We start from the raw sequence: 55314 nt of genomic DNA, 5'->3' as shown, positions 1-55314 counted from the left end.
GAAGAGTTCCCAGGACTGGTCCCAGGCGGCGGCCGGATCCAGGGCACTCGGGGCACTCGTGGTGCCCACCACGATCGGACCGGCGCTGTCCCGACTCTCGCCGGAGAGGACACCGCATCCGGCCAGCAGGGATATGGACGCGACCGCCGCCAGTTTCCGTAGGCATCGGTTCCGGTTGAACACGCGAACGCTCCTCGAAGCCGCCTTAGCTCTTGGGACGGCAGACCATACCGCAGTGACACCCCGGTGAGCCTGGTTCGTCCACAGGTCGTGATCAGGCTGTTCCTGACGACGTTGTCATGCGTCCGAGCTCGGCCTCCACAACGACATGGGCACCGTTTCCGTCAAGGAAACGGCGCCCATGTGCGCCCGATCGTTACGCTCCGGACGAGCCGTCAGACCCCGGCCTTCAGGAACAGACCGCCGTCCACGACGAGAGTCTGACCGGTGATCCAGTCCGACTGCGCCGAAGTGAGGAAAGCGGCGGCGCCGCCGATGTCGGAGGGCACGCCGAGCCGGGCGAGCGGGTAGCCCGCGGCGGCCTCTTCCTCCCGGCCCTCGTACAGTGCCTGCGCGAACTTGGTCTTCACGACGGCAGGGGCGATCGCGTTGACCCGTACCTTCGGCGCGAACTCGTGCGCCAACTGCTGGGTCAGGTTGATCATCGCGGCTTTGCTGACGCCGTACGCGCCGATGAACGGCGAGGGCGCCAGGCCCGCGATCGAGGCGATGTTGACGATGGCTCCGCCGTTGTCCTTCTGCCAGGCGTGCCAGGTCTTCTGGGCGAGACCGAGGGCCGAGATCACATTGGTCTCGAACACCTTGCGGGCGACGTTCAGGTCGAGGTCGGCGATCGGGCCGAACACCGGGTTGGTACCGGCGTTGTTGACCAGGAAGTCGACGCGCCCGAAGGCCTCCATCGTGCGCTCGACTGCCTCGGCCTGGTGGTCGAGGTCGTGCGCCTTGCCCGCGACGCCGATGACCCGGTCCGAACCGAGCGCCTCGACGGCCTCCTTGAGGGTCTCCTCGTTGCGGCCGGTGATGCACACGCGGTCGCCGCGCGCGACGAGCGCCTCGGCGATGCCGTAGCCGATGCCCCGGCTGGCGCCCGTGACGAGGGCGACCTTCCCGGACGGTGCGGGGATTTCAGTCATGTCCGTGTCTCCAGTGATCCCTAGTCGAGCGGTCCGCCGGCGACGTACAGCACCTGGCCGGAGACGAAGCCGGCCTCCTCGCCGGTGAAGAAGGCGATGGCGTTGGCGATGTCCGCGGGCTCACCGACACGCTGGACGGGGATCTGGGTGGCGGCAGCGGCCTTGAAGTCCTCGAAGCCCATCTTCATGCGCTCCGCGGTGGCCTTGGTCATCTCGGTGGCGATGAAGCCGGGGGCGACGGCGTTGGCGGTGATGCCGAACTTGCCCAGCTCGAGGGCGAGGGTCTTGGTGAAGCCCTGCAGACCGGCCTTGGCCGCCGAGTAGTTGACCTGGCCCCGGTTGCCGAGCGCGGAGGACGAGGACAGGTTGACGACACGGCCGAAGCCCGCGTCCACCATGTGCTTCTGGACGGCACGGGTCATCAGGAACGAGCCGCGCAGGTGGACGCTCATGACGGTGTCCCAGTCGGACACGCTCATCTTGAACAGCAGGTTGTCCCGGAGCACGCCGGCGTTGTTGACGAGGATCGTCGGAGCGCCGAGCTCCTCGACGACGCGCGTGACGGCCGCCTCGACCTGGGCCTCGTCGGAGACGTCGGCGCCGACCGCGATCGCCCGGCCGCCGGCCGCGGTGATCTGCTCCACGGTGTCCTTGCAGGCGGCCTCGTCGAGGTCGACGACCGCGACGGCACGCCCCTCGGCGGCCAGCCGTACGGCGGTGGCGGCGCCGATACCTCGTGCGGCACCGGTGACGATCGCGACCCGCTGGTCATTGGTGGACATTGCTGCTTCTCCTCGCCCTTGAGAAATCCCGAGCCGCGGTGAGCGACCGCTTAGTACCTTCAGCAGAGGTGACGCTAGAAGCCCTGGCACCCGGTGTCAACGGCACACCGGCCACGTGTGATCCATTACCTCACCAGGAGGGCCAGCAACCGCTCCACCTCGGCCGCCGGATCCGTGGTGAGCCCCGTGTGGACGGCACCCGGCTGCACGACGGCCGAGCGCGGCGCGATCAGCCAGCGAAAGCGCCGTCCGGCGTCGTCCTGGGCGGCGGGGCCCGCCGCGGCACCGCCGGCGCACATGCCCTCGACCGCCCCGAGCGCGGCCCGCACACCGGCCACGTCGGCGTCCGGGTCCAGGGCCAGCAGCCGAGCCTCGTCGAGATGGGTGCGCGCTCCGAGGTAGGCCTGGGCCCGGCAGTACACGATCACCCCGGCGTTGATGCACTCACCGCGCTCCACCCGGGGTACGACCCGTAGCAGCGCGTACTCGAAGACGTCCCGTCCGCCGCCCTGGCCCGCCCGGGTGATGTGCCGCTCGGTCACCTGACCGGCCATGTGGATGTGGCGCCCGCTCACTGGTCCCCCTCGATTCCGGTGACACGCTCGTGGATCACCGCGGCCCGCGCGAGCAGTGGCCGGGCGTACGCCCCGCGCAGGTCGTCCGGGTCGTCGAAGCCGGGCTCACCGGCCAGCCAGGCGTCCGGGATCTCGGCGGTCACCTCGGCTAGCAGGTCCTCGGTGACCAGCGGGGCCAGTTCGGCGGCGGCGCCCGCGACATCGGGGGCGAAACGGGCGAGGGCGTGGTCGGAGGCGTCGTACGGACGCGCGGCGGAGGCCTCGGCGCCCGGCCAGTTGTGGTGCCAGATCATGGTGGCACCGTGGTCGATGAGCCACAGCTCGCCCCGGCGCAGGAGCAGGTTGGGGTTGCGCCAGGAGCGGTCGACGTTGTTGACGAGCGCGTCGAACCAGACGATCCGCCCGGCCTCCGCACGGCTCACCGGGAACGCGAGCGGATCGAAGCCGAGGGCGCCGGAGAGGAAGTCCATGCCGAGATTGGTACCGCCGCTGGACCTCAGCAGTTCCTGCACCTGCTGGTCCGGCTCGCCGAGCCCGAGCACCGCTTCCAGCTCGAGCGTCACCAGCCGGGGCATGCGAAAGCCCAGACGGCGGGCCAGTTCCCCGCAGACCACCTCGGCGACCAGCGTCTTGCGGCCCTGCCCGGCGCCGGTGAACTTCATGACGTAGAGGCCGAGGTCGTCGCCCTCGACCAGCCCCGGCAGCGAGCCGCCCTCACGCAACGGCGTGATGTAGCGAGTCGCGGTGACCTCCCTCAACACTGTCAAGCCCCCACGACTCATGTCATCCAGCACGAAGGGAGCATGTTATCCCGGGCGTGACGGAGCGCGACGGTCCGGCCCGCCGCGCGGCTGCGCCGGACACGCCACGCTCCGCTGTACGTTGAGCCGGAGATTCACCGACAGCTCACCGACCTGCGCACCGAGAGGACACGGCCCTGGTGATCGCCCGGACGTTCCGCCCCGGCAGGCGCCGGGAGTGGGCGGTGGCCGGAGCGAGGGCGTCGGCGGTGGTGGTGCCCTACGTGGTGGGCGCCCGGGTGGGGTGGGCGGAGGCCGGGGCAGCCGGTTCGTTCGGGGCGTATCTGATGGTGGCCTCGTTCTCCTCGCTGAGCGGCAGGCCTCGCGCGGCACTCCTCGGCGCCGCTGCCGTGGGGCTCGCCCTCGCCTCGGTGTCGGGCGCCCTGGCCGTCCAGGTCCTGCCGGCGCTGGTGGCGGGTACCGCTGTCGTGGCCGCGCTACAGGGGCTGTGGGAGGTCGCGGGCGGCCCGCTGCGGATGGCCGCGGCGATGTCGGCGCTGGCCTTCCTGCTTGCGGGGGTCAATCTCGGTGCGGGGCTGCGGTGGTGGGAGTACGCGGCGGGTTTCGCCGCGGGCGCGCTCTGGCAGGGTGCCGTCATCGCCGTGACGGCGCCGACGCCGGATCCGGCGGTTCCCTGGGCCCTGACGCGCGACGGCGGCCCGTACGCGGCCACGCTGGCGGTGACGGGCGTCCTGGGGGTCGCCACGGCCTGGTTCCTGCCCGTCTCGCACGCCGTGTGGCTGGCGACGACCGCGCTGCGCGTCGCCAAACCCGACACCGCGACGCGGCACGGCCGGGCGCGGGCGCGGGTGCTGGGAACGATCGCTGGTGGCGCACTCGCCGCACTGCTGCTTACCCCGCCGCTCACCCCGGCGGCACGCGCGGCGGTGATCGCGGTGATGCTGTTCGCCATGCAACTGGCCGGTGCCGCCCACTACGGCTGGTGGACGCTGTGCCTCACCGTGGTCGCGCTGTCCTTCGGCATGGAGTACGGGGCCGGTGACTGGCGGTTGGCCGGGGTGCGGATGGGGCTTACGGTGGCCGGGGCGGTGCTCGCCCTGGTCGTCTGCGCGATCGCGGACCGGCGCCGGGATCGCCGCACCCGCTGAACGGGCCGTGCCCCCGGGCCGTACCCCTGGACGCATCAGTTGAACGGTTCACGCAACGGCTCCGCAGGAACAGGAAGGGGATCCCCCTCATGACCAGCGCATCGCCCAGGTCCTCGGCGGGACCGGCCCGTCGCACCGTCGTGGCCGCGGCCGGAGCGGCGGGGCTCGCCGCCGCGCTGACGGCCTGCGGGTCGGGCGACGACTCCGCGGGTGCGGAGTCCGGCACGGCGCTCGGGAAGACCTCGGACATCCCGGAGGGCGGCGGCAAGATCTTCAAGGACCAGGGCGTGGTGGTCACGCAACCCTCGGCGGGCACCTACAAGGCGTTCTCGGCCAAGTGCCCGCACGCCGGGTGCGCGGTGGGCAGCGTCGCCAACGGGGTGATCACCTGTCCCTGCCACAACAGCCAGTTCTCCGCGGCGGACGGCAGCGTGCGGCAGGGGCCGGCCACCAAGGGGCTGACGAGTACCGGCATCACCGTGTCCGGGGACGAGATCAAGCTGGCGTGAGCGTTGACGACCGGGCGTCAGTTCCGTCGCCGCGGGCGCTTCAGGCAGCCGAGCACCTCTTCCGTGGTCGCGATGGTGGCGACCAGGGCGAGGGTGTTGCGGACTACCGCCGCGGTGTAGTCGGAGGGCAGTCCCGCGATGGCGTCCCGGGGAACCACCGCGGAGTAGCCGAGGTTGACGGCGTCGAACACCGCGTTGGGTATCGCGACGTTGGCCGAGACGCCGGTGACGATCAGTGTGCGGCAGCCGAGGTTGCGCAGCAGCGCGTCCACGTCGGTGCCCTGGACCGGCGACAGCCCGTGCAGCCGCCGTACGACGAAGTCCTCCTCGGCGACCTCGATCGGCGGCGCGACGCGCACCGCGGTGGTGCCGGACAACTGCTGGACGGGGAGCCGTTCGGCGGCGCGGAACAGACGGGCGTTGCGGCTGGCACCCCGCCCGTCCGGACGGCGTTCGGCGACGGCGTGCACCACCTGGAGGCCGGTCTCGTGTGCGGCGGCGACCAGCCGGGCCACGTTGCCGAGGGCTCCGGATTCCCGCGCCTCGCGGGCGAGTTCGGGCAGCGCGCTGTCGGGGCCGACGACTCCCTGCTGGCACTCCACGGTCAGCAGGACCGTGGTCGCGGAGTCGAGGAGTTCTCCGAGTTCTTCTCGTCTTTCGCGCGCGACCATGACGCCCACTTTCGCCGGGATGCGGGGCGGGCGAGACTAGCCAGCATTGCGCCCGAACGGAAGTGCACGGAATCACTGGAAGACGAGGGGGCCGCATGACCGTCACTCAGCGCCGGGGCCGGAAGATCATGATGACGCCGGGCGAGTTGGACGAGTTCCTGACCACCCAGCGCACCTGTCGGGTCGCCACCGTGTCCGCGGACGGTGCCCCGCACGTGAGCGCGCTGTGGTTCGCCTGGGACGGCACGTCGATCTGGCTCTACTCGGTGGTGCGCAGCAAGCGCTGGGCCGACCTGAGCCGCGACCGGCGGGTGGCGATCGTGGTGGACTCGGGTGAGGAGTACGACCAGTTGCGTGGCGTCGAGCTGTCGGGAACGGCGCAGTTCGTGGGCGAGGTGCCGCGCACCGGCGAGCTCTGCGCCGAACTCGACACCGCGGAGACGCTGTTCGCCCGCAAGAACTTCGGCCTGGACGAGATGCCGCACGACGGCCGGCACGCCTGGGCACGGCTGACCCCGGAGAAGATCGTCTCCTGGGACTTCCGCAAGCTGGGTTCCGCTTAGGGCTGTTCAGCCGTTCAGCCGATCGTCGCCGCCGCCGCGCGCAGGGACTCCACCGCCGCGCGGATCGAGGGGCGGCGGTCGGCGTCGGAGCGCCAGACGACGTAGACATGGCGGCACACCCGCTGTCTGAGCGGGACCATGACGACGCCCGCGGGCACCGGGTGCCGGCCCAGCAGTGGCGCGACGCATACCCCCAACCCGGCTGCAACCAGGGCGAGTTGGGTGTGGTTCTCGGCGGCGCGATGGCCGATGATCGGCTCGATGCCGCGCGAGCGCAGCGTGAACATCAGCCATTCGTGGCAGAACTCGCCCTCGCCCCAGGTGATCCACTCGTCCTCGGCGAATTCTCCGAGGTCCACCTCGTCCCGGCCGGCGAGCCGATGGCCGACCGGCATGGCGACGTCGGCCGGGTCGTCGAGGAGCGGGGCCTTCACCAGGCCGTCCGGGACCGGCATCGGCTTGTTGTACCAGTCCAGGACGATCGCGAGATCGAGGTCGCCGCGGACGACTCCGGCGACGCCGTGCTCGGGTTCCAGTTCGCTGGAGCGCAGCCGCAGTGCCGGGTGCCGGGCGCGCAGCGCGGCGAGAGCGGCGGGGAACAGCCCGCGGGCGGCGGTCGGGAACGCCGACAGCCGCAGTTCGCCGACGACCTGCCCGCGGTGTGCCTCCAGGTCGGACTGGGCCAGTTCGACCTGGGAGAGGATCCGCGCCGCGTGCTCCGACAGGAGCCGTCCCGCGTCCGTGAGGCGAACGCCCCGCCCGTTCTTGGCGAGCAGCCGCTGCCCGACCTCCCGCTCCAGCTTGCCCAGTTGCTGGGACACGGCGGACGTGGTGACGTGCAGCGCTTCGGCCGCACCGCCGACCGAGCCGGACCGGGCCAGGGCGTCGAGGGTACGCAGGCGCTCGAGGTTCATGTGAGCGATGCTACGAGGTCGCCGACTGCTATTCTCCTAGCACAAAGCATTTTATGCACTAGTGCAATCTAGTCCAAATGAGGATGTGGCAATGGAGGACGTCATGCAGGGGACCGAGCAGACGGCGTCGCGGCCGGCCGCCTACGCGCAGACGGACCGCACCGTGCCCACCCGTGCCGCGGAGCGGGCGTCGTACGACCGGGAACTGGTGCACTCGATACTCGACGAGGGCTACGTCTGCCATCTCGGCTTCGTCCGCGACGGCGCCCCCGTGGTACTGCCCACCCTGTACGGCCGGGTCGGCGAGCGGCTCTACGTGCACGGTTCCACGGGCTCGCGCCCGCTGCGGATGACCGGCCGGGCCGATCCGGGACTCCCGGTCTGCCTGACGGTCACCCATGTCGACGCCCTGGTCCTGGCCCGCTCCGCCTTCCACCACTCGATCAACTACCGCTCCGTGGTGGTGCACGGCATCGCCCACCAGGTCACCGACCCCGAGGAGCGGCGGCTGGCCCTCGACGCCCTGGTCGACCACGTCGTACCGGGCCGCTCGGCCGACTCCCGGCCCGCCGACAAGAAGGAACTGGCCGCCACCGCGGTGATCCGCCTCGACCTGGACGAGGTCTCCGCCAAGGTCCGCACCGGCGACGCCGGCGACGATCCCGAGGACCTGTCCCTCCCGCACTGGGCCGGTGTCGTCCCGCTGCGCAAGGGGTACGACACCCCGGTCGCGAACGCGGACCTGGCCCCCGGCATCGGGCTGCCGACCTATCTCGCGAGCCTGTGATGCTGATCCATCCGTGGGACGCGGCCCGTGACGACTCCGAGTGGCAGACCTGGCTGGCCGCCCACGACTTCGGCCAGTTGGCGGTCAACGGCCTGCCCGGGCAGGCCCCCTTCGTGCAGCCGCTGCACTTCGCCTACGACGCCGGCCGCGACGAGGCGGTCACCCACCTCGCCCGCCCCAACCCGATGTGGGCCGCCCTGGAGGCGAACCCCCGGGTACTGCTGAGCGTGGTGGACGACTACGTCTTCGTGCCCGGCCCCTGGCAGGCCGCGCCGGAGGAGCCGCCCGAGCACGGCGTACCCACCAGCTTCTACACCGCCCTCCAACTGCACTGCACGGCCCACGTCGTGGACGACCCGGCGGAGAAGGCGGACATCCTCAACCGCCAGCTGGGCCACTTCCAGCCGGACGGCGGCTCGGTCCGGGTGGCCCCGGGCGAGATCCCGTACGGCCGACAGCTCTCCGGTATCCGCGGCCTGCGGCTGGAAGTGACGGAGGTGCGCGCGAAGTTCAAGTACGCGGGCAAGCGTTCACCGGAGGTCCGCGACCGGATCGCGGGCGCGCTCGCCCAGCGTGGGGGCCCGGGAGACGGCGCAGCGCTCGAACATCTGGAGCGACGGCGGACGCTGGCGGAGGATCCGCCCCGGACGCCTCCCGAGCGCCTCACATGAGCACCGGTTCCGCTTCCTCCCGGGCCGCGCGCGACTCCGCGATCGCGGGTCCCGCGACCGAGCCGAGCATCAGCAGGGTGCCCAGCGCGATCGGTACCGTCAGGGGCTCGCCGAGCAGGGCCACACCGAGAACCGCGGCGCTCACCGGCTCCAGCAGCATGATCATGGAGACGGTGGCCGAGCGCACCACGGCCGCGCCCGCGAAGTAGAGGGCGTAGGCGAGGGCTGTGGGAATCGCCGCGATGTAGAGCAGCAGCGCGAGCACCCGCAGCGGCTGGGTGGTGTGCGGCACCAGGCCGTCGGCCAGCGCGAACGGCAGCAGGCACAGACTGGTGACCGCGAACGCCCATACGGTCGTACCGGCGGCGTCACCACCACCCTGGCGCCCCGACCAGCGGGTGAGCAGCGTCATCACGGAGTAGCCGGCCGCGGACAGGAGCGCGAGCAGTACGCCCGCCGGTCGCACGGTGGTGTCAGTGCCCCCCAGCGACAGCACGGCCAGGCCGGTGAGCGCACCGACGGCTGCGACGGCTCCGCCGCGTCCGAGCCGCTCCCCCAGCGCGATCCGGGCGCCGAGCGCGATCAGCACGGGTCCGGCGCCGAGCGTGACCACGGTCGCCACGGCGAGCCCGGTCGCCGAAACCGCGGCGAAGTACGCGGTCTGGAACACGGCGAGACAGAGCCCGATGGCCACGGCCTTCGGCACTCGGCGTCCGAGCGGTTCGGCCACCGACGGGCCGACGGGCGCGCCCGGCCCGACGGGACGGTTGGTACGGCGCAGCAGCCGTCCGGCGGTCAGCAGCAGGAGTCCGGCCGCGCACCGCCAGAAGGAGAGCACGACGGCGTCCATGTCACTGGCCCGGTAGACCAGCGAGGCGGCGGCGCCCGCGGTGCCCCACGCGGCACCGGCGATGATCAGATGACGGAGGCCACGCCCGACGGGCAGGCCGGAGGAACCGTTCGACACGGCATTCGATACGGCATTCGACACGAGTTGTCTCCGCAGACAGAGAAGTACGGAAGGCGACCCGCTTCAGCGGGGCGCGCGGACTTCATCTGCGGGCAGCACCGTCCCGCCCGGTGAGATGCCGGGCGTGATGTTCCGGAGGCCCGCCTCAGGCGGCCGGAGGCGGAAGGACGAGTGCGGTCGAAGACATGCCGGAAGCCTATGCCGCGGCTTCGCTCACGGACAACTCGCTTTCCGGGGCGCCGGACGCCACCGGCTCCACGGAGCCCCTGACCGGGGCCGAGGACTGCGCGATGAACGCGCCAAGCAGCACCAGCGCACCGCCGACGGCCTGCGGCGCCGAGAGGTGTTCGCCGAGGAGCACCCAGGCCAGCACCGTGGCGACGACCGCCTCCAGGCAGGCCACGACCCCGGCGACCTGCGGGGACAGCCGCCGTACCGACACCACGCCGGTCACGTAGGCGATGACCGTGGCGACCAGGATGATCCAGGCCAGCAGCAAGGGGGCCGGTACCGGGGTGCCGTTCATGGAGGCGGTCCCGGTGAGGGCGGACCAGTCCATGGACCAGGGGCGGGCGACGGCGGTGAGCACGAGGGCGCCGAAGAGCAGTCCGTACGCGATCACGCCGAGGGGGTCCGGTGCCCGTTCGCCGGACGGGCCGTCGTGGTCGGACATCACGAAGTAGCCGACCTGGCAGCAGGCCGCGCCGAGCGCGAGCAGCAACCCGAGCGCGTCGAACCGCAGTCCCGACCAGACCTCCACGACACAGGCGAGGCCGCCGACCGCGAGGGCCACGCCGAGCGCGGCGGCCCGGGTCACCGGGCGTCGCTGCACGAACCGTACCCAGCCGAGCACCAGGGCGGGGCCGAGGTACTCGACGAGCAGCGCGACCCCGACCGGGATGCGCGAAATGGCGGCGAAGTAGCAGGCCTGCACACCGGCCACGGCGAGCAGCCCGAAGCCGGCGAGGAGCAGAGGACGGCGGCGCAGCAGATCGCGGTGGCGCACGGCGAGCGGCAGCATCACCAGCGCCGCGCCGGTCACTCGCAGCCAGACCACATGGAGCGGGTCGAGCCCCGCCTCGATCAGTGGTTTGGCGGCGACGCCCGACCCTCCGAAGGCGAGTGCCGAGGCGACGGCGAGGCCGAGCCCGACACCCCTTCCGCGGCCGCCCTGACTGCTCTCAGAATTCTGCACCGGCACATGATGACAGGCGACGACAGGAGCGTCACACCCGATGGCGCCTGTCTTGCCTGCCGGACACGGCCGAACACGCCGCCGGGCCCCGTCGGCCGGCCCTCAGTGGGCGGTCTCGCCGCTCCCGGCGCACTCCCCCGGGCGGCCGTCGATCCGCGCGAGGAGATCACTCCGTTCGACCCCGGCATGATCGAGCACCTCGACCGCACGGGCTCCCGGATCCCGGACCAGGCCCGCGAGCAGGTCGGCGCCCCTGGTCCGCCCGTCACCACGCCGTCCGGCGCGGTCGCGGGCGTGCGCCAGGGCGGACGCGGCCAGCGGTGACCAGCCGTCGGCGTCCTCGGTCCCGCCGTCGGGCGCACCGGCCCGCGCCACCACGGGCAGCGCCCCCGAGTCCTCCACGGCGCCCTGCCAGCGCAGGCCGTAGCCGATGCTGCGCTGCACGAGATAGCCGAGCAGGCGGGCGATCTGCGGGGCGTCGCCGATCACGGGATGCAGCTCGTGGTCGGTCTCCAGCAGCGAGTGCAGCAGATGGGCGGTGTCGATCTGCCGGTCCCCGTCCCGGACGGCCCTGCGCCGGGCAGCTGCGGTCACCGCCGCCAGCTCGGCGCAGGACGCGGCGTCGCCTTCGGGACGGGAAACGCTCGGGTCGTACGCGGACTGGCGGGGAACAAGGGGTCGCACACCGTCTACCCCATCAGCCGCCACGGCCCGCGGTCATCCTCGGTGGGGAGCATTTCGACGTCCCACAGAAAGTGGACTCCGGGCATCGGAATCTCCTCCTCACGGAGGAGATCCGGCCACCGCGACCCCGAGCCGCACATTTCCTGATGGTTCATCAGTATTGAATGTTCCAGGTCCTGCGGCTACTTTCCGCGACACCAGAGCCCGACTCGAAGGGGTGGTCGCATGGCCGAAGTCAGCGCGGAGGCACGCATCGGGGCACCGGCCGAGAAGGTGTGGGCACAGCTCACCGACTGGTCGGCCTACGGCGAGTGGAACGCGACCCACACCAGTTTCCCCAAGGGCGGCCCCGAGACCTTCGCGGTGGGCGGCACCTTCCAGGAGAACATGAAGCTGATGGGCTTCCCGGCCGAGGTCGAGTGGACCATCGAGGAACTGGAACCGGCCCGCACGCTCGCGATCCGCGGCAAGGGCCCGATGGCCGTCACCGTCGCCACCCGCTACACGCTCACGCCCGAGGGCGACGCGACGAAGGTGCGCATCGACGGCGAGTTCACGGGCGCGGCCGTGTCCCTGATGGCAGGCAAGCTGAAGGACTCGGCGGGAGCGGCCCTGAACGAGTCACTGCGCAAGCTGGGCGCACTGGTGGCCTGAACCGCGAGGGCGCCCCGCGGAGTGATCCACGGGGCGCCCGGCCGTCAATCCGGCTGTCGGTCCGCTGCCGGTCCGCCGTCAGTCCTCGTCGGCAAGGATCAGATACAGCTTCTTGCGGGCGTCGTTGATGACGGTCAGCGCCTTCTCCCGCTGCTCCTTGGTGCCGGTCTTCCAGACCTGCCCGAAGGCCTCCATCAGGCCGAAGCCCGCCTGTCGGATCTCACCGAGGACCTCCCAGTCGACGCCGCGCGCGGCTTCCTCCCAGGGCGCCTCGGGGCCGTCGGCGGCGAGGGCGCGGCCCTCTTCGGTGAGCGAGAACAGCTTCTTGCCGCCCTCGGACTCACTGGTGATCAGGCCCTCGTCCTCCAGCAACTGAAGGGTGGGGTACACCGAGCCGGGGCTGGGCTTCCAGGCACCTCCGCTGCGCTCGGCGATCTCCTGGATCATCTCGTAGCCGTGCATGGGACGGTCCTTGAGCAGGGCCATGATCGAGGCCCGCACATCACCGCGCCGCGCCCTCCCCCTGGGCCCACCCCGCCCTCGCGGCCCCCAGGGCCCCGGCCCGAACCCGGGCCCACCGGGCCCGAACCCGGGACCGCCGTGCCCGAACCCGGGCCCACCCGGCCCGAACGGCCCGAACGCAGCCCGCAGCCCCTCGAAGCCACCCCTGCCACGCCGGGGTCCGCCACGCCGGTGCTCATGCTCGAATCCATGGGAACGCATTGCAACCACTCCACTCCATCGTTGATCTGTCGCGATGCGTCAACGATATATCGGAACCGATCGCCTGACAAGGCCCGGGTGACGGTGACGCGGGTGACTTGTCTCATCGAAGGTGAGCCGAACTGTCCGGCCTCAGACGGCCTGGACAGCATCTGCCCGTACGCCCGCCCCTGGCCGCTGAACAGTCGCTGGTGCACCTGCCGTAGCAGGCAACGTTTGCCCTGTTGTGAAGTGACGCGCCGTCCCGGTGCCGTGCCGGGCGGCGTGTGGTCGTCAGCCTGTCCAGGTGGCAGAGCGAGTACGTGTACGCGAGATCGAGGATGACGAAGGCAGACGGCCGCTTCGGATCATCCGCCGGGGAACCGGTTCGGTAGTGACCTGGCGGCGGGCCCAGATGGTCCTGCTGTCCGCCCAGGGCATGCCGGTGGCGAAGATTGCCGAGGTGACGTTCACCAGCGCGGACCGGATCCGGGATGTGATCCACAACTTCAACGCCGACGGCTTCGACTCCCTGTATCCGAAGTACAAGGGCGGCCGGCCCAGGACGTTCACCCTGCCCGAGCGGCGCGAGATCAAGAAGATCGCGAAGTCCAAGCCGACCGAACATGACCTGCCCTTTTCGACCTGGAGCCTGACCAAGCTGGCGGACTTCCTGGTCGCCGAGGGGGTGGTCGACGACATCAGCCACGAGGGCCTGCGCATCCTGCTCCGCGAGGAGGGCGTCCCGTTTCAACGTGTGAAGACCTGGAAGACCTCCCGCGACTCCGACTACGCGGCCAAGAAGGCCCGCGTCGAACACCTCTGCGCGATCGCCGACGGCGAGGTCATACCCGAGGAGGGCGAGCCCGAAGTCGTCTTATGTATGGACGAGTTCGGGCCGCTCAACCTGATACCCCACCCGGGCCGGCAGTGGGCCGAACACTCCGGCAAACACAAGGACCCCGACCGCGAACCCCGCCGCAGGCGGCGGGCGACCTACAACCGCTACGGCGGAGCACGGCACCTGTTCGCCGCCCTGGACCTGGCCAAGGACAAGCTCTACGGCCACATCAAGCCGATCAAGAACGCACCCAGTTCCTGGAGTTCTGCCGCTACCTGCGAACCCTCTACCCGCCCGGGGTCCGTATCGCGATCGTCTGTGACAACTTCTCCCCGCACCTGACCACGAAGAGGTGCCAGCGGGTCGGCACCTGGCCGCGACGAACAACGTCGAGATCGCCTACACCCCTACAAACAGCTCCTGACTCAACCGCATAGAAGCCCAGTTCACCGCCCTGCGCTACTTCACCCTCGACGGCACCGACCACGAGGAACAGGGCAGGATGATCCGCCGCTACATCATCTGGCGAAATCGCCACGCCGACGACCGGCGCCTGCACTCCGTCGTCGACAGGGCCAACATCGCCCAATGGCAAGGCATTAGCTACACCTTGGACGGGATATGGACAGCCGCCGTTACGGCACGTTCCACCCCAGCACGACTGGCAGCTTGTGCTCGTACCCCAGCGTGTTGATCGTCCCCGGATGCGGGTGCCCGAACTGCCGTGCGGCCGACGCGTCGAGCCCGAGCCAGCGCGCGGTGAGTATGCGTGACAGGTGGCCGTGCGCAACGACGGCCACGTCACCCTTGTCCAGCAGCGGCCGGACCCGGCCGAGGAAGGCGTCGACCCGCACCGTCACGTGCCCGAGGTCCTCGCCGGAGTCGACGCCGTCGCGCCACAGCTCCCAGCCGGGCTTGAGCTCCTGGATTTGCTCGGCGGTCAGCCCCTCGTAGCGGCCGTAGTCCCACTCGATCAGGTCGGTGTCGGGCTCCGCGCCGCTCAACCCCGCCAGTTCGGCGGTCCGCACGGCGCGAGTCAGCGGGCTGCTGTAGACGGCGGCGAACTCCCGTTCGGCCAACCGAGGTGCGAGCGCACGCGCCGCGTCCTCCCCCGCCCCGGTCAGCGGCAGGTCAGTGCGGCCAGCATGCTGGCCGGTCCGGCTCCATGCGGTCTCGCCGTGCCTGATCAACACCAATTCGCCCATGGCTGAGGACCATATCTCACGTCGAACACAGGGCGAACGTTGCCTGATACGGCACTAGCTGGTTGAGGACCGGCGGATGCTCGGCGTGATCGGGGAGGCGAGATCGGCGCCGCATCAGCTCCGGGGTGACGGGGCGGGCCAGGAGCACGCTGGCATCCACCGATTTGGTGGAGGGACGCAGCACGGCCGCCGACAGCGTCCTGGTCGCGACGTCGATCATGGCGGTCAGCTCGACCCGCCCCGCTATCCAGCCGGACCATCACGTCCAGCGGCGTGGAGTCGATCTGGACCACCTCGCCCGGCGCGGACACCGTCAGTTCCCGAACGGGGCTGCCGCTCCGTGGGCCTTCGAGCGGCGGCTGACCGCCGATCCCGTCGCGTGAGTGCCGGTCGTGAGTTTCACCAGCAGACGGTAGAGGGTGGGCCTGGACGGCCACGCAGGCTCACTCGGCGTCCGACATGTCGGTGGGATACCGACGCTCGCGCGCCCGTGGTCTCTGGCGTTCCCGAACCTGTGAGCCAGACAGTCACACGCGAGAGTGGCTGAAGTGGACCCCACCCCCGCGTTGCCGTAGAGATGCGACAACAGGGCTTCCTGGAAGGCACGTTGGATTCGACAGCCTTCGAGCTGCCAAGAAGCCCAGCTCTCATGCACGGCAGCCGCCGCAGTCACCCGATCGACGACTTCTCAGCGAGATCGGGACGACGGCAGTCGCGCCGCTTCTCGCGATCGCTGGGACGAACAAATTCGCGCTCTTGAGCCCGGTGCCGCGACTGACGAACCCGGCGAAGAGTCGTGTCCTGCCGGCTCGAGGCGCGGCCAACCGCCCCCGCCACGTCCTACTTCTCCTCCGGCTCCCAGGCGCGGAGCAGGTCGAGCAGCCCTGGGTCTCCGTCAACGTGCAAGGAGTCGGCCTGGATCCGGTCGTACAGGTAGAGGACCAGCTCACTGGCCGTGCCGTGGACGGAGGCGCCGGCTGCGTCCGAGTCCTCGCCGGTCGCGGCGGTGGGCGCGGGGATGCGGGCGGTGCGTGCGCCGTCGCCGTCAACGGTGAGGCGCCAGGAGCGGCCCTCGGCGGCGTGGAAGTCGAAGGCCGTGGGCTTGTGCGGCCAGGCACTCGGCGTTGCGCAGACGGTGAACAGGAACTCCTCCACGCCGTCGAGTGCCAGCTCGACCGGCAGCGGCTGCGGGGCGCCCCCGGCGAGCTGCGCGTCGTAGGTGTGCACCGCGGTCTCCTGGACCCGGTGCCGGGCGGTGCCGCCGGCGGTCTGCGGTGACTGCGACGCGGGCCACCACGTCCAGCAACCGCTCTCCGGTCCCGCCGCGCGCAGGGCGCCCAGCAGAAGCTGCGTCGACGCGTCCAGCCAGGCCAGCAGGGCCTCACGCTCCTGCGGCACTTCCAGCGCGGCGCGCGCGGCGACGGCCTCGGCCGGGGGAGCCTCGGCAGACCCCGCGCCGACTATGGCGGCCCAGAAACGGTCTCCCCCACCCAGGTGCTTCACCAGATCGAACAGCGTCCACCCGGGGCAGGTCGGCACCTGCGCGTCGAGACCGGGCGCGGCGGCGACCACGGCGCGGAAGGCGGTCGACCGTTCATCGATCAGTCGCAACAGGTCAGGGAACTCAAGATTCTTTTCCACGCCGGATGTCTATCACCGTGCTCCGGTGAGCGGACAGCGATTTTCACAGTCGCCGCCGGTTGGCCATTGCGGACGTCCTCGCCTCCCACCGCTCGGGTGACAAGCTGCGCACTGCTGCGAGGATGCCGGTGGTGGCGGTACGCCAGGCGTCGTGCCTGTGGGTGCTCCGGCCTCGCCGTCCGGCCGGGCACCTCGACGACGTGACCCCGAATGATCGGCAAACGGATCACCCATCGCACGGCGGACGGCGTCCGCATAGCCGGAACCTGGCGGCACGCCTTCCTCCGCAACGGCGGCCGCTACTTCCTCACCGACCTCTTCATCTACGCCGATACGCGACGGACTCATCGACTGCTGGGGCCTGGTCACCGTCGAGGAGTTCGAGGAGAAGCCACGCAACGGCTGGGTGGCCACCAGTTCTCCGGAGGGCGGCGCGGCCTCCGCCCACGGGCTGGCGGCCTGGAAGTTCAGCGAGCCGGAGAGCCGGCTCACGCCCGAGCTGCTGGTCGCCGAAGTCCGCGACACCATCGACCAGCTGAACGGGCGGCCCGACTCGACCGGCCGCTGTCTGGCCGCCGTCGACGTCTTCCTCGCCGACCGGACCGAGGAGAACCGGGCCGCGGCCCGCGCCGCGTTCCTGGCCGTCCCGGAATCGCAGCGCCGCTACTCGCTGGGCGACATGGACAGCAAGGACTGGCCTCTTCGGGCCCTGGTGGCAGGGCCCGGTGGTGGCAGGACCTACCTGTCGTTCGACGGAACGGTCACGCAGGAGGACTGCGACAGAGCCCTCGCGTACTTCGAGGAGCGGGCACGCTGGAGGGCCGAGAGGGCCACCCCCGTGCCCGCGAACGGACCGGCGACACCGCACGCCCCAGCCGTCCAGCTCCACCACTCGTTCCCGACCCAGCTGGTGGACGATCCCGGCAAGCTCGGCCTGCGCCACGACTACCCCGCCCCGATCACGGTCGCAGACACCGACTACCCCTCCGTCACCCACGCCTACTGGGCCCTGTCGGTCGCCGACCCGGAGACCCGACACGCGATCGCGGCAGCGAAAACCGCCGCCGCAGCGCGCACGCTCGCGGCCGAGGCCCCTCGTCGCGAGGGCTGGGAACACGCCCGAACGGCCGTCATGACAAGCCTGCTGCGTGCCAAGTACGACCAGCACCCCGAACTGGCCGAGGTCCTGCTGGCGACGGCCGGCGCCACCGTGATCTACGACGACATGAACTCGGCCTTCTGGGGCGACGACGGTCGACGCCGGCCGAGGCCGTAACTGGTCGGGGCATCTCCTCGAACTCGTCCGCTCCGAACTGCGGGCACGACGAGCAGGGATTCTCGGGGTGTGAGCGTGCCGGGCCGGTCAAACTCCGGTGAGACTGGTCAGACTTCGTTGAGACGGGTCAACTGTCCTGCCTCAACGGAGATGGACTGACCTGTCTCAGCGAAGTCAGTCGACCGAGTCACGCTGACCTGCGTGGCCTGGTTTTTGGTGAGACAGAATTCCTGGGTTGATCGCCCAGCTCAGACCCGGCGCGAGGCACTGCCGACGGTCGGCGCATGATGGCCGACGTGGAGAACGCAGCCGAGAAGATCAAGGTCTGGTTCCGGTTCGTCCCCCGCGGCAGCACCCGATGACGAGGGACCGGTGTCCAGGAGTGCTGGTGAGCAGGCTGTCCGCGCCTCCTATGGTGGGCCAATGACGTCGATCAAGAAGTTCCAAGTCACCTTCGACTGCGCAGAGCCTGAGCGCCTCGCCCGTTTCTGGTGCGAGGTGTTGGGGTACGTCGTACCGCCGCCGCCGGAAGGGTTCGCCACATGGGATGACTTCAAGGGCTCTCAGCCGCCTGAGCAGCGGGACTCATGGTTCGCCTGCGTCGATCCCTCTGGTGTGGGTCCGCGACTGTACTTCCAGCGCGTCCCCGAGGGGAAGTCCGCCAAGAACCGGGTGCATCTCGATGTGCGGGTCGGCACCGGACTCGTGGGTGAGGAGCGCCTCGCCGCACTCGAGGCCGAATGCGCACGGTTGGTCCCGCTCGGCGCGATACACGTGCAAACGCTCTACGACGGCAACGACGCGTGCATCCCGATGCTGGACATCGAGGGCAACGAGTTCTGTATCGACTGAGGACCGCGAACGCGTCCCCAACCGCAACCGTCAGCCTTCAGGCAGTGCGCCTGTCTCTCACGGAGGTGAGCTTGACCGACTGCCACTGAACACGGACCGGTGCGTGGCTTGTGAACCGAAGATGGGCCGCCACAGGCCGAGCTCGATACGCCGCCGCCCGCGCGATGTCGGACGGCTGTCGGTGGGGACAGCGGCCTGTCGGCGGGATGTGGGTGGCGTCAGGGACCGTGGGAACTGGGCCTGGTCGGCTGTGAACGCGCGGCCTCGCCCGCCTTCAGACCACTCCGAGCTCCGGGAGCCCGCCATGTCCTCCGTACCCCAGGTCCCGCAGTGGGACGTCCACCGGCTGCCTCGAGCCGAGGGGAAGAGCTTCCTGGTCACCGGCGGCAACGCGGGCATCGGGTATTTCGTTGCCGAGCAACTCGCCGGCACCGGGGCCGTGGTCGTTCTCGGTAGCCGCGACAGGGGGAAGGCCGAAGAGGCGATCGCTTCCATCAGCTCGCGCGTCCCCGGTGCCAGGTTGAAGCACCTGTCCCTGGACCTGGCCGATCTCGCCTCGCTCAAGGCATCGGTGGATGCGCTCGGACTGGATCGCCTCGACGCCGTCGTCCACAACGCCGGCGTGGCGCTCGACCATCCACCGCGCCGCGAGACCGCGGCCGGCCACGAGCTGATGCTCGCAACCAACCACCTGGGGCACTTCGCCCTGACCCACCATCTGGCCCCTCTGCTCACGGCGACCCCGGGGAGCCGGATCGTCACCACTGGCAGCTACGCCGCCAAGTCCGAACGCCTGGACCTCGACGATCTGCAGAGCACGCACGACTATCAGCCCAAGCGGGCGTACGCGCGGTCGAAGTTGGCCCAGATGCTCTTTGCCGTTGAACTGCACCGCCGCCTGCGTGCTGCCGGGAGCACGACACTCAGCGTGGTCGTTCATCCCGGCGGCGCGCTCGACTCCCTCACACCTTCGCGCCCGCCATTCCATGTCCGGACCACCGGCGAACGGCTGCGCCATCTGCCGCTCGGTCTCTTTGTCCAGGGCAAGGACGCTGCCGCATGGCCCGCTGTTCGGGCCGTGCTCGACCCGAGCGTCCGCGGCGGCCAGATGTGGACCCCCGAACGGTTCGGGCTGCGCGGTACGCCCAGGATCGAATCTCTCTGGAATCACCTCGCCGACACCACGGCCGCGGCACGTCTGTGGGCAGCCAGCTGCGACCTGACCGGTACCGACCTGACGTTCACCGCACCGACAAGGTCCGGTGGGAGTGAAGGCCCAGCGACTGAGCGCGGCGAAGTGGACGCCTGACCGGATGAGACTTGCGACCGCTGCACCGGTGCCGCAGGCTCCCATCTCACCGACCACCGCCAGTGGCTCGAAGCCCTGCAAGCCTGGTGCGTTGGAGCGGTGCGTGTGAGCTGGGCGAACATCGGTGGGTCGGCGACCATCTGCCGCCGGGTGCCGAGGGGCAGGAACCACTGCGCGGCACTGCGGGACCTCCTCGCTCAAGAAGCCGACCGGCTCCAACGGCTTGCCGGGCTCAGTGAGACGGGCTTTGCCGGGCGTAGTTCGCGAGTCGTTCCGCGAAGGCTTCCACGAGGCCGCGGAGTTCGTCGGGGCGCTCGACGACGAAGGGGCGGTCCAGCGAGGCGAGTACGGCAGGCAGCCAGTCGAGCCGGTCCGCGCGGAGTTCGACACGGCACCAGCGTTCCGTCGCCGGGTCCGTGTCGTCCTGGGAAGGCAGTTCCGTCACGAGCGCGATGCCGGCGGGCAGTCGGGTGTGGATCTGCTCGGCCGTCCCCCGGATGCGCAGGGTCACCTCGTGTCGGTACGGAACCGTGGCGAGCCCCGTCAGGACGCGCTTCGCCGGATCGATGCCGAGGGGTGGTTCGAAGGCTCCGGGCAGGGTCCTCACGTCGGTGATGCGATCCAGCCTGAAGGTCCGGTCCTCGCCTGCCGAGGGATCGGCGGCCGTCACGTACCACCTGCCCGAGTGGGCGACGACCCCGTACGGGTGCAGGGTGCGCTCACTGCGTCGGCCGTCGCCGGCGGTGTACCGGATCGAGACCGGCCGGTGATGGTGCACCGCGTCGGCGATGGGGAGAAGGACGGCGGGTTCCGGGGCGGCTGCCGCCCTGCCGGGCGGATCCGTGAAGGCCAGCGAGCCGAGCACGGCGTCGAGCCTGCGGCGCAGCCGCTCGGGCAGCACTCGCCGGATCTTTGCCGCCGCCGTCTCACTCGCCGTGTCCGTGCTCGCCGTCGGGCCCGATCGCCGGCCGGCGACCAGGCCGAGCAGCACGGCGAGCGCCTCGTCGTCGCTCAGCATGAGCGGAGGCATGCGGTAACCGGGGGCGAGCCGGTAGCCGCCGTAGCGGCCGCGCACAGACTCGACGGGCACGTCGAGGTCGACGAGCTGCTGTGCGTAGCGCCTCACGGTGCGCTCGTCGACGTTCAGCCGGTCGGCGAGTTCGGACACGGTCCGGATGCCGCCGGACTGCAGGAGTTCCAGCAGGGTGAGGACGCGGGCGAGGGGGCGGGGCATGCCAGAAATTCTCCCACGTCTCCCGTACATACCGGGCGGGTTCCGCCCGGTATTGGTCGTAGCGTGCGGTCACCAGCACCGAACGGCCACAGGAGAAAACCCATGCACTTCGTCTCCGTCCGCGTCATCACCGGCGACGTCGCCCGCCTTGTCGACTTCTACGAGCGCGCCACCAAGGTGTCCGCCACCTGGGCCAACGAGGACTTCGCCGAGCTCAGGACCGCCTCCGCCACCCTCGCGATCGGCAGCACCCGCACCGTCCCCCTGTTCGCGCCCGGATCCGCCCACCCGGCCGACAACCGCAGTGTCATCCTCGAATTCCTCGTCGACGACGTGGACAGCGTGTACGAGAACCTGAGCGGCTTCGTGGAGGACTTCGTCAACGAGCCGACCACGATGCCCTGGGGGAACCGCGCGCTCCTGTTCCGCGACCCCGACGGCAACCTCGTGAACTTCTTCACCCCGGTCACGCCGGCCGCCATCGAGAAGTTCGCTCGCTGAGGCGGACTCCCGCAGGCGGTTCTTCCTCACGCCTCCTTGTGCAGCATGCGGTTGACCAGGTTCCTGGTCGCCGTCTGGATGTGCTTGTTCCGGTGCGGCGCACTGTCCAGCGCCAGCGCCCAGTGGAAGGTGCCCGCGACGAAGACCATGGCCCCGTTGGGCATTTCGGTGAGAGCGGTGTGCTGGACGCGGGGCTGACTGGCCGTGAGGCGCTTGGCCTCGTAGGGGGACTCCGCCAGGAGGGTACGGCGGGAACCGGCCGGGCTCGGGGCCTTGGGGTCGTAGCCGTCCGCCTCCACTCCGACCATCTTGGGCAGCCGGGCACCCTCACGCAGACCGGTGCCCGCCCAGAGCCAGTGCCCGCTCCCCTTGACCACCAGCGGTGCGGGCTTCTGCACGATCCCGTTGAACTGGATTCCCAGCAGACCCTGTTCGGCATGCTGCTGGTCCGGTGAGATGTCCCGCCAGCGAGTGGTGACCCCGGCCCGGCCGGGGGCCGGGTCCGGCGTCGACTTGTAGCAGGCCATGACCCGGTTCGCCCGACCGCCGGCGGACGGTTCCATCCGGACGTGGAAGTAGATGTTGTTCGCGCCGAGGAACGCGAGGTGCGATCTGGCCGAGACGGCCTTCCTGGCCGAGTCCAGCATCGGCTTGGACCAGTACTCGTCGTGCCCGGCGAAGAACAACGCCCGGTACTTGGACGTGTCGATGGTGCCGTCGTGCAGGTCGAGACTGCTCGCGTAGGTCACGTCCAGCCCGGACCGCTCCGCCCAGCGGACGAAACTGGTGTCCATCTCGAACCGGTTGGGTATGCCCGCGTCCGAATACGGCCGGTCGAAGGAGACCTTGTGGGCGCGTTCCTCGGGGCCGCCGACCTCGCCCGCCTTGTTGTATCCCCGGTAGAGGTTCTTGCCGGTACGGCCGTCCTGCGGCCACATGTTGTAGGCCTGGTAGGTCGTGAAGGGCACCACCATCAGGATGTCGGACGCACGGGCGGGTTCCCGCACCACGAACGGGGTGCTGCTGACCTTTCCGCCCTCGGTGGTGAACACGGCCTGGTACAGGCCCGACCGCCAGCCGGACGGAATGCGCAGGCTCCAGGAGACGGGCCAGTCGCACGCGATGACCCCGGTCTCCGGATCGGCCCCGGGCACGGTACGGCGCTTGCCCTGGAGCTTGGCACTGGTCGTCCGCAACCGGGCGCCCTTGTCGCCGTAGTGGCCCAGGCGGAACACCGTGATCCGGTAACTCTGCTCTTCGTGCACCGACACATGGAAGTCGATCACCTGGCCCGGGCTCACCGAAGTAGCCGATGCGTACCCCTGGATCTGCCCCTCCCGGTCGCCGGACGCCTGGGAGTGCTGGCTGTCGGAGAGCCAGTCGCCGGACCCCGTCAGGTGGTTCTCCTCCCCTGTGAGCTCTCTGACTCTCGGTATGTGTTCGTCGCGGGCGGCATAGGCTGCCACGCCCACTCCGACCGTTCCGGCTCCGAGCAGCCCCAGCACAGCACGGCGCGACCGTTCCGGCATTTTCCTCCCCTTTGCGTTCTGTCTATAGGGATATGAGGGCTGCCGATTACACGAGGTTCACCGCGGGGGCGATCTTTCTTCTGATTTTCGTCACATCGCGCATGGAGGCCGGAGCGGACCTGGGTCGTTGCGACCTGACGCGTCCTTCGGGGCGAAGGAGCAGGACGTCACGTACGGTGGCGGCATGGTCGGCGACAGGGCGGCGCAGTTGCCGCGCAAGGTGTACGAAAAGGAACTGCTGCGCCTTCAGACCGAGTTGGTGAAGTTGCAGGAGTGGGTCAGGGGCGCGGGCGCCCGGCTCGTCGTGGTCTTCGAGGGACGGGACGCGGCGGGCAAGGGCGGCACGATCAAGCGGGTGGCCGAGCATCTCAACCCGCGTGTGGCACGGATCGCGGCACTGCCGAAGCCGACCGAGCGGGAGCGCACGCAGTGGTACTTCCAGCGGTACGTGGAACATCTGCCTGCTGCCGGGGAGATCGTGCTGTTCGACCGGTCCTGGTACAACCGGGCCGGTGTCGAGCACGTGATGGGCTTCTGCACCCGGGACGAGTACCAGCGCTTCCTGCGGCAGTGCCCGATCTTCGAGCGGATGCTCGTGGAGGACGGGATCCTGCTGCGCAAGTACTGGTTCTCGGTGAGCGACACCGAGCAGCAGGAGCGGTTCCGGCGCCGGCTCGACGATCCGCTGCGGCGCTGGAAGCTGTCGCCGATGGACCTGGAGTCGATCACCCACTGGGAGGCCTACTCCCGGGCCAAGGACGAGATGCTGGTGCACACCGACGTCTCCGACGCCCCCTGGTACGTCGTGGAGAGCGACGACAAGCGCCGTGCCCGGCTGAACATGATCGCCCACCTGCTCGGCTCCGTCCCCTACCAGGAGGTGCCGCCGCCGTTCCTGGAGCTGCCCGAGCGGCCGCCGTCGACGGGGTACGAGCGCCCGTCGCGGGACCTCCAGCGGTACGTCCCGGACCACGCCGCGAGCCTCTCGAACCGTCCCTGAACCCGGCCCCGAACCCGACCGACTGACGAAGGCGCGCAGGGTCCGCCGGGCGATCCTCGAGCGATCCTTCAGCGGACCGTACGAGCATGGCCGAGGGCCGGCAGGCCGGACGGCACGTACCGGCCCCGGTGGTTCGTGCTTCGCTACCCCCGCCGGGAGACACGTCATGATCACTGCCCGTCGACCCAGCATGCTCCAGGCTCTGCCCGCCGAGCACCGGCCACAGCTGATGGGCATCGGCCGGGAAGTGTCCGTCCCCCAGGGCACACGGCTGTTCGAGGAGGGGACGCGCGCGGACCTGTTCTGGATCGTCCGGACCGGCACGGTCGAGCTGGACATGCGGGTGCCCGGCCGCCGCCCGGCCGTCATCGACACGCTCCGGCCGGGCGAACTCGTGGGCTGGTCCTGGCTGTTCGCCCCGCACATCTGGCAGCTGGGGGCCGAAGCGGCGACACCGGTGCGGCTGCACGAGTTCGACGCCGCGACCGTCCGCGCCCTGTGCCGCGAGGAACCGGCCTTCGGCGGCGCCGTAGCCCAGTGGGTCGGCGATGTCCTGGCCCACCGCCTCCACTCGGCCAGACAGCGGCTGCTCGACCTGTACACGCCGTACGGCGTGGCGGCCGGTCTCGTCTGATCCACCGGCTCCCGGACCGGTCCAGCGGCAGCGGATTGGCCTTGGCCGGGCGGCTGGTGCGGCGGATAGCGTCGGCGCATGCGGATTCGTATCGTCGACGCCTTCACCGACCGTCCCTTCACCGGGAACCCTGCCGGGGTTCTGCTCCTCGACGCCTTCCCCGACGACGACTGGCTCCAGAACGTGGCCCTGGAGGTGAACCACGCGGAGACCGCGTTCGCGCACCGGCTTCCCGCGGGCGGTACGGCGGACTGGGCGCTGCGCTGGTTCACCCCCGTCACCGAGGTCGCGATGTGCGGCCACGCCACGCTCGCCACGGCACACGTCCTGTACAGCACGGGCGCGCACGAAGGCCCGGTGCGGTTCGACACCCGCAGCGGTGTGCTCACGGCCACGCCCGCCGGGGACGGTTCGGTCACGCTGGACTTCCCCACCGCCCCGCTCACGCCGGTGGAGGTGCCGGCCGGGGTGGCCGAGGCGCTGGGCGCGGCGCCGGCCGCGGTGTTCGACACCGGCCCGAATGTCGGCGACCTGCTGGTGGAGCTGGCCGACGAGCGGACCGTCCGCGGGCTCGCCCCCGATCACAAGGCGCTGGCCGCCTACTCCGCACGCGGGATCATCGCGACCGCCCGCGCCGAGGATCCGGGCCGGGGGTACGACTTCGTCTCCCGCTGCTTCTTCCCGAACGTGGGCATCGACGAGGACCCGGTCACCGGCAGCGCCCACACCGCGCTGGCCCCGTTCTGGTCCGGCCGTCTGGGCAGCCCCGACCTCACCGGTTGCCAGGCCTCGCGGCGCTCCGGTCTGGTCCGCACCGGACTGCGCGCCGACCGCACCCTGCTCACCGGCCGCGCGGTCACCGTCATCGAGGGCGAGTTGCTCACCCGGTAGGCAGCCAGCCCACCTTCCCGGCGAGCAGGGCGTAACCCACGAACGCACCGATGTCAAGCAGGGAGTGCGCCACCACCAGGGGGCCGACGCGGCGCCAGCGCCGGTACAGGAGCACGAACACCACACCCATGACCATGTTGCCGACGAAGCCGCCGATGCCCTGGTACAGGTGGTAGGAGCCGCGCAGCACGGCGCTGGCGGCCAAGGCGGCGCCGGGCGTCCAGCCCAGCCGGTCGAGCCTGCGCAGCAGGTAGCCGACGACGATCACCTCTTCGAGGATCGCGTTCTGCATCGCCGACAGGATCAGCACGGGGAACTTCCACCACACGTCGGGCAGTGCCTCCGGCACCACGGTGAGGTTGAAGCCGAGCCCTCGGGCGGCCAGGTAGAAGGCGATGCCCGTGCTGCCGATCACGGCCGCGACGCAGGCGCCGCGGCCGAGGTCGAACCAGCGGCGGGTGCGGTCGAAGCCGAGGGTGCGCAGGCTCTCGCCCTCTCGCGTCAGGAAGTGCGCGACGAGCAGGACGGGCACAAGGGCCGTGGCGATGTCGAACAGCTGCCAGGCCAGGTCCAGCCAGGGACGGCCGGGCGCGGCCGAGGCATTGAGGGTGGCCGCCTGGTCCTTGAGGCCGCCCGGTTTGGTGACCGACCCGACGAAGCTGATCAGTGCGGACACTCCGCTCGCACCGAGCGACAGCGCCAGAACGAGCAGCGTCTCGTCCCGGAGGATCCGTCGCGAGGGCCGCTCGAACGGCTGGGAATCGGCCACCGGGCCCGCGTCCACCTGCACACCTGCCTCCAGCCCTGCGTCCTGATCCGAACGACAGACCCTAGCTTGCCCGACGGATCGGGGGCGGCCACGGCCGCCCCCGTCGTCACCGGCGTGTGGGGTGCGGGGACCGGAGGACAGGTACCGAAGGACAGATACCGGAGGTGTCCGGTGTATCAGCTCGTCGGAACCGGCTCCCGCAGCCCCACCGGCCAGGTGTGGACCGGGTCGCCGATGTGCATCAGTTCGCGGTAGCGGCGGGTGGTCGCGGCCAGGGCGGACAGCCGGGTGTGGCCCTGTTCGAGGGCGCGGTGGAACGTCGCCGCCTGCCAGCTCGCGCCGTTGACGCGGCGACGGCAGCGCTCCTCGATGACCCCCAGGTAGAGGTCCCGGTCGGCGGGCTCGACACCCCAGGCGTCCAGGCCGGCCTCGGCCAGCGGCAGCAGTTCGTCGCGGACCAGGGTGACGGCGTCGACCTCGGCCGTACCGCCGTACCGGCCGCGCCGGGGCCAGACGAAGCGGGCGTCGATGCCGTACCGGCACGCGTTGTCGAAGTTGGCCTCGGCGGTCTCGAAGGGCAGCCGGGTCCACACCGGGCGGGGTTCCTCGGCGAGGGCGCGGACGAGGCCGTAGTAGAAGGCCGCGTTCGCGATGACGTCGGTGATGGTCGGGCCGGCCGGCAGGACGCGGTTCTCCACACGCAGGTGCGGGACGCCGTCGGCGATGCCGTAGACCGGGCGGTTCCAGCGGTAGATCGTCCCGTTGTGGAGGACGAGTTCGGCGAGCTTGGGCACGCCGCCCGCGTCGAGCACCGCGAGCGGATCCTCCTCGTCGCACATCGGCAGCAGGGACGGGAAGAAGCGCAGGTTCTCCTCGAACAGCTCGTACGCAGAGGACACCCAGCGCTCACCGAACCAGGTGCGCGGCCGCACGCCCTGGGCCTGGAGCTCGGGCGGCCGGGTGTCGGTGGACTGGAGGAACAGCGGCGGCCTGGACTCGCGCCACAGCTCGTGCCCGAACAGGAAGGGCGAGTTGGCGCCGACCGCGATCTGGGCCGCGCTGGCCACCTGCGCCGCGTTCCACACGTCGGCGAAGCGGGCCGGGGTCACCTGGAGGTGCAGTTGCAGCGAGGTGCACGCGGCTTCGGGCACGATCGACTTCGAGGTGCAGGTGAGGTGTTCGACGCCCTCGATGTCCAGGGTGAAGTCCTCACCGCGCGCCGTCACGATCTGGTCGTTGAGCAGGGCGTAGCGGTCGACCTCGGACAGGTTGGAGGAGACCAGGTCGTCCCGCCCGAGCGTGGGCAGAATACCGATCATCACAATTCCGGCGTCGACCTCGCTCGCCTTCCGGTCGGCATAGGCCAGTGAGGTCCGCAGTTCCTCCGCCAGCTGGTCGAAGACCCGCCCGCCCAGCCGGTGCGGGGCGATGTTGACCTCCAGGTTGAACATGGCGAGCTCCGTCTGGAAATCACGGCTCGCGATGCGCTCGAGTACCTGGCCGTTCAACATTCTGGGCATGCCGTCGGCGCCGGCGAGATTCAATTCGATCTCGACGCCCATGAAATTCTTCGGGCGGTCGAACCGCTTCTCCACCAGCAGCCGCTCCAGCCCCGTCAGGCACCTGCGGAGCTTCTCCCGGTAGTGCTGGCGATCGGACAGGTCGAACGGCCCTGCCACGACCTTCTCCCCCATCGAAGGGTCCCTCCTAGATTGGGCGCGCCGAAGTTCCGGCCGCCGGATGTCCGGGTCAGGTTGGATGATGCCCAGCGGAAGCGATCGATAACGTCCCGCGCGAGGTGGATACCAGCTACCCTGCTGGAATGTGCCCCGCGGCACATTCACGCGGCATGAGGCGTCACCCACCTTCGGGTGCCCCGCAGGCCTCGTGAAAAACGCCGATGACATTCGGCCGACCGCTGCGGAAGCGTATTACGAGGTCAACGGGACCGTACCGGCCGGGAAATAGGGATGATTCCCGCGAATCAACGGCCGAATAGCGCCTTGCCGAGTTCACCGCAAACGACTAGCTGAAACAACACGTGAACATATGTCGTATAAACTGCGCGAACAAGGCAGAAGGCTGGCGTCCTCGGTCCTGGTTGCCGCCGTCGGGTGACGGACGGCAGGCCTCACCCCGCGCCCCGCCTCCCGACCCGGGCCCCCGCCTCTCTGACCTCGTCGAGCTGACAGCGCCGTCTGCCCCCTCCCTCGCGCCGCCGCGCCTGTCGAACGAGAGGCGACCCACCATGCCGCTGCACGTCCCGCCTGCCCCCGCGCCCGCACTCCGTTCCGTTCTCACGGCCCTCGGTTCGCCCACCGCGGTCCGCGAGGCCCGCACCCCCTCCCTGCGCAACGCCCAGGGCCCCGCCACCCCCGAACTGCCGCTGCCCGTGCACGTACTGGACCGGATCACCCAGGAGGGCACGTCCGTCACCCGGCTCATCGGCTGGCGCTTCCTGATCCGTTGCGAGGACCGGGCGGTGGCCGCGGCCGAGACCCGGCTGACCCCGGACGGCTGGGCCTTCTCGCACTTCTTCGAAGGGCCCTACGTCACCTCCACCGAGCGCGCCCTGCGCCAGGCCGAGGCACTCCAGCAGGACTACCAGCCACGGCTGCTCTCGGTGCCCGGCCTCTACATGCTCACCCTGTGGCTGCACGGCGACTGCGCGACGGACGGCATCGAGGGCCAGCCGGTCGCCACCGACCTGCTCGTGCCGCTCGCCCCGGCCCCGCCCGGCATCGCGTCCCACCGTCCGCACCGGGTCGCCGAGTTGCTCCCGGTCCTCACCCATCGGGTGACCCCCGCACCCCTGCTCATCTCGCCCGCCTGACACATCCCCTTTCACACCTCCCCCCTTCACACCTTCCCCTCTTTTTTTTCCGCGCCCCGTTTCCCATTCCGGAGACGGGGCACGACTCCATTTCCAGGGGATTGCGATCACACGTGCGCTCGTACGAGCAATTCGCCGCTCTTCCGAGCCTTTGAAGGGCCGCCGAACAGCACCCCTCCATCCGGACTAGCCCTTTCCGGCCATGCCGAACCACCCGAAGTGACGGCCCAGTTGGGATGAACCATCCAGGCGGGCGACGCGTCATCATTCTGTGAAGAAGCGGTGCTGCGAAATCCCTGCGGATTGATGCCCGGAGAGCAACACTGGGTTCCGACCGAACTATCACAACGGGGGACGGACATGACCACGACACAGCGAAAGATCCCACCCATGTGCCAGCACCAGCCGCCGTGCCCGACAGCCGAATCCGCCGACCGGGAGTCCGCCCGACTCGTGGCGCACCACCCGGAGCAGGGATGGAGCCTGCTGTGCAATGGCGTCCTGCTCTTCGAGGACACCGGTGAGCTCCTGCCCGACGGCCAGATCATCGCGCCGCACCGGCCGCTGGGCGCCCGCCAGGTCATGACGGCGGCCTGAGAAAGCACACCCCGGGCGGTCCGACCGCCGCCCGGTGACATGAGGGGCCGGCCCGCACGCACCCGTTGCGCACCGGCCCCGACGCGCGTCCGGAGCCGGTCACACACCGTGTCCGGCCGAGTGCGCCGGAGGGCGGGGGGCGACGCGCTCAGCCACCCGTTTCACAACCGCAGCCGGTACGGCAGCATGCACACCACCACGTCCGTCCGCGCCCGCAGCACGGTGGCCAGCAGCAGTCCGCGCTGGTTCTGGAGGATCTCGTAGCGGCGGTGCCGCGGTTCCACCTCGGGGATGAGGACGGCGACCTGCCGCCCGTCCACGGCCGCCCGCCGCACATAGTCCACGATCGGCTGGACGAGGGAGTGGTGCGGGCTGTCGATGATGTCCAGACGTACGCCCGGGTCCCAGCGCTCCCACGCCTCCTCCAGCGCACGGGTCCTGACCGGGTCCGCCTGCACCGCGACCGCGACCACCTCGTCCCCCAGCGCCAGCGCGGCGGTCACTGCGTGCCAGGCGAGTTGGCTGACCTCGCCGATCGGCACGATCACCAGGCTGCCGGTGCGCCGGCCGGGCGGCCCGGGAATCAGACCGAGGCCGAGTTCCTCGCCGACGGCCCGGTAGTAGCGCTCGATGCGGCGGAACAGCAGCATCATCAGCGGCACGGCCGCCACGACCACCCAGGCTCCCTCCAGGAACTTGGTGGTGAGGAGGATGATCCCGGCCAGGGTGGTGAGCAGTGCGCCGGTCCCGTTGATCAGGGCGCGGCGCTTCCATCCGGCGGGACGTTCGGTGGCCCAGTGCCGGACGAGTCCCACCTGGCTGATGGTGAACCCGATGAACACTCCGATCGCGAACAGCGGGATCAGCCGGTGGGTGTCGGCGTCGGTCGCGACCAGCAGCAGCGCGGCGAGCAGCGCCAGGGCCACCACGCCGTACCGGTAGACGGGCCGCTCGGCACGCAGTCCGAACAGGTGCGGCAGCCGGTGGTCGCGGGCGAGCAGGCTCATCAGGACCGGCAGCCCGCCGAAACTGGTGTTGGCGGCGAGGAGCAGTACCAGGGTGACGATGATGTTGGTGGCGTAGTAGGGCCAGCCGTCGCCGTAGGCGCTCGCGGTGAGCTGGGCCAGCACGGTGACGCCGCCCCGGGGTGCCACGTGGTGGCGGTGGATCAGCACGGCCAGGCCGATCAGCATGATTCCGAGCAGGGCGCCGAGCATGAGCTCGGTGCGCTGGGCGCGCCGGACGCGGGGGGCGCGGAAGGTCGGCACGGCGTTGGCGATGGCTTCGACTCCGGTCAGGGCGGAGCAGCCGGAGGAGAACGCCTTCAGGATCAGCAGCAGGCCGAGGGACTCCGTCACGGGGAAGGACTCGGCGCTGCCCACGACGGCCACCGGGTGCGGGCGCAGCAGGCCGAGGACGATCACCCCGAGGATGGCCGCGATGAACAGAGCGGTGGGAAGCATCAGCACCCGGGCGCTCTCGGTGATCCCTCGCAGGTTCACCGCGGTCAGTAGGCCCAGGCCCAGGAGGCATACCGGGAGCTTGTCCCCGACGAGGACGGGGAACGCGGAGGCGAGCGCGTCGGCTCCGGCGGTGAGGCTGACGGCGACGGTGAGGACGTAGTCGACGACCAGGCTCGCCGCGGCGAGCAGGGCGGGGGTGGGACCGAGGTCCTTGCGGGCCACGGCGTAGGCGCCGCCGCCGTCCGGGTGTACGGCGATGACCTGCGCGTACGACACGACGAGCGCCGCGAGCAGGAAGACGATGGCCAGCGTGACGGGCAGCGCCGCCGTCACCGCGCCGGTGCCCGCGGTCACCAGCACCAGCACGATCGCCTCGGGACCGTACGCGACCGAACTGAGCGCGTCCAGGGAGAGCGCGGCCAGGCCCTCCAGGCTGGTCAGGTGGTGTTTGTCCCCCTCCCCCGGACGCAGCGGCACCCGGGGTTTCAGCTCGCGGTATGCCAGGCCGTACGGCATCGGGACCTCACCAGGGGGCCGGTCGGAGACGGGACGAGTCGGGATCAGTCTCCGCCGGGGAGCGGCCGGGCGCGCACGTTGCTGACCCGGGCGGGCTCTACCGCTCTCACGGCCCCATGCCTCTGCCGGCCCACGTCCGCTACAGGCCCACGTCCCTGTTGCGGATGTCCTCCAGGGACTCCCGGCGTACCAGGAGGCGCGCTCGGCCGTCGCGGACGGCGGCCACCGGTGGCCGGCCGACCATGTTGTAGCCGGAGGCCATGGACAGGTGGTAGGCGCCGGCCACCGGCACGGCGAGCAGGTCTCCGGGGCGGATGTCGCCGGGGAGTTCGACGTCGGTGGCGAGGACGTCGCCCGCCTCGCAGTGCCGGCCCACGACGGTCACCGGAGCGGTCGGCGCCTCGCTGTGCCTGCCCGCCAGGCGGGGCGCGTACCGGACGCCGTACAGGGCGGGTCGCGGGTTGTCGCTCATGCCGCCGTCGACAGCCACGAAGACGCGGTCGCCGGTGCGCTTGACGGCGAGTACGTGGTAGAGGGAGACACCCGCCGGGCCCGCGATGGCCCGGCCCGGCTCGATGATCAGGCGGGGCACCGGGATGCCGGCCGCCGCGCACGCCCCGCTCAGTTCGTCGCGGATCCTGCGGGCCAGCGCGGTGAGGTCGAGCGCCTGTTCGCCGGGGCGGTAGGCGATGCCGTGGCCGCCGCCCATGTCGAGTTCGGGCAGGACCAGGCCGTGCTGTTCGCGGAGCCGGGCCATCAGGCCGACCACCCGGCGCACGGCGGCCAGATAGGGCTTGACGCTGGTGATCTGCGAGCCCAGGTGGCAGTGCAGGCCGGTAAGTTCGAGCTGCGGCTGGTCCAGGATGCGGGCGATGGCGTGCTGGGCGTAGCCGTCACGGATGGACAGGCCGAACTTCTGGTCCTCGGTGCCGGTGCGAATCTTGTCGTGGCCGCCGGCGCTGATGCCGGGTACCACGCGGACCATGACCTTCTGGTGGCCGCCGGGGCCGACGGCGGCGGCCAGCCGGGCGATCTCCGAGGGGCTGTCGATCACGATCCGGCCCACGCCCAGGCGCAGGGCGGTCTCCAGGTCGCGAGGGGACTTGGCGTTCCCGTGCAGCACGATGCGCTCGGGCGGGAAGCCGGTGCCGACCGCGAGTTCGAGCTCGCCGGCCGAGCAGACGTCGAGGCCGAGGCCCTCCTCCGCCATCCAGTGAACCATGGCCCGGCACAGGAACGCCTTGGCCGCGTAGAGCACCTCGGCGTCCGGGAAGACCTGCCGGTAGGTACGGCAGCGTTCGCGGACCTCGGCCTCGTCCATGACGTAGACGGGGGTGCCGAAGCGGTCAGCGATCTCGGCGAGGGGTACGCCGCCCACGGCCGGCTCGCCGGGACGGGGTTCGGTGGTGGACGCCGGCCACACCGACAGCTCGGCGGTGGTGGTGGTGACGGCGGGTTCGTGCAGGGTCGTCATCGCGAACTCCCCTCTCTCATGCGAACCGCAGGGCCACGGCGGGCACGGCGGAGTGGACGGGCTTGACCGGCGACGGGTGCGGCGCCGAGAACGGGGGGTCGAACGTGAGACGGGTGACACCGAGTGGTTCGGTCAGCGCGCGCAGCGCGGGCTCGGCGAGCCGGATCCACGCCTGGCCGGGGCCGAAGGTGGCGGTGAGCCTGCGGGCGGAGGTGAAACCGACGGCTGTGCGGTCGCCGAGGGGGGTGCGGAACAGCCGGGGCACCCACCCGGCAGGTCCCGGCCGGACCGGTACGAACAGTGGTCCGGCCGGGGGGCGATCGGAGGGTTCCGGGTCGTCACCGCACAAGAGTTCTGCCATGGGATGTCTCCTGGAGGATCCGGGTGGTGCAGGTACTGGATCTTGATCTGTGGTGCCCCGGCGCCGCGGGGAGGCGGAAGCGGGGCTCGCGATTGACGCTATGCCCGGCCACCGCCGCCTTCCGACGCCTCCTGACGGGACGCTGACGGCGATCGGGCGGACGCTGACGCGCCGCTGACGCCGCCGTCAGGGGAGCGCCAAGAAGCGTTCGCCCGGCTGGTGGCGGGGCCGGGACGGGAGTGGGATGGCGCCGATTCCCTATGCGAAGAACGGTGGAGTGATGTCCGGTTACGACGCCTCTGCGGCCGCTCGTGTCGTGGTCGGCGTGAGCGGGTCCCTCGGCAGCGTCACGGCCCTGCGCCGGGCTGCCGCGGAGGCCCGGCGCCTGGATGCCGAGCTGTGGCCGGTGCTGGCCTGGGTGCCGCCCGGCGGAGAACTCGCCGCCCGCCGCTCACCGGCCGCGGCCCTGCTGGTCGCGGAGTGGCAGCGGCTGGCCGGGCAGCGGCTGGTCTCGGTGCTCGCCGAGGTCTTCGACGAGACCGGGCCGGGGCTGCCGATGCGTGCCCTGGTGGTACGCGGCAACCCGGGCCCGGCGCTGGTGGAGACCGCCTCCCGTGAGGACGACGTCCTGGTCGTCGGCGCGGGCCGCCGGGGCCGACGCCCCCGGGCCTTCTCCGGCCTGGTCTCCCGCTACTGCCTGACCCACGCCGCCTGCCCGGTCCTCGCGATCCCCCCGTCCCCGCTGGAGACGGAGCTGGCGGCGATGCACCGGCGCAACACCTGGCACCTTCCGCTGAACCCACGGCAACTCGTCAGGGAGCGGCCGGCCCCGCCTTCCTGACGGGACCCCTCCTACGGCGTGGTCCCCGGGGACCCGACCCGTCCCTCTCGGCACCGGAAGCCGAACGCCGCCGTGATGACGCTCAGTATCCGCACCCGCCCGGATCGGCCCACTGTCGCCCATACAGCCCAACGCCGTGGAAAGGTGTTCCGGCCTCGGATTCCTGACGCGCATCCGTGGTCCGTCAGGCCATTCTTAACGCAAGATTGACGCCCACACCCCCCTGATCCGTGGGCCCATGCGTCACGCTCTGCTTACGCTGGTTCCGCCGTCCGTGTGATGGCCGGAAACCGACTGAGCCGCACAAGGAGCAGGCCGATGGCCACGACCGAACACCCGCCGCCCAGTCGCCTGCGGGCCTGGATGCTGGAGGGCTTGTCCGACATGGGCAAGGGGGCCGGCCACCACGGGGGATCCGCGGCCTCGCCGGAGCCGGCCCACAAGGGCCAGCGCTGGTGGCGGGTGATGTGCCTGACCGGTGTGGACTACTTCTCCACACTCGGCTACCAGCCGGGCATCGCGGCCCTGGCGGCCGGTCTGCTGTCGCCGGTCGCGACGATCGTCCTCGTCATCGTCACCCTGGCCGGCGCCCTGCCGGTCTACCGGCGTGTGGCCGAGGAGAGCCCGCGAGGTGAGGGCTCCATCGCCATGCTGGAGCGGCTGCTGTCCTTCTGGCAGGGCAAGCTGTTCGTGCTGACCCTGCTCGGCTTCGCCGCCACCGACTTCCTGATCACCATCACCCTGTCCGCCGCCGACGCCTCCACCCACCTGGTGGAGAACCCGCATCTGACGAACCTGCTCGACGGCAAGCAGCTGCTGATCACCCTCCTGCTGGTCGCCCTGCTCGGCGCGGTCTTCCTCAAGGGCTTCCTGGAGGCGATCGGCGTGGCCGTCGCCCTGGTCGGTATCTACCTGGTACTGAACCTGGTCGTCGTGATCGTCGGCCTGTGGCACGTGGCCACCGCCGGGCACGTGGTCACCGACTGGACCAGCGCCCTGACGGCCGAACACGGCAACGTCTTCGTCATGATCGGCGTGGCACTGATCGTCTTCCCGAAACTCGCGCTCGGCCTTTCCGGCTTCGAGACCGGCGTAGCCGTCATGCCGCACGTCGAGGGCGACCCGTCCGACACCGAGGAGAAGCCGGCCGGCCGGATCCGGGACACCAAGAAGCTGCTGACCACGGCCGCTCTGATCATGAGCTGCTTCCTGATCGCCACCAGCTTCATCACCACGCTGCTCATCCCCGAGGCCGAGTTCAAGTCGGGCGGCGAGGCCAACGGCCGCGCGCTCGCCTACCTCGCGCACGAGTACCTCGGGAACATCTTCGGCACGGTGTACGACGTCTCGACCATCGCGATCCTCTGGTTCGCCGGCGCCTCCGCGATGGCGGGTCTGCTCAACCTGATGCCGCGCTATCTGCCCCGCTACGGCATGGCACCGCACTGGGCGCGTGCCGTACGCCCCATGGTCATCGTCTTCACCCTGGTCGCCTTCCTGGTGACCTGGATCTTCGACGCCGACGTCGACGCGCAGGGCGGCGCCTACGCCACCGGCGTACTGGTGCTGATCAGCTCCGCGGCGATCGCGGTGACCATCGCCTCGCGCAAGGCGCGGCAGCGGAACTGGTCGATCGCCTTCGGCGTGATCTCCGTGGTGTTCCTCTACACGACCGTCGTGAACGTCATCGAGCGCCCGGACGGTGTGAAGATCGGCGCCTGCTTCATCGCGGGCATCATCCTGGTCTCGCTGCTGTCCCGGCTGGCCCGCGCCTTCGAGCTGCGGGTCACCCACGTGACCATGGACGACATGGCGGAACGCTTCATCCGTGACATCGCCAGCCGCAAGATCCGGTTCATCGCCAACGAACCCGACCGCCGGGACCGGGCCGAGTACTGCGACAAGATCGAGCAGATCCGGCAGGACAACGACATCCCGGTCCAGGAGGACTTCGTCTTCGTCGAGGTGACGGTCACCGACCCGTCCGAGTTCGAGGCGGGACTGGTCGTGCGCGGCGAGGTGCTCCACAACCGCTACCGCGTCCTGACCCTGGAGTCCTCCTCCATCCCCAACGCGCTGGCGGCCCTCCTCCTGCACGTCCGCGACTCGACGGGCTGCATCCCGCACATCTACTTCGAGTGGACCGAGGGCAGCCCCTTTGCGAACTTCCTCCGCTTCTTCCTCTTCGGGCAGGGCGAGGTCGCGCCGGTCACCCGCGAGGTACTGCGGGAGGCGGAACCGGACCGCGACCGGCGCCCGCGCGTGCACACCGGCTGAGACACACCACCCCGGACATCAGGAGCACGTCAGAACCCGGCCCACAGGTCGAGGGCCCCACCCGACCCCCTGAGCACGGATTTGACCGAGGGGCCCTAGGGTGACCGGCATGCAGTCCTACACGATCGGCCAGGCGGCGCGGCTGCTCGGCGTGAGCCCGGACACCGCGCGCCGCTGGGCGGACGCAGGCCGGGTGACGACCCACCGCGACGAGTCCGGGCGGCGGCTCGTCGACGGCAAGGCCCTGGCCGCGTTCTCGGTCGAGCTCGCCAAGGCGGGAGCGACGGAGGAGGACGCCTCGCACACCTCGGTCCGCAACGCCTTCCCGGGAATCGTCACCGCGATCAAACTCGGTGACGTCGCCGCCCAGGTCGAGATCCAGGCGGGTCCGCACCGCCTGGTCTCCCTGCTGACCCGTGAGGCGGTGGAGGACCTGGGCCTGGAGGTGGGCATGGAGGCCACGGCCAGGGTGAAGTCGACGAACGTGCACATCGACCGCACCTGACCCCCTCTCGCCCGCTGTTCAGCCCGGCCTCCGGCAGGGGTAGTCGCCGTCCACCCGGATCGCGGTGATGCCGCTGATGTGCCGGGCTCCGCAACGGTCCTGCGGGAGGACCAGTTGCGGCCCGGCCCGGTCCAACGGGGTGTCGTCGATGGTCGCGGCGAGCAGCACCGGCGCATGACCGAAGTCGGGGTCGATCTCGGCCCAGGACAGCAGCGCGTGATGACCGTCCGCACCGGTGACGGCGATGAGGAAACGCAGCCGGTCCTTGCGTTGGGCGGGGTCGAATCCGGGCCGGGCGTCGGCCAGTACGTCATACAGGAGCGGGCCGGTGAACCGGTGCCGCCGAATGCCGCTGGTACCGCACTCGAAGCCCACTCGCACCCGGTGCTGTGGCAAGCCCAGCAGATCCCGTACGGACAGCCGGGCCGGTCGCGCAAGGTCGCCGTGGAGGGCGACTCCCGCGTACGTCATGTGCGACCACCTCCCGGATGTGGCGTACCCGCGCCGAGGCGTCGTACAAACGCACATGCGCGCCCCCGGAGGGCATTGGTCCAGCTCATGCGATGAGACGGATGACTTATGACTTGCAGATGCGGAAGTATCATCGCCGCACGGTCGTCACCCGGCGGCCGTCGCCGGGCGCGACAGCCTTTCAGCAGTTCAGCAGAACCATAGGAGTAGATCCGTGATGACCCCTTCCGTGCGCCGGACCCGGCGGATGCTCCAGGTCGCCGGTGCCCCAGTCGCCGCCCTGCTGGCGCTCAGCGCCTGCTCCACCACCGCCGAACCGTCCGGCACGGCCAAGCCGGACAAGTCGTCCTCCGCGTCCCCGAAGCTCTCCGGTGATGTGACCGTGTTCGCCGCGGCCTCGCTGAAGGAGAGCTTCACCGCCCTGGGCAAGGAGTTCGAGAAGGAACACCCGGGCACCAAGGTGAACTTCAACTTCGGCGGCAGTGACACCCTCGCCGCGAGCATCACCAGTGGTGCGCCCGCCGACGTCTTCGCCGCCGCCAGCCCGAAGACGATGGCGATCGTGACCGACAAGAAGGACGCGGAAGGCGCCCCGGCCACCTTCGTCCGCAACCAGCTGGAGATCGCCACCCTGCCGGGCAACCCCGACAAGGTCGCCTCCCTCAAGGACCTCACCAAGTCCGGCCTGAAGGTCGTACTGTGCGACAAGACGGTGCCGTGCGGCGCCGCCGCGCAGAAGGCTCTGGACGCCGCCGGCATCAAGCTCACCCCGGCCTCGTACGAGGAGGACGTCAAGTCCGCCCTGAACAAGGTGGTGTTGAAGGAAGCCGACGCCGCCGTCGTCTACAAGACCGATGTGAAGGCCGCGGGTGGCAAGGTGGAGGGCGTGGAGTTCCCCGAGTCCGCCAAGGCCGTCAACGACTATCCGATCGCCCTGCTGAAGAACGCTCAGCACCCGGAGACCGCCAAGGCGTTCATCGCCCTGGTGCAGTCGCCCCAGGGCCAGCAGGTACTGTCCGACGCGGGCTTCCTCAAGCCGTGACCCGGACCGGCAGGCCCGGCGCCGCGGCCGACCCCCTGAGGGGTGGGCCGCGGCTTCGGCGGGTGTGGGCCGGCACCGGGCGCGGAGCGCCGCTGCCGCTGCTGCTCCCCGGCGTCGTCGCCCTGGTCTTCCTGCTGCTGCCCCTGATCGCGCTGCTCGTCCGGGCCCCCTGGAACAGCCTCCCGGACCTGCTGACCAGTACCGAGGTGTGGCAGGCGCTCCGGCTGTCCCTGCTGAGCGCGACCGCCGCGACCGCGGTGAGCCTGGTGCTGGGCGTGCCACTGGCCTGGCTGCTGGCCCGCACGGACTTCCCGGGTCGCGGCCTGGTCCGCTCCCTGGTGATCCTGCCGTTGGTACTGCCCCCGGTGGTGGGCGGTGTGGCGCTGCTCCTCGCCCTCGGCCGCAACGGCGTCGTCGGTCAGTGGCTGGATGCCTGGTTCGGCATCACACTGCCGTTCACCACGACCGGCGTGGTGGTCGCCGAGTCCTTCGTCGCGATGCCGTTCCTCGTCATCAGTGTGGAGGGCACGCTGCGCGCCGCCGATCCACGCTACGAAGAGGCCGCCACCACCCTCGGCGCCTCCCGTTTCACCGCGTTCCGCCGCGTCACCCTGCCGCTGATCGCCCCGGGCATCGCCGCGGGCTCCGTCCTTGCCTGGGCCCGCGCCCTCGGCGAGTTCGGCGCGACCATCACCTTCGCCGGCAACTTCCCCGGCCGCACCCAGACCATGCCGCTCGCGGTCTATCTCGCCCTCCAGAACGACCCCGAGGCCGCGATCGCGCTCAGCCTGGTGCTGCTGGTCGTGTCGATCGCCGTACTGGCGGGACTCCGCGACCGCTGGCTGACGACGACATGACCCACCGCCGAGGGACCGACGACCGTACGATCATGTACATACGCACCGCGCCCACGACGACGGCCGTCGCCCGGTCCGACCCATGGATGTGCATCCGATGACCGACATCGAAGACACCACCGCCGGTCGCGCCGCCGACGGCGTCCGCGGTGCCGGGCTCGACGCGCGGCTCGTCGTGGAGCGGGGGTCGTTCCGGCTGGACGTCGCGCTGACCGCCGCGCCGGGCGACGTGGTCGCGCTGCTGGGCCCCAATGGCGCCGGAAAGACCACGGCCCTGCGCGCGATGGCCGGTCTGGTGCCGCTCACCGGCGGCCATCTACGGCTCGACGGCGCCTCGCTGGAACGTACGCGGCCGGAGTCCCGGCCGGTCGGGGTCGTCTTCCAGGACTACCTCCTCTTCCCGCACCTGTCGGCGCTGGACAACGTGGCCTTCGGGCCGCGCTGCCACGGCGCGACCAAGGCGGAGGCCCGGGCCGAGGCGGGCGCCTGGCTCGACCGGATGGGCCTGGCCGAACACGCCGGTTCCCGGCCCCGGCGGCTGTCCGGCGGTCAGGCGCAGCGCGTGGCGCTGGCCCGCGCGCTGGCCACCCGCCCCCGACTGCTGCTGCTCGACGAGCCCCTCGCCGCACTCGACGCCCGCACCCGTCTGGAGGTGCGTGGGCAACTCCGCCGCCATCTGGCGGAGTTCGAGGCGGTCGCCGTCCTGGTGACGCACGACCCGCTGGACGCGATGGTGCTGGCCGACCGGCTGGTGGTGATCGAGCACGGCGGCATCGTCCAGGAGGGCTCCCCCGCCGAGATCGCCCGCCGGCCGCGCACCGACTACATCGCCCGGCTGGTCGGCCTGAACCTGTACCAGGGCACGGCCGACGGCCACACGGTGCGGCTCGCGTCGGGCCCCGCCGTCACGACCACGGAGATCCTCACGGGCCCGGTCTTCGTCGCGTTCCCGCCGAGCGCCGTCACCCTGCACCGGGACCGCCCCACCCGCGCCAGCGCCCGCAACCTGTGGCGCTGCGAGGTGGTGGGGCTGGAGACCCACGGCGACCAGGTCCGTGCCGACCTCACCGGCGAACTCCCGCTCGCCGCCGACCTCACCACGGTCTCCGCGGCCGAGCTGGGCCTGGAGCCGGGCGCGGCTGTCTGGGCGACCGTGAAGGCGACGCAGACGCACGCGTATCCGGCGTGAGCGCACGCGCACCCTACTGTGGGTGCCCATGACGCTGAGCATCCGCAACCAGTTCCCCGGCACCGTGGTCGAGATCCGAAGCGGCGAGGTCATGGCGACGGTCACGGTTCGCCTGGACGGCGGGCAGATCATCACGGCCGCGATCACCCGGGAGGCCGTCGAACAGCTCGGTCTCGCCCCCGGCTCCGCCGTTCGCGCTCTGGTGAAGTCGACGGAGGTCGCCGTCGCCACGAACCGGATCAAGGGTCTCTCGATCCGCAACCAGTTGCCCGGCGCGATCACCCACATCGCGCTCGGCGGCGCCATGGCGTCCGTGCGGATGGCCATGGCCGGCGGCGAGATCACCGCGGTGATCACCAAGGACGCGGCCACCGAACTCGGCCTCTTCGTGGGCTCCGACGCGGTCGCCCTCATCAAGTCGACCGAGGTGGCCCTGGCGACCGACTGAACAACACGCCGGTCGCCGGGCCGGACGGCCGTGAGGGCCCTCGCCGGTACGGACGAGGACCCTCACTTGCCGATTCGGAACGCTCAGTCCTCGTAGGCGTCCAACGGCGGGCAGGAGCAGACCAGGTTCCGGTCGCCGAAGGCCTGGTCGATACGGCGCACCGGCGGCCAGTACTTGTCGGCGGTCGAGACTCCGGCCGGGAACACGGCCTCCTCACGGCTGTAGGCGTGCGTCCACTCGCCGCCCAGCGCGCCCGCCGTGTGCGGCGCGTTGACCAGCGGGTTGTCCTCGGCGGGCCACTCGCCGGAGCCGACCTTCTCGATCTCCGCGCGGATCGCGATCATCGCTTCGCAGAACCGGTCCAGCTCGGCGAGGTCCTCGGACTCGGTCGGCTCGATCATCAGCGTGCCGGCCACCGGGAAGGACATCGTCGGCGCGTGGAAGCCGTAGTCGATCAGTCGCTTGGCGACGTCGTCGACGCTCACGCCGGTCGCCTTGGTCAGCGGGCGCAGGTCGATGATGCACTCGTGGGCGACCAGGTTGCCGGGGCCGGTGTAGAGCACCGGGTAGTGCGGCTCCAGTCGCTTGGCGACGTAGTTGGCGCTCAGCACGGCCACCTGCGTGGCCCGCTTGAGGCCCTCGCCGCCCATGAGCCGGACGTACGCCCACGAGATCGGCAGGATGCCGGCGGAGCCCCACGGCGCCGCCGAGATCGGTCCGACGCCCGTCTCCGGACCGGCCTCGGGCTGCATGGGGTGGTTCGGCAGGTACGGCGCCAGGTGCGACCGCACGGCCACCGGGCCGACACCCGGACCGCCGCCGCCGTGCGGGATGCAGAACGTCTTGTGCAGGTTGAGGTGGGAGACGTCACCGCCGAAGTGGCCGGGCTTGGCGAGGCCGACCAGGGCGTTGAGGTTGGCACCGTCGACGTACACCTGGCCGCCCGCCTCGTGGACCTGGGCGCAGATGTCGGCCACGTGCTCCTCGAACACGCCGTGCGTCGACGGGTAGGTGATCATCAGCACGGCCAGCTCGTCACGGTACTGCTCGATCTTGGCCCGCAGATCCTCTATGTCGATCTCGCCGTCCCCGGCGGTCTTCACGACGACGACCTTCATCCCGGCCATGACGGCGCTGGCGGCGTTGGTGCCGTGCGCGGAGGACGGGATCAGGCAGACGGTGCGCTGCGCGTCACCGTTGGCCCGGTGGTAACCGCGGACGGCCAGCAGACCGGCGAACTCGCCCTGCGAGCCGGCGTTGGGCTGGAGGGACACCTTGTCGTAGCCGGTGACCTCGGCGAGGCGCTCCTCCAGCTCGCGGATGAGCGTCAGATAGCCCTCGGCCTGCCCGGCGGGCGCGAAGGGGTGCAGCTGGCCGAACTCGGGCCAGGTGACCGGCTCCATCTCGGTGGTCGCGTTGAGCTTCATCGTGCAGGAGCCCAGCGGGATCATGCCGCGGTCGAGCGCGTAGTCGCGGTCGGACAGCCTGCGCAGGTAGCGCAGCATCGCGGTCTCGGAGCGGTGCTCGTGGAAGACCGGGTGGGTGAGGTGGGCGTCGGTGCGCAGCAGCGCCTCCGGCAGGGTGTCCGCCGTGGTCGCGTCCAGCGCCTCGATGTCGCCCTCGACCCCGAAGGCGGACCACACGGCGCTCACCTGGGCACGGTTGGTGGTCTCGTCGCAGGCGAGGGAGATGAGGTCGGCGTCCACCTGGTGCAGGTTGACCCCGTTGTCCCGGGCGGCGGCGACGATCTCGGCCGCCCGGCCGGTGACCTTGACGGTCAGCGTGTCGAAGTAGGCGCCGTGGACGATCTCGACGCCACCGGCCCGGAGGCCCTCGGCCAGGATCGTGGCGTAGCGGTGGGTGCGGCCGGCGATGGCCCGCAGGCCCTCGGGTCCGTGGTAGACGGCGTACATGCCGGCCATCACGGCGAGCAGCACCTGCGCGGTGCAGATGTTGCTGGTCGCCTTCTCGCGGCGGATGTGCTGCTCACGGGTCTGGAGCGCGAGGCGGTACGCGCGATTGCCGTCGGCGTCGACGGACACGCCCACGAGCCGGCCGGGGAGGCTGCGCGCGAACTTCTCGTGCACCGCCATGTAACCGGCGTGCGGTCCGCCGAAGCCCATCGGCACACCGAACCGCTGGGTGGTGCCGATCGCGATGTCCGCGCCGAGCTCGCCCGGGGAGACCAGCAGGGTGAGCGCGAGCAGGTCGGCGGCGACGGTGACGAGCGCTCCGAGCTGGTGCGCCTGGTCGATGAGCGGCTTGATGTCGCGTACGGCACCGGAGGCGCCCGGGTACTGGATGAGCACGCCGTTGATCTCGCGCTCGGCGATCGCGGCCGGGATGCCCTCGCTGAGGTCGGCGACCACGACCTCCACTCCGGTGGGCTCGGCGCGGGTCTCGATCACGGCGATGGTCTGCGGCAGGGCGTCCGCGTCGATGAGGTAGAGGCCCTTTTTGTTCTTGCCCATGCGCCGGGACAGCGCCATCGCCTCGGCGGCGGCCGTGCCCTCGTCGAGCAGGGAGGCGCCGGAGGTGGGCAGGCCGGTGAGGTCGGCGACCATGGTCTGGAAGTTCAGCAGGGCTTCGAGCCGGCCCTGGGAGATCTCCGGCTGGTACGGCGTGTAGGCCGTGTACCAGGCCGGGTTCTCCATCACGTTGCGCAGGATGACGGGCGGGGTGAAGGTCCCGTAGTACCCGAGGCCGATCATCGAGCCGAGCACCTGGTTGCGGTCGGCGAGGGAACGCAGCTCGGCGAGTACCTCGGCCTCGGTGCGAGCACCCGGCAGGTCGAGCGCGTCGGCGTTCTTGATCACGTCGGGCACGGCGGCCGCGGTGAGCTCGTCGAGCGAGGCGTAGCCGACCTGAGCGAGCATCTTGGCCCGCGCCCCGTGGTCGGGGCCGATGTGGCGCTGTTCGAAGGGGATGCCCTGCTCGAGTTCGGTGAGCGGGGTGCGCTGGGTGGTCATTGCGGAGGCCTCCTGGTCGACGCGACCTTCGAGGGGTACCCCGGACACGGGTACCCCGACGGCCTCCCCCTCTGTCATCTCAACCTGAGAGCTTCGCCGGGCGCCCGAGGGCACCGGCTTTCCCCGTCGGTGAGAGCGGACGGCTTCGACATCCGCTCTGCTTTCCAGAGTGACCTCGTCCGTGCGGTTCGTGGGCCTGAGAGATTCCGGGGAGGATTTGCTCCTTCGGCGCCTCCGGTGTCACTCCGGAGGACTCTCCCGCACGGGGTCATCAGCCGTTTGCCAGACTACCAGCGAGGTCAACGCCCGAGTCTTCGAGTGGCCGCCATCCTGAATGTGCTCTTTTGTAGTGCTTACGAATGAGTTGCGACCAAGTGGAGGGCCCGTGCAGACCGAAATCGATCCGCGCAACCTGATCGGCCGCAAGGCGTTCGACCGCAACGGCACCAAGATCGGCACGATCGATGAGGTGTACCTCGACGACGCGACCGGCGTGCCGGAGTGGGCGGCCATAAGAACCGGTCTGTTCTCCCGTGACGCGTTCGTGCCCCTGGAGCCGAGCGAGCTGGTCGAGGGCACCCTCCACGTCCCCTTCGACCGCGCTCTGATCAAGGACGCCCCGGACTTCGGCGTGGGCCGCCACCTGTCCCCGGAACAGGAGCTCCAGCTCTACCACCACTACGGCCTCGACGTGGCGCCTCCTCCCACGCTCCCGGACCGCGACTTCGGCAACCTGGCGGGAACGGACGACGCCTGAAACCGCTCCCGGAACCCAGCGACGGCCGTCCTCAGACCTGCTCGGGTCTTCGCCGGACCAGCTCCAGCGGATCCGCCGGTTCAAGGGCCGGGTCGTCGACACGGAACGTCCTGACCCGCCCGGGCGGCGACCAGGGCGTCTCGAAGCGCACGGTGACCCGCCCGAGTCCGCTGCCCTGCACCCAGCCGTGCCCGTACTCGGTGTGCCGCACATCATGGCCCGCGGGCCAGTGCCGCTGCTCGGTGGCTGCTACCGGCTCCTTCCCCACCGGCTCGGGCGCGGCCTCCTCGGGCACCGCCTCGGCCCGCTCACCCGCAGCCTGGGCGAACAGGTCCTCCTGGGTGTAGTCGGCGAGCCCGGAGACGCCCACGCCCAGCAGCCGCACCCCGCCCGTCGTGTCCACGGACTCCAGCAGCCGCGCCGCCGCCTCCCGGATCACCGCCGGGTCGTCGGTGGGCCCACGGAGCGTCTCGGACCGGGTGAGCGTCGAGAAGTCGTACCGCCGCACCTTCAGCACGATGGTCCGCCCCGACAGTCCCGCACCCCGCAGTCGCCCCACGCACCGGTCGGCGAGCCGCCCCACCTCCAGGCCCACCCGCATCCGGTCGTGGATGTCCACGTCATAGGTGTCCTCGACCGAGACCGACTTGGTCTCCCGCTCGGCCACCACCGGACGCTCGTCGAGTGCCAGGGCCATGGCGTACAACCCGTGCCCGTGGGCCTTGCCCAGCAGCCGCACCAGCTCGTCCTCACCCGCCTCGGCGATCTCGTCGACCGTGGTGATCCCGGCGCGGCGCAGATGGTCGCCGGTAGCCGGCCCGACGCCCGGCAGGGTCCGCACCGACATGGGTCCCAGCAGCGCCCGCTCGGTCCCCGGCTCGATGACCGCCAGCCCGTCCGGCTTGGCCTGCTCGGAGGCGATCTTGGCGAGCATCTTGGAGGCGGCGAGCCCCACCGACCCGGTGAGCCCCGTGACGGCGCGTATGTCCGCGCGCAGCCGCACCGCGGCCTGCCGGGCCGACTCCTCGTCCCCGGCCGCTCCAGCGGCCTCCAGGTCCACGAACGCCTCGTCCAGGCTCAGCGGCTCCACCAGGGGGGACAGCTCCCGCAGCAGCCCCATCACCTGCTCGCTGATCGACCGGTAGAGCCCGAAGCGCGGCACGAGATACGCGGCGTGCGGAGCGAGCCGGCGTGCCTGGGCCATGGGCATCGCCGAATTGACTCCGAAGACCCGCGCCTCGTACGACGCGGTGGCGACCACTCCACGCGGTCCGAGCCCGCCCACGACGACGGCCTTCCCGCGCAGGCTCGGCTTGGACGCCTGCTCCACCGAGGCGAAGAAGGCATCCATGTCGAGATGCAGGATCGTGGGCGCGGTTCTCACAGGTCCGATGCTGCACCACGCCACTGACAATGCCCCGGAGGTCGGGGCTCAGACGGCCCGGTTGCGCCGCCGCGCGAGCTCGTCCGAGGGGTTCTGCCCGACCAGGGTCTCGCCCGTGTCGATGCGCTCCCCGTGCAGCTGGGAGAGCGCGCTCTCGACATCCCGCCAGACCACGCCGACGGCGATGCCGAAGATGCCCTGCCCGCCCTGGAGCAGGGCGTGCACCTCGTCGGGCGAGCTGCACTCGTAGACCGTGGCACCGTCGCTCATCAGCGTCATGCGCCCCAGGTCGGAGAATCCGCGCTCCCTGAGATGCTGCACGGCGGTACGGATGTTCTGCAGGGACACCCCGGTGTCCAGGAACCGCTTCACGATCTTCAGGACGACGACGTCCCGGAAGCTGTACAGACGCTGGGTCCCCGACCCGTAGGCGGGCCGCACGCTCGGCTCGACCAGGCCGGTGCGCGCCCAGTAGTCGAGCTGCCGATAGGTGATGCCGGCGGCCGCGCAGGCCGTGGGCCCGCGGTAGCCGATCTCCTCGGACGCCATGGGCGCCGCCCCTCCGCCACTCGGCACAACCATCGGCCGCTGCGGAGCGGGGCCGGCCGCGCTGCCGTGAAGCCGGTACGGACCGCTCTCCCCGAAACCGTGTCCGGGGGCACCCCCAGCCGTGCCGTCGCCGCTGCTTCTCACGCCGACCTCCGTCCTTGACCTGCCTTCACGACGGTAGGCAGTCACCAGGGGTGCGTCAACGATCGCCACACTCGGCACGCCGAGTGATAATCACCCTAGGAGTGGTTTCCCGTACCCCACCGCGGGGAAAGGCTAGCCGAATGCTCTGGCGGGGAGTCGTAGGACGCTCTCAACGGCCGCTGGCATTTGCCGCTCACTGGCTGCTGGTGCCGAAGTCCTCGGGCGAGATCTGGTCGAGGAACTCGCGGAACTTCTCCACCTCGTCCTCCTGCTCGTCCGGAATCGCGATGCCCGCGTCGTCGAGCACCGTGTCACTGCCGTAGATCGGCGTGCCGGTGCGCAGGGCCAGCGCTATGGCGTCGGACGGGCGGGCGCTGACCTCCACCCCGCTGGCGAAGACCAGCTCCGCGTAGAAGACGCCCTCACGCAGGTCGGTGATGCGCACTTCGGTCAGCTCCTGGCCGACGGCCTCCAGCACGTCCTTGAAAAGATCGTGCGTAAGCGGCCGTGCGGGGGCCATGCCCTGCTGAGCGAAGGCGATCGCGGTGGCCTCCCCCGGCCCGATCCAGATGGGGAGGTACCTGTCGCCTCCCACTTCACGCAGGAGCACGATCGGTTGGTTGGAGGGCATTTCGACCCGGACACCTACGACATCGAGCTCGTTCACACAGCAACCCTAGGCCGTGCCCGGGACGTTTGGGTAGTCGGGCCGGGCGGGGGTGCCCGATCCGGACTCCGGGCCACTCCCGCCACTCAGGGCAGACGCACCCCGAGAGCGGTCTTCACGAGGGCCGCGTGCAGCCGGACGGTGAGCGCCGCCAGCTCCTTCGTACGGGCCTCGGCGTGCGCCCTGGTCTGCGGGTTGCGGTGCCGCCGCAGGGGTGCCACCACCTGGTCGACGAGCCCCGCCTCACGGTCGGCGGCGGCCTTCATCACCCGCAGATGGCGGGGCTCGATCCCGAACCGGCCCAGCTCGGCGACGAGCGAGGCCACGGTGACCGTCTCGGCGTCGTACACGCCGTCCTCGAGCGGGGCGATGAGCCCGTACGACTCCCACTCCTCGAGATCGCTGTCGTGGATCCCGGCGGCCGCCAGCAGCTCGGACCGCGCGATGCGCGCCGCGGTCGGCGCGTCGGACGACTCCAGGATGTCCCGGCCGTCCTCACCCTCGCGCTGGCGACCGACGACCGGCAGCTGCACGGCCTCGCCGCGCCGGATGGCGTCGAGGTGCTCCCGGATCACCTTGAGCGGCAGATAGTGGTCGCGCTGGAGCCTCAGGACATGCCCCAGGCGCTCCACGTCGTCGGCGCTGAACTTGCGATACCCCGAGGGCGTCCGCTGCGGCTCGATGAGCCCCTCGGACTCCAGGAAACGGATCTTGGAGATGGTCACTTCGGGGAACTCGTCGCGCAGCACGTTCAGCACCGTCCCGATGCTCATCAGCCGACTGTCCGCGGCGGCGGCGCCGTGCCCGGCACCGCCGCTCGGTGATTGAAGCATGGACCTTCCCTGGGGTTCTCCCGGACCAGTCCGGGAGAGGTCAGATGCCGTGCCGGCTCGCGTAGAACACCAGCCGGTACTTGCCGATCTGCACCTCGTCGCCGTTCGACAGAGCGACCTGGTCGATCCGCTCCCGGTTGACATACGTGCCGTTCAGACTGCCGACGTCGGCGACCGTGAACGAGCCGTCCGGGGAGCGCCGGAACTCCACGTGCCGGCGCGAGACCGTCACGTCGTCCAGGAAGATGTCGCTCTGCGGATGACGCCCGGCCGTGGTCAGCTCCCCGTCCAGCAGGAACCGGCTGCCGGAGTTCGGTCCGCGCCGGACCACCAGCAGGGCCGAGCCCATGGGCAGCGCGTCCACCGCCGCCTGCGCCTCGGGAGAGAGCGACGGCATCTGCGTCTGCCCCGTGACCTCGGCGTCGTACGCCTCGAGTCCGGAGATCGAGATCGTGGACGTGGTCTCGGACGGACGCTCCGGCGTCACACCCGCACGCAGCGGGGCACCACAGTTGGAACAGAACCGGGCGTTCTGTGCGTTCCGGTTACCGCACCTCGTACATACCAGGGCCGACATGGACGGATCCTCCTGCCGCGGCTGCCCCGCGGGGGCATGGGACGCATACGGGTCGGGAGTAAACCCTCCACCCGCACTTGAGGTTGACGGTTGCCCGAAACCTATGCCGCCGGACTGGGCAGGGTCAACAGACGCCGCGCCCTGACCACCCGAAATGTCACCGCCCGGACCAGGGACCTGGTCGCGGAACAGCGGGCGCCCACCCTCCGCGTCAGGCTGTGCGCGATGACGAGCGGTGGCGTTGTCGCCGCCGTCTCGCGCGCTCTTGCCGAACAACTTCGCAAACAACTTCACGGGCGATTCCCCTTGACCGAAACAGACCCGCCCGTGGGGCAGGACGAACCCTGACTGCGTACACCAACTGACCCGGACACTCTCACAACGTCCGTATCCACCAGACAGTTTCCACCACGCACCACCTGTTCGGTGCGCCGACCCCCCGCAACCTCATGCCCCTGCCTGACGTCCCGCATGCACCGTCGGTTCACTGTGAGGACGACCGAGCGTAGTCAGGCCGCTTCGCAGCCCGCAAGGCCTCCACGACGATCTTGGTCGCCCGCTCTACGGTGACGGTGGCCTGCTCCTTCTCAAGGGTCTGCACCACGCCTCCGGGGATGTTCAGCGCCGGTTCGAGGTCCTGCGGCTTGCCGATGACCTTGAAACGATAGGGAGAGCTGATCTTGTTCCCGTCGACGCTCACGCTGTCACCGGAGTCCGTCAGATACGTGTTGGCGACGACCCGTACGCCGTTCACCTCGATCGCCTCCGCACCGGCCGCGCGCAGCTCCTGGATCGCGTCGAGCAGCATGTCCGCCTTGACCGTCCCCTTCGTGTCGTCGATCGTCATGGTGATGCCGGGGCCCTGGGCCGCCACGGTGCCCGCCAGAATGCCGAGTTGCCGTTCCTTCTCGGCGGTCTGCCTACGGGCCTCCGCCGCCTGGTCGGAGCTGCTCTGCAGTTCCGACCGCTGCTTCTCGAGCCCCTGCTTCTCGTCCTCAAGACGCTGAGTACGGTCATCGAGTTCATCGAGGATGCGGACAAGATCTTCCTGACGGGCACCGCGCAGCGCGCTGTCGCTGTCGCTGTTCGACGCCACCTGCACGGCCAGTCCGAAACCGAGGCCGAACAGCAGCAGGGCAACGATGAGTTGCGCCCTGGACAGCCGCGGTGGCCACAGCACCTGCACCAGCCGACTGCGACCGGTGAGCCCGGCCTCGGGCCTGTCCTCCCCGGCCGGCGCGGTCTGCTCGGCCGGCTGGGTCTGCTCGGCGCGCTCGGCCTGCTCGGCCCGCTCGGTCTCGGGGGCCGGCGCGGGCACCTCGGCGGGGAGTTCCTTGCGCAGCCTGTTCTCCGGCTGCTCGTCCTGGTTGCTCATCGCCCTCACGCCCGGAACACATGGCGGCGGATCGCCGCGGCGTTGGAGAAGATCCGGATGCCGAGGACCACGACGACGCCCGTGGACAGCTGCGCCCCCACACCCAACTTGTCACCCAGGAACACGATCAGTGCGGCCACGACCACGTTCGACAGGAACGAGACCACGAAGACCTTGTCGTCGAAGATGCCGTCGAGCATGGCCCGCAGGCCACCGAAGACGGCGTCGAGCGCCGCGACGACGGCGATCGGCAGGTAAGGCTCGACGACCGCCGGAACCTCAGGACGGACCAACAGCCCGGCCACAACTCCCACGATGAGGCCCAATACGGCGATCACGATGTGCCCTTCCCAGTGCTCGGCTGTGCTGTACGTACGATCACACTCGGTGCCGCGGGCAGCCGGACGTCGCTCTCCGTCGAGATGCCGGTCCGGATGCCGTAGTTCTGCTCCAGGGCGTTCAGATACAGCCCGTCCGCGCTGTTCTGGAACCTGGTGCTCAGCTTGTTCCCGTCCCCCACCGCGAGCACCGTGTAAGGCGGCACCAGTGGTCTGTTGTCGACCAGTATCGCGTCTCCCGCGGCCCGGATCGCCGACAGGGCGGTCAGCCGCTGACCGTTGATGGAGATGGCCTCGGCACCCGAGGCCCACAGCCCGTTGACCACGCGCTGCATGTCACGGTCGCGGACCCGGCCGGTGTCGGCGAAGCCGGTGGTCTCGCGCGGATTGCCGCCGTCACCGCCCGTGGAGGCCTCTTTCGCGTCGTCCACGACGAGCCTCACTCCGGGGCCGTGCACCGCCGTGGCTCCCGACAGGACTGCCACCAGGTCCGCCTGATCACTGCCCCCACTGGCCCGCAGGGCCGCCCGCTGCCGCGCGCTCACATCGTCGCGCAGCTTGTCGACGGTGCCTTCCAGCTCGTCCGCCGTCCTGGTCTCGCGGTCGATACGGTCGATCAGCTCCTGCCGCTCCTTGGCCACCACGGGCGCCGCCACGCGCGCCTGGGCCGCCCCGACCGTCACCACCAGGGCCGCGAGCACCAGGCACGCCGCCAGGCCGAGCTTGGCCTTGAGCGTCTTGGGCATGCCACCCTCGCCCTGGGCCTGCTTCCGGGCGGCGGCCTCGGCGTATCCGTCGTCGAGGCTGTGGTCCATGACGTTGGTGATCAACGACATGGACGCGTCCGGGCGCGGCGGCCGCGGGGAGGTGCTCCGAACGGGGGGTTGCTGCGGCATGCGGCACATCGTCGCACGTCGCGACCGATACCTCCGAATGGCCCCACCGACGTGCCGGACAGTCCCCCCTAGGGGGGACTGTCCGGCACGCGTGTGTGTTGGGTGCGCTACCTGCCGGCGCTGTCCACGATCGCCGCCCACTCGTCGAGCAGGGCCTGCGCCGAGGCGTCGTCCGGCCCCTCCGCCCACAGATGCGTGACCGCCTCGGCCGGGTCGGGCAGCACCATCACCCAGCGCCCGTCGGTCTCCACGACACGCACTCCGTCCGTCGTGTCGACGAAGCGGTCCCCCGCCGCCTCGACGACCCGGCGCATCACGAGTCCCTTGACGGCCCACGGCGTCGCCAGGTCCCGCTTGAGGACGTGAGCCCGCGGGATCCGTGCGTCGATCTGGCTCAGGGTGAGCTGTGTCCGCGCCACCAGCCCGATCAGCCGGACGAAGGCCGCGGTGCCGTCGTAGACGCCGCTGAACTCCGGGACGATGAATCCGCCCTTGCCGTCACCGCCGAAGATGGTCCCTTCCTCACGCCCGACCCGCGTGAGGTCGTCGGGAGAGGTGGTCGTCCACTCGACCTGGGTGCCGTGATAGGCGGCCACCTGCTCGGCGATGCGTGTCGTGGTCACCGGCAGTGCGACCCGGCCGCTGCGCCGCTCCGCGGCCACCAGGTCCAGCATCACGAGCAGGGCCCGGTCGTCCTCGATGATCCGGCCCTTCTCGTCCACCAGGGACAGCCGCTCACCCACGGGGTCGAACCGGACACCGAACGCGGCTCCCGAGGACGCCACGATCTCGCCGAGGCGCATCAGTCCGGACCGCCGGATGTCGGCCGTCTCGGTGGGCCTGGCCTCGTCGAGGCCGGGGTTGACGGTCAGCGAGTCCACACCCAGCTTTCCCAACAGGCTGGGCAGGACGAGCCCGGCGCTGCCGTTGGAGGCGTCCACGACGACCTTGAGACCCGAGTCGGCGATCCCGGTGGTGTCGATGTTCCGCAGCAGCGACCCGGTGTAGGAGTCGAAGACACTCGCCGGGAAGTACAGGTCGCCGATCTCTCCGGGGAACGCGCGCCGGTACTCCTGGCGCGCGAAGATCCGGTCCAGCTTGCGCTGGCTCCCCTGAGAGAGGTCGGCGCCCTGGCCGTCGAAGAACATGATGTCGACGGAGTCCGGCACACCCGGTGACGTGCGGATCATGATGCCGCCGGAACTGCCCCGCGCGGTCTGCTGGCGGGCCACGGGCAGCGGCACGTTCTCCAGGTCGCGCACGTCGATGGCGCTCGCCTGGAGGGCCGAGATCACCGCCCGTTTGAGCGCTCGCGCACCACGGGAGTGGTCGCGGGCCGTGGTGACGGTGGACCCCTTCTTCAGCGTCGTCGCGTAGGCGCCGGCCAGTCGCACGGCGAGCTCCGGAGTGATCTCCACGTTCAGGATGCCGGACACCCCACGCGCGCCGAACAGGTGTGCCTGGCCCCGGGACTCCCAGATGACCGAGGTGTTGACGAACGCGCCGGCCTCGATCGTCTTGAATGGATAGACCCGCACGTTGCCCTGCACGATCGATTCTTCGCCGATCAGGCATTCGTCACCGATGACCGCGCCGTCCTCGATCCGGGCGGCGCGCATGATGTCCGTGTTCTTGCCGACGACACAGCCCCGAAGGTTGCTGTGCTGCCCGACGTACACGTTGTCGTGGACGACGGCCTTGTGCAGGAACGCACCGCTCTTCACGACGACGTTCGATCCGACGACGGTGTCCTCGCGGATCTCCGCGCCGGCTTCGACCTTCGCGTAGTCGCCGATGTAGAGCGGTCCCCTGAGCACGGCGTCGGGGTGTACTTCGGCGCCTTCCGCCACCCAGACACCGGGGGAGATCTCGAATCCGTCGATGTCGACGTCGACCTTGCCCTCGAGGACGTCGGCCTGCGCCTTCACGTACGACTCGTGAGTACCGACGTCCTCCCAGTAGCCCTCGGCGACATAGCCGTAGACCGGCTTGCCCTCCTTCATGAGCTGCGGGAAGACATCGCCCGACCAGTCCACCGGCACGTCGGGCTCGACGTAGTCGAAGACCTCGGGCTCCATGACGTAGATGCCGGTGTTCACCGTGTCCGAGAAGACCTGCCCCCAGGTCGGCTTCTCCAGGAAGCGCTCGACCTTTCCCTCCTCGTCGACGATGGTGATGCCGAATTCCAGAGGATTGGGCACGCGCGTCAGGCAGACGGTCACCAGCGCGCCTTTTTCCTTGTGGAAGTTGATCAGATCGGTGAGGTCGAAGTCGGTCAGGGCATCGCCGGAAATGACGAGGAAGGCATCGTCCTTCAGCGCCTCCTCGGCGTTCTTGACGCTTCCTGCGGTACCGAGTGGCTTCTCCTCGTTGGCATATGTGAGCTCCATTCCGAGCTCCTCGCCGTCACCGAAGTAGTTCTTGACTAGCGAAGCCAGGAACTGCACGGTTACGACGGTCTCATTGAGCCCATGCCTTTTGAGCAACCGAAGCACATGCTCCATGATCGGGCGGTTCACCACCGGCAGGAGCGGCTTGGGCATGCTTGAGGTCATAGGGCGAAGACGAGTGCCTTCGCCACCGGCCATCACGACGGCCTTCATGTCGGAAGCGTCCTCCTCTGGAGACGACGGTCTAGCCGACTTCACCCGTCAAGATTGTCCCGCACTTTTCCGCCGCGGGCCATCGAGGCGCTTCGTCCGGGCAACCGCCGAGCTCAATCGGCCATGGTGTCCGCGCGAACGAGGCGGCGGACCTGCACCACGTAGAGCACTCCTGCCCACCAGTACAGCGTTGTACCCCACCCGGCGAACGCCCATCCGAAAATAGCAGCGAGTGACGCGATCCATCCGCTTCCGTCACTGAGGAGCAGCAGCGGGAAGGCGTACATCAGGTTGAAGGTCGCGGCCTTCCCCAGGAAGTTCACCTGCGGCGGGGGATAGCCGTGACGCCGGAGGACACCCACCATCACCAGCAGCAGCAGTTCTCGCGCCAGCAGCACGGCGGTCAGCCAGAGCGGGAGGATCTCCCGCCAGGTGAGCCCGACCAGCGTGGACAGGATGTACAGCCGGTCCGCAGCCGGGTCGAGCAGCCGGCCGAGGCTGCTGATCTGGTTCCAGCGCCTCGCGAGCTTGCCGTCCAGGTAGTCACTGATACCGCTCAGGGCGAGCACCAGCAGGGCCCAGCCGTCGCTCTTGGGGCCTCCGAACTCCGGCCTGAGGATCAACCACAGAAAGACGGGTACGCCGACGAGGCGCGCCATGCTGAGGATGTTGGGGATGGTGAGGACCCGGTCTGTCTGGACGCGGGTCTCCTGGACCTCCACCCGGGGGCCTCCTGTGGGAAAACGTGCCAACGGTGCCCCCTGACCCTACCTCAACGCAAAAAAGCTCCGGCTCCTGGGTTTGCACCCAAGAGCCGGAGCTATAAAGGTAGTTCGGCGGCGTCCTACTCTCCCACAGGGTCCCCCCTGCAGTACCATCGGCGCTGTGAGGCTTAGCTTCCGGGTTCGGTATGTAACCGGGCGTTT

At 70.3% G+C, this 55314-nt stretch carries 55 protein-coding genes, 1 rRNA gene, 2 pseudogenes and 1 riboswitch (1 of these 59 only partly in view); of the genes and pseudogenes, 24 read left to right on the top strand and 34 right to left on the bottom strand.

The genetic code is table 11. The features are described 5' to 3' along the window. The 5 genes from ACIPK3_RS24305 to ACIPK3_RS24285 all read right to left on the bottom strand — a co-directional run. Window positions 1–183, bottom strand: the start of a protein-coding gene (locus ACIPK3_RS24305) for an ABC transporter substrate-binding protein (protein ID WP_402572797.1). 1398 nt of this gene lie to the left of the window's left edge; the window shows 183 of its 1581 coding nt (coding positions 1–183); its start codon is at window positions 181–183; its stop codon lies beyond the left edge, outside the window. Window positions 184–395: 212 nt separating this feature from the next. Beyond that, the gene (locus ACIPK3_RS24300) at window positions 396–1154 is read right to left on the bottom strand and encodes an SDR family oxidoreductase (RefSeq protein WP_402572795.1); all 759 of its coding nucleotides are present in this window, start codon (window positions 1152–1154) and stop codon (window positions 396–398) included. A gap of 20 nt (window positions 1155–1174) precedes the next feature. After that, window positions 1175–1936 carry a 3-oxoacyl-ACP reductase FabG gene (gene fabG, locus ACIPK3_RS24295; protein WP_402572793.1) on the bottom strand — a complete coding sequence of 254 codons (762 nt, stop codon included), beginning with the start codon at window positions 1934–1936 and terminating at the stop codon, window positions 1175–1177. A 125-nt stretch (window positions 1937–2061) separates the two neighbouring features. Next, window positions 2062–2511: a DUF3037 domain-containing protein gene (locus ACIPK3_RS24290; RefSeq protein WP_402572791.1), complete on the bottom strand. Its 450-nt coding sequence runs from the start codon at window positions 2509–2511 to the stop codon at window positions 2062–2064. Further along, window positions 2508–3272: a HipA family kinase gene (locus tag ACIPK3_RS24285; protein WP_402573049.1), complete on the bottom strand. Its 765-nt coding sequence runs from the start codon at window positions 3270–3272 to the stop codon at window positions 2508–2510. Before ACIPK3_RS24285 ends, ACIPK3_RS24290 begins: the two co-directional genes overlap by 4 nt. 179 nt (window positions 3273–3451) lie before the next feature. Here ACIPK3_RS24285 and ACIPK3_RS24280 point away from each other — a divergent pair, with 179 nt between their 5' ends. Together ACIPK3_RS24280 and ACIPK3_RS24275 are read left to right on the top strand one after the other, a co-directional pair. Then, window positions 3452–4420, top strand: coding sequence for an FUSC family protein (locus tag ACIPK3_RS24280; protein WP_402572790.1), 969 nt, complete (start codon window positions 3452–3454; stop codon window positions 4418–4420). A gap of 89 nt (window positions 4421–4509) precedes the next feature. Then, a complete protein-coding gene (locus tag ACIPK3_RS24275) occupies window positions 4510–4929 on the top strand; it encodes a Rieske (2Fe-2S) protein (RefSeq protein ID WP_402572788.1) in 420 nt (139 codons plus the stop codon). Between the two features lie 17 nt (window positions 4930–4946). Here the strand turns inward: ACIPK3_RS24275 and ACIPK3_RS24270 are convergent, their stop codons facing one another. Next, window positions 4947–5600: a cysteine hydrolase gene (locus ACIPK3_RS24270; RefSeq protein WP_402572786.1), complete on the bottom strand. Its 654-nt coding sequence runs from the start codon at window positions 5598–5600 to the stop codon at window positions 4947–4949. Between the two features lie 95 nt (window positions 5601–5695). Here ACIPK3_RS24270 and ACIPK3_RS24265 point away from each other — a divergent pair, with 95 nt between their 5' ends. Continuing rightward, window positions 5696–6163, top strand: coding sequence for a pyridoxamine 5'-phosphate oxidase family protein (locus tag ACIPK3_RS24265; protein ID WP_402572785.1), 468 nt, complete (start codon window positions 5696–5698; stop codon window positions 6161–6163). 14 nt (window positions 6164–6177) lie between these two features. On the opposite strand, the gene ACIPK3_RS24260 is transcribed toward ACIPK3_RS24265, so the two are convergent. Further along, window positions 6178–7077, bottom strand: coding sequence for a LysR family transcriptional regulator (locus ACIPK3_RS24260; protein WP_402572783.1), 900 nt, complete (start codon window positions 7075–7077; stop codon window positions 6178–6180). Between the two features lie 103 nt (window positions 7078–7180). Here ACIPK3_RS24260 and ACIPK3_RS24255 point away from each other — a divergent pair, with 103 nt between their 5' ends. Then, on the top strand, window positions 7181–7864 hold the full coding sequence (locus tag ACIPK3_RS24255; protein ID WP_402572782.1) for a pyridoxamine 5'-phosphate oxidase family protein: 684 nt from the start codon (window positions 7181–7183) through the stop codon (window positions 7862–7864). Continuing rightward, entirely contained in the window at window positions 7864–8535 is a 672-nt protein-coding gene (locus tag ACIPK3_RS24250; RefSeq protein WP_402572780.1) for an FMN-binding negative transcriptional regulator, read from the top strand. Before ACIPK3_RS24255 ends, ACIPK3_RS24250 begins: the two co-directional genes overlap by 1 nt. On the opposite strand, the gene ACIPK3_RS24245 is transcribed toward ACIPK3_RS24250, so the two are convergent. From ACIPK3_RS24245 to ACIPK3_RS24235, 3 genes are all read right to left on the bottom strand, one after another. Continuing rightward, window positions 8528–9502 carry a DMT family transporter gene (locus tag ACIPK3_RS24245; RefSeq protein ID WP_402573047.1) on the bottom strand — a complete coding sequence of 325 codons (975 nt, stop codon included), beginning with the start codon at window positions 9500–9502 and terminating at the stop codon, window positions 8528–8530. The two genes, ACIPK3_RS24250 and ACIPK3_RS24245, sit on opposite strands and share 8 nt — an antisense overlap. A 199-nt stretch (window positions 9503–9701) precedes the next feature. Continuing rightward, the gene (locus ACIPK3_RS24240; protein ID WP_402572778.1) at window positions 9702–10706 is read right to left on the bottom strand and encodes an EamA family transporter; all 1005 of its coding nucleotides are present in this window, start codon (window positions 10704–10706) and stop codon (window positions 9702–9704) included. 96 nt (window positions 10707–10802) lie between these two features. Then, on the bottom strand, window positions 10803–11384 hold the full coding sequence (locus ACIPK3_RS24235) for a Clp protease N-terminal domain-containing protein (protein WP_402572777.1): 582 nt from the start codon (window positions 11382–11384) through the stop codon (window positions 10803–10805). A 225-nt stretch (window positions 11385–11609) separates the two neighbouring features. On the opposite strand from ACIPK3_RS24235, the gene ACIPK3_RS24230 reads away from it, so the two are divergent. Then, window positions 11610–12038 carry an SRPBCC family protein gene (locus tag ACIPK3_RS24230; RefSeq protein ID WP_402572776.1) on the top strand — a complete coding sequence of 143 codons (429 nt, stop codon included), beginning with the start codon at window positions 11610–11612 and terminating at the stop codon, window positions 12036–12038. A 78-nt stretch (window positions 12039–12116) separates the two neighbouring features. Here the strand turns inward: ACIPK3_RS24230 and ACIPK3_RS24225 are convergent, their stop codons facing one another. Continuing rightward, entirely contained in the window at window positions 12117–12761 is a 645-nt protein-coding gene (locus tag ACIPK3_RS24225) for a PadR family transcriptional regulator (RefSeq protein WP_402572774.1), read from the bottom strand. 286 nt (window positions 12762–13047) lie between these two features. Here ACIPK3_RS24225 and ACIPK3_RS24220 point away from each other — a divergent pair. Beyond that, window positions 13048–14167, top strand: a pseudogene (locus ACIPK3_RS24220) (IS630 family transposase); the annotation flags it as partial. 49 nt (window positions 14168–14216) lie between these two features. Here the strand turns inward: ACIPK3_RS24220 and ACIPK3_RS24215 are convergent. From ACIPK3_RS24215 to ACIPK3_RS24205, 3 genes are all read right to left on the bottom strand, one after another. After that, window positions 14217–14786: a histidine phosphatase family protein gene (locus ACIPK3_RS24215; protein WP_402572772.1), complete on the bottom strand. Its 570-nt coding sequence runs from the start codon at window positions 14784–14786 to the stop codon at window positions 14217–14219. Window positions 14787–14802: 16 nt separating this feature from the next. Beyond that, complete coding sequence (locus tag ACIPK3_RS24210) at window positions 14803–15006, bottom strand: hypothetical protein (protein ID WP_402572770.1); 204 nt, start codon at window positions 15004–15006, stop codon at window positions 14803–14805. A 620-nt stretch (window positions 15007–15626) separates the two neighbouring features. Then, entirely contained in the window at window positions 15627–16427 is an 801-nt protein-coding gene (locus ACIPK3_RS24205; protein WP_402572768.1) for a maleylpyruvate isomerase family mycothiol-dependent enzyme, read from the bottom strand. A 406-nt stretch (window positions 16428–16833) separates the two neighbouring features. Between ACIPK3_RS24205 and ACIPK3_RS24200 the strand changes: the two genes are divergently transcribed. From ACIPK3_RS24200 to ACIPK3_RS24190, 3 genes are all read left to right on the top strand, one after another. After that, entirely contained in the window at window positions 16834–17703 is an 870-nt protein-coding gene (locus ACIPK3_RS24200; RefSeq protein ID WP_402572766.1) for an NADAR domain-containing protein, read from the top strand. A gap of 423 nt (window positions 17704–18126) precedes the next feature. Continuing rightward, on the top strand, window positions 18127–18555 hold the full coding sequence (locus ACIPK3_RS24195; protein WP_402572765.1) for a VOC family protein: 429 nt from the start codon (window positions 18127–18129) through the stop codon (window positions 18553–18555). A gap of 304 nt (window positions 18556–18859) precedes the next feature. Beyond that, window positions 18860–19864 carry an SDR family NAD(P)-dependent oxidoreductase gene (locus ACIPK3_RS24190; protein ID WP_402572763.1) on the top strand — a complete coding sequence of 335 codons (1005 nt, stop codon included), beginning with the start codon at window positions 18860–18862 and terminating at the stop codon, window positions 19862–19864. A 232-nt stretch (window positions 19865–20096) separates the two neighbouring features. Here the strand turns inward: ACIPK3_RS24190 and ACIPK3_RS24185 are convergent, their stop codons facing one another. Further along, on the bottom strand, window positions 20097–21098 hold the full coding sequence (locus ACIPK3_RS24185) for a helix-turn-helix transcriptional regulator (RefSeq protein WP_402572761.1): 1002 nt from the start codon (window positions 21096–21098) through the stop codon (window positions 20097–20099). A 102-nt stretch (window positions 21099–21200) separates the two neighbouring features. On the opposite strand from ACIPK3_RS24185, the gene ACIPK3_RS24180 reads away from it, so the two are divergent. Continuing rightward, window positions 21201–21599 (top strand): VOC family protein, encoded by a 399-nt coding sequence (locus tag ACIPK3_RS24180; protein ID WP_402572759.1) that lies wholly within the window; start codon window positions 21201–21203, stop codon window positions 21597–21599. Between the two features lie 26 nt (window positions 21600–21625). Here ACIPK3_RS24180 and ACIPK3_RS24175 read toward each other — a convergent pair whose 3' ends face one another. Continuing rightward, entirely contained in the window at window positions 21626–23065 is a 1440-nt protein-coding gene (locus ACIPK3_RS24175) for a N,N-dimethylformamidase beta subunit family domain-containing protein (RefSeq protein WP_402572757.1), read from the bottom strand. Window positions 23066–23312: 247 nt separating this feature from the next. Here ACIPK3_RS24175 and ppk2 point away from each other — a divergent pair, with 247 nt between their 5' ends. The 3 genes from ppk2 (at window position 23313) to ACIPK3_RS24160 (ending at window position 25653) form a co-directional block, all read left to right on the top strand. Continuing rightward, entirely contained in the window at window positions 23313–24128 is an 816-nt protein-coding gene (gene ppk2, locus ACIPK3_RS24170) for a polyphosphate kinase 2 (RefSeq protein ID WP_402572755.1), read from the top strand. A 166-nt stretch (window positions 24129–24294) separates the two neighbouring features. After that, complete coding sequence (locus tag ACIPK3_RS24165) at window positions 24295–24762, top strand: cyclic nucleotide-binding domain-containing protein (protein ID WP_402572754.1); 468 nt, start codon at window positions 24295–24297, stop codon at window positions 24760–24762. 78 nt (window positions 24763–24840) lie between these two features. Further along, the gene (locus ACIPK3_RS24160; RefSeq protein WP_402572752.1) at window positions 24841–25653 is read left to right on the top strand and encodes a PhzF family phenazine biosynthesis protein; all 813 of its coding nucleotides are present in this window, start codon (window positions 24841–24843) and stop codon (window positions 25651–25653) included. Here the strand turns inward: ACIPK3_RS24160 and ACIPK3_RS24155 are convergent. Next, window positions 25643–26443 (bottom strand): CPBP family intramembrane glutamic endopeptidase, encoded by an 801-nt coding sequence (locus ACIPK3_RS24155; RefSeq protein WP_402572750.1) that lies wholly within the window; start codon window positions 26441–26443, stop codon window positions 25643–25645. The genes ACIPK3_RS24160 and ACIPK3_RS24155 overlap by 11 nt on opposite strands. Window positions 26444–26598: 155 nt before the next feature. Beyond that, complete coding sequence (locus ACIPK3_RS24150) at window positions 26599–28116, bottom strand: glutamate--cysteine ligase (RefSeq protein WP_402572749.1); 1518 nt, start codon at window positions 28114–28116, stop codon at window positions 26599–26601. A 554-nt stretch (window positions 28117–28670) separates the two neighbouring features. Here ACIPK3_RS24150 and ACIPK3_RS24145 point away from each other — a divergent pair. Together ACIPK3_RS24145 and ACIPK3_RS24140 are read left to right on the top strand one after the other, a co-directional pair. Continuing rightward, a complete protein-coding gene (locus ACIPK3_RS24145; protein ID WP_402572747.1) occupies window positions 28671–29255 on the top strand; it encodes a hypothetical protein in 585 nt (194 codons plus the stop codon). A 390-nt stretch (window positions 29256–29645) separates the two neighbouring features. Then, a complete protein-coding gene (locus ACIPK3_RS24140; protein WP_402572745.1) occupies window positions 29646–29852 on the top strand; it encodes a DUF5999 family protein in 207 nt (68 codons plus the stop codon). Window positions 29853–30013: 161 nt separating this feature from the next. Here ACIPK3_RS24140 and ACIPK3_RS24135 read toward each other — a convergent pair whose 3' ends face one another. From ACIPK3_RS24135 to ACIPK3_RS24125, 3 genes are all read right to left on the bottom strand, one after another. After that, on the bottom strand, window positions 30014–31831 hold the full coding sequence (locus ACIPK3_RS24135) for an APC family permease (RefSeq protein ID WP_402572743.1): 1818 nt from the start codon (window positions 31829–31831) through the stop codon (window positions 30014–30016). Between the two features lie 139 nt (window positions 31832–31970). Continuing rightward, window positions 31971–33305, bottom strand: a complete 1335-nt coding sequence (gene lysA, locus ACIPK3_RS24130) for a diaminopimelate decarboxylase (RefSeq protein ID WP_402572741.1) — start codon at window positions 33303–33305, stop codon at window positions 31971–31973. A gap of 16 nt (window positions 33306–33321) precedes the next feature. After that, window positions 33322–33666, bottom strand: a complete 345-nt coding sequence (locus ACIPK3_RS24125) for an SAV_915 family protein (RefSeq protein ID WP_402572740.1) — start codon at window positions 33664–33666, stop codon at window positions 33322–33324. 280 nt (window positions 33667–33946) lie between these two features. Between ACIPK3_RS24125 and ACIPK3_RS24120 the strand changes: the two genes are divergently transcribed. The 3 genes from ACIPK3_RS24120 (at window position 33947) to ACIPK3_RS24110 (ending at window position 37289) form a co-directional block, all read left to right on the top strand. Further along, on the top strand, window positions 33947–34507 hold the full coding sequence (locus tag ACIPK3_RS24120) for a universal stress protein (RefSeq protein WP_402572739.1): 561 nt from the start codon (window positions 33947–33949) through the stop codon (window positions 34505–34507). 318 nt (window positions 34508–34825) lie between these two features. After that, window positions 34826–36784 (top strand): amino acid transporter, encoded by a 1959-nt coding sequence (locus ACIPK3_RS24115; protein WP_402572737.1) that lies wholly within the window; start codon window positions 34826–34828, stop codon window positions 36782–36784. Window positions 36785–36893: 109 nt separating this feature from the next. Beyond that, a complete protein-coding gene (locus ACIPK3_RS24110; protein WP_402572735.1) occupies window positions 36894–37289 on the top strand; it encodes a molybdopterin-binding protein in 396 nt (131 codons plus the stop codon). A gap of 18 nt (window positions 37290–37307) precedes the next feature. On the opposite strand, the gene ACIPK3_RS24105 is transcribed toward ACIPK3_RS24110, so the two are convergent. After that, complete coding sequence (locus tag ACIPK3_RS24105) at window positions 37308–37760, bottom strand: molybdopterin-dependent oxidoreductase (protein WP_402572733.1); 453 nt, start codon at window positions 37758–37760, stop codon at window positions 37308–37310. A gap of 217 nt (window positions 37761–37977) precedes the next feature. Between ACIPK3_RS24105 and modA the strand changes: the two genes are divergently transcribed. The 4 genes from modA (at window position 37978) to ACIPK3_RS24085 (ending at window position 41296) form a co-directional block, all read left to right on the top strand. Next, the gene (gene modA / locus ACIPK3_RS24100) at window positions 37978–38802 is read left to right on the top strand and encodes a molybdate ABC transporter substrate-binding protein (RefSeq protein ID WP_402572731.1); all 825 of its coding nucleotides are present in this window, start codon (window positions 37978–37980) and stop codon (window positions 38800–38802) included. Continuing rightward, on the top strand, window positions 38799–39659 hold the full coding sequence (locus ACIPK3_RS24095) for an ABC transporter permease (protein ID WP_402572729.1): 861 nt from the start codon (window positions 38799–38801) through the stop codon (window positions 39657–39659). Before modA ends, ACIPK3_RS24095 begins: the two co-directional genes overlap by 4 nt. Before the next feature lie 97 nt (window positions 39660–39756). Beyond that, window positions 39757–40848, top strand: a complete 1092-nt coding sequence (locus tag ACIPK3_RS24090) for an ABC transporter ATP-binding protein (RefSeq protein ID WP_402572727.1) — start codon at window positions 39757–39759, stop codon at window positions 40846–40848. 28 nt (window positions 40849–40876) lie between these two features. Then, window positions 40877–41296 carry a molybdopterin-binding protein gene (locus ACIPK3_RS24085; protein ID WP_402572726.1) on the top strand — a complete coding sequence of 140 codons (420 nt, stop codon included), beginning with the start codon at window positions 40877–40879 and terminating at the stop codon, window positions 41294–41296. Between the two features lie 83 nt (window positions 41297–41379). On the opposite strand, the gene gcvP is transcribed toward ACIPK3_RS24085, so the two are convergent. Continuing rightward, entirely contained in the window at window positions 41380–44265 is a 2886-nt protein-coding gene (gene gcvP / locus ACIPK3_RS24080; RefSeq protein ID WP_402572724.1) for an aminomethyl-transferring glycine dehydrogenase, read from the bottom strand. A gap of 174 nt (window positions 44266–44439) precedes the next feature. Then, window positions 44440–44536: riboswitch (glycine riboswitch) on the bottom strand. A 114-nt stretch (window positions 44537–44650) separates the two neighbouring features. Between gcvP and ACIPK3_RS24075 the strand changes: the two genes are divergently transcribed. Beyond that, window positions 44651–45022 (top strand): PRC-barrel domain-containing protein, encoded by a 372-nt coding sequence (locus ACIPK3_RS24075; protein ID WP_402572722.1) that lies wholly within the window; start codon window positions 44651–44653, stop codon window positions 45020–45022. Here ACIPK3_RS24075 and ACIPK3_RS24070 read toward each other — a convergent pair. From ACIPK3_RS24070 to rrf, 11 genes and pseudogenes are all read right to left on the bottom strand, one after another. Beyond that, window positions 44944–46406 (bottom strand): annotated as a pseudogene (locus ACIPK3_RS24070) (DNA polymerase IV). The gene ACIPK3_RS24075 and the pseudogene ACIPK3_RS24070 sit on opposite strands and share 79 nt — an antisense overlap. A gap of 48 nt (window positions 46407–46454) precedes the next feature. Then, window positions 46455–47099 (bottom strand): MerR family transcriptional regulator, encoded by a 645-nt coding sequence (locus ACIPK3_RS24065; protein WP_402572720.1) that lies wholly within the window; start codon window positions 47097–47099, stop codon window positions 46455–46457. Window positions 47100–47292: 193 nt separating this feature from the next. Beyond that, the gene (locus ACIPK3_RS24060; protein ID WP_026253112.1) at window positions 47293–47766 is read right to left on the bottom strand and encodes a bifunctional nuclease family protein; all 474 of its coding nucleotides are present in this window, start codon (window positions 47764–47766) and stop codon (window positions 47293–47295) included. An 86-nt stretch (window positions 47767–47852) separates the two neighbouring features. Then, window positions 47853–48599, bottom strand: coding sequence for a MerR family transcriptional regulator (locus tag ACIPK3_RS24055; RefSeq protein ID WP_402572718.1), 747 nt, complete (start codon window positions 48597–48599; stop codon window positions 47853–47855). Window positions 48600–48639: 40 nt separating this feature from the next. Further along, window positions 48640–49470 (bottom strand): FHA domain-containing protein, encoded by an 831-nt coding sequence (locus ACIPK3_RS24050; RefSeq protein WP_402572716.1) that lies wholly within the window; start codon window positions 49468–49470, stop codon window positions 48640–48642. A gap of 190 nt (window positions 49471–49660) precedes the next feature. Next, window positions 49661–50551, bottom strand: a complete 891-nt coding sequence (locus ACIPK3_RS24045) for a DUF881 domain-containing protein (protein ID WP_402572714.1) — start codon at window positions 50549–50551, stop codon at window positions 49661–49663. 5 nt (window positions 50552–50556) lie between these two features. Beyond that, window positions 50557–50889, bottom strand: coding sequence for a small basic family protein (locus tag ACIPK3_RS24040; protein WP_006134295.1), 333 nt, complete (start codon window positions 50887–50889; stop codon window positions 50557–50559). Further along, entirely contained in the window at window positions 50886–51785 is a 900-nt protein-coding gene (locus tag ACIPK3_RS24035; protein ID WP_402572712.1) for a DUF881 domain-containing protein, read from the bottom strand. Before ACIPK3_RS24035 ends, ACIPK3_RS24040 begins: the two co-directional genes overlap by 4 nt. 107 nt (window positions 51786–51892) lie before the next feature. Beyond that, complete coding sequence (locus ACIPK3_RS24030) at window positions 51893–54388, bottom strand: sugar phosphate nucleotidyltransferase (protein WP_402572710.1); 2496 nt, start codon at window positions 54386–54388, stop codon at window positions 51893–51895. Between the two features lie 113 nt (window positions 54389–54501). Further along, the gene (locus ACIPK3_RS24025) at window positions 54502–55110 is read right to left on the bottom strand and encodes a CDP-alcohol phosphatidyltransferase family protein (protein WP_402572709.1); all 609 of its coding nucleotides are present in this window, start codon (window positions 55108–55110) and stop codon (window positions 54502–54504) included. 109 nt (window positions 55111–55219) lie between these two features. Further along, window positions 55220–55314, bottom strand: a 5S ribosomal RNA gene (rrf, locus tag ACIPK3_RS24020); the annotation flags it as partial.

Origin of the sequence: Streptomyces sp. NPDC086787 (assembly GCF_044745865.1) — a bacterium.
Classification (GTDB): domain Bacteria; phylum Actinomycetota; class Actinomycetes; order Streptomycetales; family Streptomycetaceae; genus Streptomyces.
This window is presented reverse-complemented; position numbering and strand designations above follow the sequence as displayed.

Coding starts and splice junctions, on each gene's coding strand:
- ACIPK3_RS24300 (WP_402572795.1), bottom strand. CDS start 1,154: ATGACTGAAATCCCCGCACCGTCCGGGAAGGTCGCCCTCGTCACGGGC.
- fabG (WP_402572793.1), bottom strand. CDS start 1,936: ATGTCCACCAATGACCAGCGGGTCGCGATCGTCACCGGTGCCGCACGA.
- ACIPK3_RS24275 (WP_402572788.1), top strand. CDS start 4,510: ATGACCAGCGCATCGCCCAGGTCCTCGGCGGGACCGGCCCGTCGCACC.
- ACIPK3_RS24270 (WP_402572786.1), bottom strand. CDS start 5,600: ATGGTCGCGCGCGAAAGACGAGAAGAACTCGGAGAACTCCTCGACTCC.
- ACIPK3_RS24265 (WP_402572785.1), top strand. CDS start 5,696: ATGACCGTCACTCAGCGCCGGGGCCGGAAGATCATGATGACGCCGGGC.
- ACIPK3_RS24260 (WP_402572783.1), bottom strand. CDS start 7,077: ATGAACCTCGAGCGCCTGCGTACCCTCGACGCCCTGGCCCGGTCCGGC.
- ACIPK3_RS24255 (WP_402572782.1), top strand. CDS start 7,181: ATGCAGGGGACCGAGCAGACGGCGTCGCGGCCGGCCGCCTACGCGCAG.
- ACIPK3_RS24250 (WP_402572780.1), top strand. CDS start 7,864: ATGCTGATCCATCCGTGGGACGCGGCCCGTGACGACTCCGAGTGGCAG.
- ACIPK3_RS24230 (WP_402572776.1), top strand. CDS start 11,610: ATGGCCGAAGTCAGCGCGGAGGCACGCATCGGGGCACCGGCCGAGAAG.
- ACIPK3_RS24225 (WP_402572774.1), bottom strand. CDS start 12,761: ATGCGTTCCCATGGATTCGAGCATGAGCACCGGCGTGGCGGACCCCGG.
- ACIPK3_RS24215 (WP_402572772.1), bottom strand. CDS start 14,786: ATGGGCGAATTGGTGTTGATCAGGCACGGCGAGACCGCATGGAGCCGG.
- ACIPK3_RS24210 (WP_402572770.1), bottom strand. CDS start 15,006: ATGATCGACGTCGCGACCAGGACGCTGTCGGCGGCCGTGCTGCGTCCC.
- ACIPK3_RS24195 (WP_402572765.1), top strand. CDS start 18,127: ATGACGTCGATCAAGAAGTTCCAAGTCACCTTCGACTGCGCAGAGCCT.
- ACIPK3_RS24190 (WP_402572763.1), top strand. CDS start 18,860: ATGTCCTCCGTACCCCAGGTCCCGCAGTGGGACGTCCACCGGCTGCCT.
- ACIPK3_RS24185 (WP_402572761.1), bottom strand. CDS start 21,098: ATGCCCCGCCCCCTCGCCCGCGTCCTCACCCTGCTGGAACTCCTGCAG.
- ACIPK3_RS24180 (WP_402572759.1), top strand. CDS start 21,201: ATGCACTTCGTCTCCGTCCGCGTCATCACCGGCGACGTCGCCCGCCTT.
- ppk2 (WP_402572755.1), top strand. CDS start 23,313: ATGGTCGGCGACAGGGCGGCGCAGTTGCCGCGCAAGGTGTACGAAAAG.
- ACIPK3_RS24165 (WP_402572754.1), top strand. CDS start 24,295: ATGATCACTGCCCGTCGACCCAGCATGCTCCAGGCTCTGCCCGCCGAG.
- ACIPK3_RS24160 (WP_402572752.1), top strand. CDS start 24,841: ATGCGGATTCGTATCGTCGACGCCTTCACCGACCGTCCCTTCACCGGG.
- ACIPK3_RS24150 (WP_402572749.1), bottom strand. CDS start 28,116: ATGGGGGAGAAGGTCGTGGCAGGGCCGTTCGACCTGTCCGATCGCCAG.
- ACIPK3_RS24145 (WP_402572747.1), top strand. CDS start 28,671: ATGCCGCTGCACGTCCCGCCTGCCCCCGCGCCCGCACTCCGTTCCGTT.
- ACIPK3_RS24140 (WP_402572745.1), top strand. CDS start 29,646: ATGTGCCAGCACCAGCCGCCGTGCCCGACAGCCGAATCCGCCGACCGG.
- ACIPK3_RS24135 (WP_402572743.1), bottom strand. CDS start 31,831: ATGCCGTACGGCCTGGCATACCGCGAGCTGAAACCCCGGGTGCCGCTG.
- lysA (WP_402572741.1), bottom strand. CDS start 33,305: ATGACGACCCTGCACGAACCCGCCGTCACCACCACCACCGCCGAGCTG.
- ACIPK3_RS24125 (WP_402572740.1), bottom strand. CDS start 33,666: ATGGCAGAACTCTTGTGCGGTGACGACCCGGAACCCTCCGATCGCCCC.
- ACIPK3_RS24120 (WP_402572739.1), top strand. CDS start 33,947: ATGTCCGGTTACGACGCCTCTGCGGCCGCTCGTGTCGTGGTCGGCGTG.
- ACIPK3_RS24115 (WP_402572737.1), top strand. CDS start 34,826: ATGGCCACGACCGAACACCCGCCGCCCAGTCGCCTGCGGGCCTGGATG.
- ACIPK3_RS24110 (WP_402572735.1), top strand. CDS start 36,894: ATGCAGTCCTACACGATCGGCCAGGCGGCGCGGCTGCTCGGCGTGAGC.
- ACIPK3_RS24105 (WP_402572733.1), bottom strand. CDS start 37,760: ATGACGTACGCGGGAGTCGCCCTCCACGGCGACCTTGCGCGACCGGCC.
- modA (WP_402572731.1), top strand. CDS start 37,978: ATGACCCCTTCCGTGCGCCGGACCCGGCGGATGCTCCAGGTCGCCGGT.
- ACIPK3_RS24090 (WP_402572727.1), top strand. CDS start 39,757: ATGACCGACATCGAAGACACCACCGCCGGTCGCGCCGCCGACGGCGTC.
- ACIPK3_RS24085 (WP_402572726.1), top strand. CDS start 40,877: ATGACGCTGAGCATCCGCAACCAGTTCCCCGGCACCGTGGTCGAGATC.
- gcvP (WP_402572724.1), bottom strand. CDS start 44,265: ATGACCACCCAGCGCACCCCGCTCACCGAACTCGAGCAGGGCATCCCC.
- ACIPK3_RS24055 (WP_402572718.1), bottom strand. CDS start 48,599: ATGCTTCAATCACCGAGCGGCGGTGCCGGGCACGGCGCCGCCGCCGCG.
- ACIPK3_RS24045 (WP_402572714.1), bottom strand. CDS start 50,551: ATGAGCAACCAGGACGAGCAGCCGGAGAACAGGCTGCGCAAGGAACTC.
- ACIPK3_RS24035 (WP_402572712.1), bottom strand. CDS start 51,785: ATGCCGCAGCAACCCCCCGTTCGGAGCACCTCCCCGCGGCCGCCGCGC.
- ACIPK3_RS24030 (WP_402572710.1), bottom strand. CDS start 54,388: ATGAAGGCCGTCGTGATGGCCGGTGGCGAAGGCACTCGTCTTCGCCCT.